We start from the raw sequence: 57548 nt of genomic DNA on the forward strand, positions 1-57548 counted from the left end.
GAAGCTGGCGTGTCTACCAATTTCACCATCTGGGCATCATCGTCAACGTCTCCGTCGTCGATGGCGCGCACTATACGGAGACGCCTTTTAACTGTAAACCCCTGTCATGAAAAAAACCAAAAAAAACGCTTCAATGTGCATCGTCCGGCATTTTTCGCGCCGACAAATGGGTTTTAAGCCGGCCTGTGTGCCTGAAATTTCCCGTTTCAATACGCGTATGCCAAACTAACCCGCATATAGACAAGGTGAAATTTATCTAATGGCCGATTGGCAGTCCCTCGATCCCGAGGCCGCTCGTGAAGCGGAAAAATACGAAAACCCCATTCCTAGCCGCGAGCTTATCCTGGCGCACCTGTCCGAGCGTGGATCGCCGGCCAGTCGCGAGGAGCTGGTGGATGAGTTCGGTCTGACCACTGAAGATCAGATCGAGGCTCTGCGCCGCCGCCTTCGTGCCATGGAGCGCGATGCGCAACTGATTTACACCCGCCGTGGCACCTACGCGCCGGTGGACAAGCTCGACCTGATCCTCGGCCGCATCGCCGGTCACCGCGACGGCTTCGGCTTCCTGATCCCGGATGACGGCAGCGACGACCTGTTCATGAGCCCGGCGCAAATGCGCCTGGTGTTCGATGGCGACCGCGCCCTGGCGCGGGTTTCCGGCCTGGATCGGCGCGGACGCCGTGAAGGCGTGATCGTCGAAGTGGTGTCCCGTGCTCACGAGAGCATCGTCGGGCGTTACTTCGAGGAGGGCGGCATCGGCTTCGTGGTCGCGGATAACCCGAAGATCCAGCAGGAAGTGCTGGTGACCCCGGGCCGCAACGCCGACGCCCGGGTCGGGCAGTTCGTCGAGGTGAAAATCACCCACTGGCCGACGCCGCGCTTCCAGCCCCAGGGCGATGTGATCGAAGTGGTGGGCAACTACATGGCGCCCGGCATGGAGATCGATGTCGCGCTGCGCACCTACGACATTCCCCACGTCTGGCCCGAGGCCGTGCTCAAGGAGGCGGCCAAGCTCAAGCCGGAAGTCGAGGAGAAGGACAAGGAGAAGCGCATTGACCTGCGCCATCTGCCGTTCGTCACCATCGACGGCGAAGACGCCCGCGACTTCGACGATGCGGTCTATTGCGAAGCCACGCCAGGCAAACTGCGGCTGTTCTCCGGCGGCTGGAAGTTGTACGTGGCGATTGCCGACGTTTCCAGCTATGTGAAGATCGGTTCGGCGCTGGACGCCGAATCCCAGGTGCGCGGCAACTCGGTGTACTTCCCCGAGCGTGTCGTACCGATGCTGCCTGAGCAATTGTCCAACGGCCTGTGCTCGTTGAACCCGCATGTCGACCGCTTGGCGATGGTCTGTGAAATGACCATCAACAAAAGCGGGCAGATGACCGACTACGTGTTCTACGAAGCGGTGATCCACTCCCATGCGCGCCTGACCTACAACAAGGTCAGCGCGATCCTGGAGCAGCCGAAGACCACCGAGGCGAAGAAACTGCGTGGCGAGTATTCGGAAGTGGTTCCGGACCTCAAGCAGCTCTACGCCCTGTACAAGGTGTTGCTGGCGGCGCGGCATACCCGTGGCGCCATCGACTTCGAAACCCAGGAAACGCGGATCATCTTCGGTTCCGAGCGCAAGATCGCGGAAATCCGTCCGACCACCCGCAACGACGCGCACAAGCTGATCGAAGAATGCATGCTGGCGGCCAACGTGGCCACCGCCGAGTTCCTCAAGAAGCACGAGATTCCGGCGTTGTACCGGGTGCACGACGGTCCGCCGCCGGAGCGCCTGGAAAAACTCCGCGCCTTCCTCGGTGAGCTGGGCCTGTCCCTGCACAAGGGCAAGGACGGTCCGTCGCCGAAGGATTACCAGGCGTTGCTGGCCAGTATCCAGAGCCGCCCGGATTTCCACCTGATCCAGACCGTGATGCTGCGCTCCCTGAGCCAGGCGGTGTACAGCGCCGACAACCAGGGCCACTTCGGCCTGAATTACGAGGCCTACACCCACTTCACCTCGCCGATCCGCCGTTACCCGGACCTGCTGACGCATCGTGCGATCCGCAGCGTCATCCACTCCAAGCAGGATACGCCGCACGTGCGGCGTGCCGGCGCGATGACCATTCCGAAGGCGCGGATCTATCCGTACGACGAAGCGGCGCTGGAGCAGTTGGGCGAACAGTGCTCGATGAGCGAGCGGCGTGCCGACGAAGCCACCCGTGACGTGGTGAACTGGCTCAAGTGCGAGTTCATGAAGGATCGCGTGGGCGAGTCGTTCCCGGGCGTGGTCACCGCGGTGACCGGTTTCGGCCTGTTCGTCGAGCTGACCGATATCTACGTCGAAGGCCTGGTGCATGTCACCGCCTTGCCGGGTGATTACTACCATTTCGATCCGGTTCATCACCGTCTGGCGGGCGAGCGCACCGGTCGCAGCTTCCGTCTTGGCGACACGGTGGAAGTGAAGGTCATGCGCGTCGACCTCGACGAGCGCAAGATCGACTTCGAAATGGCTGAGAAAACCCTCAGCGCGCCGATCGGTCGCAAGAAGCGTGGGACTGAAACCAGCGCTCCCGCTCCTGCCGCTGTCGAAAAAGCCCCGGAGCCGGCCAAGGCCGGGCGTCGTGGCGCAACCGCGAAGAAATCGGACGAGGCTTATCGGCCCAGCGATGCGGCGGCGAAAAACGCCGAAGTGCGCAGGAGTCGTGAACTGAAGCAGGCGTTGTTGGCCGAAGCCAAGAACGGCGGTAAAGGCAAGACCGAGGGAAAGCCCGCGCACGGGGCTCCGTCGGAGAAGCCGAGCAAGCATCGTAAAGGTCCGCCAAAGGCGGGCGCTGGTCCCGCGAAAAGCGGCGGGGCGCGTAAACCCAAGGGCAAGTCATGAGTCAGTTGGAAAAAATCTACGGCGTGCATGCCGTAGAGGCGTTGTTGCGTCATCACCCGAAGCGCGTCAAGCAGATCTGGCTGGCCGAAGGCCGCAGTGATCCGCGGGTCCAGGTGTTGCTGGGGCTGGCCGCGGAAAACCGGGTGTCGGTCGGTCAGGCCGAGCGCCGCGAGATGGATGCCTGGGTCGAAGGCGTGCACCAGGGCGTGGTAGCGGACGTCAGTCCGAGCCAGGTCTGGGGTGAGGCGATGCTCGACGAGTTGCTCGATCGCACCGAAGGCGCGCCGTTGATTCTGGTGCTCGACGGCGTGACCGACCCGCACAACCTTGGCGCTTGCCTGCGCACCGCCGATGCGGCCGGGGCGTTGGCGGTGGTGGTACCCAAGGACAAGTCGGCGACGTTGACGCCGGCGGTGCGCAAGGTGGCCTGCGGCGCGGCGGAAGTGATTCCGCTGGTGGCGGTGACCAACCTGGCGCGGACCCTGGAAAAACTCCAGCAGCGCGGCCTGTGGGTCGTCGGTACGGCGGGAGAGGCGGAGCAGGAGTTGTACCAGCAGGACCTGACCGGCCCGACCATCCTGATCATGGGGGCCGAAGGCAAGGGCATGCGGCGCCTGACCCGCGAGCATTGCGACTATCTGGTGCGCCTGCCGATGGCCGGTAGCGTCAGCAGTCTCAACGTCTCGGTGGCCACCGGTGTGTGCTTGTTCGAAGCGCTGCGCCAGCGCAGCGTCAAGGCTGCCACCAAAAAGGCCTGATTACCGCAAAACCTTTGTGGGAGCTGGCTTGCCAGCGATGACGGCCGAACGGTCACCGCAGGACTTGCCGGCCTCATCGCCGGCAAGCCGGCTCCCACATGGGATGTGTGTCATACGCAAACCCTGTGTCCGACGCCGTCCCCTGTAGGAGCCTGGCTTGCCAGCGATGAGGCCCTTGAGTCTTGCGCTGTCCATCGCTGCCATCGCCGGCAAGTCGGCTCCCACAGGGTTCGCGACTTGCGCTGGGTGATCTGTTCAAATAATCACCAATTGTCTTGCACCCCTCTCGCCCCTTCTCTACAATTGCGCCCCTTGCCGTGATGGCTGGCGCATCTGTGCCTACTCCAGGCAAGACACACAAGTGTCATTCACTCCTTGTCTGACCGTTTTTGAGCGGCAGGCTACAACCCGTAAGGAGCATTCATGCGTCATTACGAAATCATCTTTTTGGTCCACCCGGATCAAAGCGAACAAGTCGGCGGCATGGTAGAGCGTTACACCAAGCTGATCGAAGAAGACGGCGGCAAAATCCACCGTCTGGAAGACTGGGGCCGTCGTCAACTGGCCTATGCAATCAACAATGTTCACAAGGCTCACTACGTGATGCTGAACGTTGAATGCACTGGCAAGGCCCTGGCCGAGCTGGAAGACAACTTCCGCTACAACGATGCTGTGATCCGTAACCTGGTCATCCGTCGCGACGAAGCCGTTACTGGCCAGTCCGAGATGCTCAAGGCTGAAGAAAACCGCAGTGAGCGCCGTGAGCGTCGCGACCGTCCTGAGCACTCCGACGCCGATGGCGTTGAGGGTGATGACAGCGACGCCAGCGATAACGCTGACGAGTAATCCACGGACCTTTTGAGGAGCCAATTACATGGCACGTTTCTTCCGTCGTCGTAAATTCTGCCGCTTCACCGCTGAAGACGTGAAAGAGATCGATTACAAAGATCTCAACACCCTGAAAGCCTACGTATCCGAAACCGGCAAAATCGTTCCAAGCCGTATCACCGGTACCAAAGCTCGTTATCAGCGTCAGCTGGCCACCGCTATCAAGCGCGCCCGCTTCCTGGCCCTGCTGGCCTACACCGACAGCCACGGCCGCTGAGACCGGGCAGTCGACACGCAGTAAAGGATTGAATGCATGCGCGCCTTAGCTGGATTCATCATGCGCGGACGTATGCAGGCCATGCTCGTCGTGGCCGGATCTGCGGCATTGCCGCTGTTGTTCTGGTTGAGTGCCGCCGCCGGGTGCCTTGTGCTCCTGCGGCGCGGTTCGGACGCCCTTGGCGTCATTGGTCTGGGTGTGTTGTCGGTGCTGCTGTTCTGGCACTTCAATATCCAGAAAGACCCCACGGCCCTTTTGGTGCTGCTCGGGTCTTGCAGCCTGGCGTTGGTTTTACGCGCTGGCTACTCCTGGAACCGCGTGCTGCTGGTCAGCATGGCTGTAGGGTTGGCATGTGCGGTGAGTCTGGGGACGATTTTCAGTCCCTTCATCGAAGGGTTGGCGCAGACGTTTGAACAAGTCGTGCCGCTGGCTCTCGGTGAGGTCTACCACAAGTTGTCGGTAGATCAGCGAGCGTTCCTCGCGTCACTGGCCGTGCCCCTGTTGATCACCTCAACGGCGATCTCGCTGCAGGTCTTTAGTGTGATGTGCCTGATTCTTGGGCGCTATTGGCAAGCGTTGTTGTACAACCCCGGTGGTTTCGGACGCGAGTTTCGCGCGATCCGGATCCCCAAGAAGGTGGCCCTGTCGCTGCTGGCCGTCATGTTTGTCGCGCCGTTTATCGGCCTGCATGCATTGATTTTGTTGCCGCTGTGCGGTGTTCCACTGGTCTTCGCCGGCCTGGCCCTGATTCACGGGCTGGTGGCGCAGAAGAAGCTGGCCAGTTTCTGGTTGGTGGGGATGTACGTCACGCTCGTGCCATTCATGCACTTGCTCGGTCCGTTGCTCATGGTATTGGCCATTGTCGACAGCCTGATTGATTTTCGCGGACGCCTGGCGTCGAAAGACGCCGATAACGGTTCCGCGAACGGTGAAGGTTAAAAGTTAAGAGGATTTCCACATGCAACTGATCCTTCTGGAAAAAATCGCCAACCTGGGCAACCTGGGCGATAAGGTAAACGTTAAGGCCGGTTACGGTCGTAACTACCTGCTGCCATTCGGCAAAGCCACCGCTGCGACCGCTGCCAACCTGGCTGCGTTCGAAGAGCGTCGCGCTGAGCTGGAAAAAGCCGCAGCAGACAAGAAAGCTTCGGCTGAATCGCGTGCCGCCCAACTGGCTGAGCTGGAAGTGACCATCACTGCCACCGCCGGTGACGAAGGCAAGCTGTTCGGTTCGATCGGCACCCACGACATCGCTGATGCCCTGACCGCCTCCGGCGTTGAAGTGGCAAAAAGCGAAGTGCGTCTGCCGAACGGCACCATCCGTAACGTGGGTGAATTCGACGTGGCCGTGCATCTGCACGCCGAAGTCGAAGCAACCGTACGCGTTGTCGTGGTGGCTGCTTAAGCAGTACCCAATCGTCTGGCGACTTGTGCGCCAGACGGTTAACATCGGGCACGACTCTGTTCATTCAGGTCGTGCCCTTTGTTTTTTTGGCAACGTCCTTTTGCAAACCCCCTAATTCCAAGTGGCCATGAACGATATCTCCGCTCCCGAGCAATACGATCTGCAAACCGCCGCGCTGAAAGTGCCGCCGCATTCCATCGAGGCCGAACAGGCCGTGCTCGGTGGTCTGATGCTGGACAACAACGCCTGGGAGCGCGTGCTCGATCAAGTCTCGGACGGCGACTTCTATCGACATGACCACCGCCTGATCTTCCGCGCCATTGCCAAGCTGGCCGATCAGAACATGCCGATCGACGTGGTGACCTTGGCCGAGCAGTTGGACAAGGAAGGGCAGACCTCCCAGGTCGGCGGCCTGGGCTATCTGACGGAGCTGGCGAAGAACATTCCGTCGGTGGCCAACATCAAGGCCTACGCGGCGATCGTTCGCGAGCGAGCGACCCTGCGCCAGTTGATCGGCATCAGCACTGAAATCGCCGACACCGCGTTCAACCCGCAAGGGCGTACCGCTTCCGAGATTCTCGACGAAGCCGAGCGGCAGATTTTTCAGATCGCCGAAGCGCGGCCCAAGACCGGCGGTCCGGTCAGCGTCAACGACCTGCTGACCAAGGCCATCGACCGGATCGATACGCTGTTCAACACCGACAACGCCATCACCGGTCTGTCCACCGGCTACACCGACCTCGACGAGAAGACCAGTGGCCTGCAACCGTCCGACCTGATCATCGTCGCCGGCCGTCCGTCCATGGGTAAGACCACCTTCGCCATGAACCTGGTGGAGAACGCGGTGCTGCGCAGCGACAAGGTGGTGCTGGTGTACTCCCTGGAGATGCCAGGCGAATCGCTGATCATGCGTATGCTGTCTTCCCTCGGGCGGATCGACCAGACCAAGGTCCGCGCCGGTCGTCTGGAAGACGACGACTGGCCGCGGCTGACCTCGGCGGTCAACCTGCTCAACGACCGCAAGCTGTTTATCGACGATACGGCCGGTATCAGCCCGTCGGAAATGCGTGCGCGGACCCGCCGCCTGGTGCGTGAGCACGGCGAGATCGGCCTGATCATGATCGACTACCTGCAGTTGATGCAGATCCCCGGTTCCAGCGGTGACAACCGGACCAACGAGATTTCCGAGATTTCCCGCTCCCTCAAGGCCCTGGCCAAGGAATTCAACTGCCCGGTGGTGGCCCTGTCCCAGCTCAACCGCTCCCTCGAGCAACGGCCGAACAAGCGTCCGGTGAACTCCGACTTGCGCGAATCCGGAGCGATCGAGCAGGACGCCGACGTCATCATGTTCGTCTACCGGGACGAGGTCTATCACCCGGAAACCGAACACAAGGGCATCGCCGAAATCATCATCGGCAAACAGCGTAACGGCCCGATCGGTTTTATTCGCCTGGCTTTTATCGGCAAGTACACGCGCTTCGAGAACCTCGCGCCGGGCAGCTACAACTTCGATGATGACGAGTAAGTCGAACATTTCGTCAGCCGGCTTGCAGATTCACGGACTTGCTTCGGGCGGCGCGAATACAGTGCGCACCCCCGCTTCGCTGTAGCCGTAATTCCAGCGCAGTTCTTCATCGGCGGGAATAGCCCGGGTGGTAAAGAAAGCGCTCAGGTGGAACGACTCAAGGCGACCTTCGCCCATATCGACATCGACGGGAAACGACGCGCCTTCGACGTTGTAGCCGGCGACGGCTTGCCGGACCGGGACGTTTTCCTCGTATTCGAAAATGGAATTGATGCGCGAAATGATGTTGTCTCCCGACAGCATCAGTCGATCCCATTTCGGTCGGCTGGGCCGGGGCGCCGGCAAAATGTCGATCACGAACGGATCCCGACGGGCATTGCTGACGTGAAACGGGATGAAACTACCGCCATACACCCCAATGGCTTCCCCGGCTTTCAACGGTTTTCTGGCAACGACCATGGCCTGGCCGATCAGGCTTTGCTCCTGGGGAACCTTGGCATCCTGTTCGGTGAACTCCCGCAATAGCAGCTTCTCCTCGTACAGTTTGGCGGTCTCTTCATGGGTCGCCCATTTCAAATACGGCAGGATGTCCTTGGCCGGGTAGCGTATTCCCGAGTTGCTGATGTTACTCATATGCTGGATTTTTTTGATGCGCAGAGGATTGCCTGACAGGTCTCTTATGGGATAACGGCCATTGTTCACGCGGTCATAGTCACCTATTTTGTTGGGTGAGCGCTGATAGGATTTGATGACTTTCATCCGCCGCAGGTCTTCGGCGGTGAAGGGCTCGGGCTTGATGTACTCAAGCGCCGAGACCATTTCAGAGTCACTGTCCACAAGCTCTATCTTGCTTTGTCCCGGGCCCGGCGCTCCGCCTTTCAAGCCGATGGCGGTATTGATTTCCCAATGACCGGCCTTTCGTCGTAGCACCGGGCGATACCAGCGAAAAGGGTTGCGGGCGTCGATCAGTTTCCAGCCAAGGTCTGAAGATTCGACCTGGTAGTAGTGCCCCGCCTCCTGGATGTAGTGCCGGGAAAAGGTGTCCTGATACAGACCATCGTCCACGAGGTGGAGGTCGCCCGGTGGTGTTTTCAGCGCGAAGTAAGTATCCGGCGCAATGCCGGGATGCGAAGACGCAAGGGGCTCGGGAGAAGACCGGAGCTGGCGCACGGCCGCTGGCGAAGAGCTCAATTGCCGGATCTTGTGGAGCAGTGATTGCTTGAGGGTGATGTCTTGATTCGGGCCCGTAACGCCCAGGTTGTCGAGCTCGGTTTTGGGCAGGGCTTGCCGGATCGCCGTATAGAGCTCGCTCGGCGCCAGGATTTGTCGATCGTCGGTGTCGTAGACCCGATAGCGCGAGTCTTCACGGAGCAGGCGCCTGACGGTCGTTGCCCGGTCATTGCCGACACTGGCCAGCGGGGGCTCGGCCAGCGAGTCCGAATACAGTTCCAGGCGAACCTTGCCCGACCAACCGGGGAGCGCTTCAAGGGTGTGGAACACCAGTTGGTCTGAAGCCGGATTGGCTGTCGTGGGCAGATAAAGACCTTCATAAAGTCGAGCGGTATCCACCCCCTGCATCGAGAGCTCGGTTTCTTCTTTCAGGTAGGGCAGCAAGCTTTTCTGCTTCAGGATCTGCTCGGCTTCGGCGGGATTGATGGATCTGGCCAAGGCCTGCACATAGCTCTTGGGCAGGTTTGGAAAGTCCTGTCGAATCTGTTCGAGCAGCGGGCCTTCGACGTGTTCGCTGTTTCGATAAAGGGCCTCGAACTGTTGCGCCGGGTTCTGCTCGGCGATCCCGGAAGGGCTGCTGCTGGCCTTGCCCGAGGGGCTTTCCGGCAGGCGCCGATGTTGGGTTTGCCTGGCGAGCCGGAAGCGTTTCAAGGTGTCGGTCAATTGCGCCGGCGGTGACTGGTTAGCGAGATGAAGTTGAAGCAACGATTGCGAATCGGTTGCGCTGGCGTGCAGGATCGGCGCCAGGTCCTCATGCTGGATGGCCGCTGCAAGCGGTCCCAAGCGCTTGAGTCGTTTCAGGTCATCCCAGTCTTGTGGTTTTTCATACCGGGTGCGCCAGGCCCCGGCCCCGTTTTGCAGCAAGGGCGGTGAATACGCCCAGGGGTCGTGGGGATGTCGAATGGACCACTCGGGTGGATCGCCAGCACTGCCCACCTCATAGAGTTGCTCGTCCAGCGCCAGGTAGTGCTTGTCCTGGTAGTCGTAGAGACCCTGTTCATCGGGGAGCAGCGCTTCAGGCAGTTCAAGGGGTTGCCGATAGGGCGTCAAGTCCGGCTTCCATAAGCAGGACGTGCCGGGTGAGGGTTCGACGCGAATCAGCGACTTGACGAACCGACCGGCCTTGATGGCGCCCGCGCTTGCCCCCATGAGTGCGACCTGCTCGGCGATGTCCATCAGGTAGTTGAGGGCTTCAACCTGCTCATGACGTCTCCAGGCATTGAATCCTTGATACACCTCATGGATCAGTTGGGCTCCGGTGAAGATCAGCAGAATATCGCCTACCAGCGGTATGAACGACACGGCTAGCCCCAATGCGCTCAGACCGGCCTTTTCGTAAGTTTGTAACAGGCGTTGATGAGCTTGGCTGTCGAGATCCGCTGTAGGGGGGACGACTTCCCGTCCATGGCGTTCGATCTGCCGTATGCGCTGGGCGCGCAGGCTTTGGAATACGTTGCCTTCCACTGGGTGTCGCGTCAGCAACAATGAATCAGCTGCCGGAATCTGCGTGTTTGGTTTCCATTTTTGCCACATGGCGCGTTTGATCATCTGGCTGAGCAGCTCTCCTTGATCGCTGGTTGGGAGGAATCGTGAAAAGAACCGTGTGTAGCTGTGTGACAGCAGCCTGTGGCTTAGCTCGTCTTCGAAATCCCTGAGGGAGTCGTAGCGCGCCAAGGAGCTGATCGGATCCTGCGGTATGTAGACGATGCAGGGGTGGCTACCATCCTCGGCGTCCAGTCCGATGACCAGCACCTCGCTGAGGTCCATACCAAGGAATTTGAGCCGAGAGCAGGGCTGGGTGCCATACCTGACGACATAGCGGTTGTTCAGCACGTCGAGCAATGCGTGGTAGTCGGCTATCGAGATCTCTTTTTTGATTCTGGCCAGATGTATCGTTACGGCAAAGGCGTCGGTATAGCTCTTGAGCAGAGCATCCTGGGTGCGGCTGGCGTCATCGCCATCGGCTTGGGCAGGAGGCTTGAGAGCTGAGCGCAGGTGAGCCTGGTAAAGGCTGCCGAAGTCGAGGCTGCGGCAGACCAGGGCGAACGCCTCGGGTTTGATCCGGGTTTTGCCGCCTTGGACTCTGGGCGCCGAGTAAATCCCCGAGCCCGCGCCGAAGGTCTCGGCGCTGGTGAGCGATTCGTCGAAGTTGCGCAGGGCGGCGGATAAGAGGCTTTGTTCGCTGGTCTCGCCCTGGAGCGAAATCAATCCGAAGAAATAGTTGTTTTTGCGCACGTGTACGAAGGTCGCCCGTTCGACATCCAGGTGGAGTTGGAAGTTGAAGGCGATGGCCCGTTCCAGCAGCGGCTTGATGAATTGCGCGGGCGATTGCAGTTTTGCCAGCAGCTGCTGGACGTCATGCCGGGAATGGCAACTGGCGATCAGGCTCTGGCGCAAGGCCTTGCGTTGATCCTGGGGCGTATCGAGCAGCCAGGCTGGCAAATGATCTTTAATGATATCGAAATGCATTGGGTCGTTCGGGGCGGGGGGAGATGCGCTCGTCATGGCGGTCGCCTTGCTGGTTTTTTGAAGGACCAGCTAACGACAAGGCGGTTGTACGGCTGCACTAGATAGTTGTCGGCCAGCGTTCGGGAGATGGGCGTGGGTAAAACCAACTGTTATCGTCGGACTTGATCAAAATTTGTGCTATATTCCGCGCCCGCGAATTTTCATCTCGACACCGGTCATCGCCATGCAAGCAGCCAAGCCGTTATTTGACTATCCCAAGTACTGGGCCGAATGTTTCGGGCCAGCGCCCTTCCTGCCCATGAGCCGGGAAGAGATGGATCAGCTTGGCTGGGATTCCTGCGACATCATCATCGTCACCGGTGATGCCTACGTTGACCATCCGTCCTTCGGCATGGCGATTATCGGCCGGCTGCTGGAGTCCCAGGGCTTCCGCGTCGGGATCATTGCCCAGCCGAACTGGCAGTCCAAGGACGACTTCATGAAGCTTGGCGAGCCGAACCTGTTCTTCGGGGTCGCGGCCGGCAACATGGACTCTATGATCAACCGTTACACCGCCGACAAGAAAATCCGCTCCGATGATGCCTACACGCCCGGCGGCCTGGCCGGCAAGCGTCCGGATCGCGCCAGCCTGGTCTACAGCCAGCGCTGCAAGGAGGCCTACAAGCATGTGCCGATCGTCCTCGGCGGCATCGAGGCCTCGCTGCGCCGGATCGCCCACTACGACTACTGGCAGGACCGCGTGCGCAACTCGATCCTGATCGACGCCAGCGCCGATATCCTGCTCTACGGCAACGCCGAGCGGGCGATTGTCGAAGTCGCTCAGCGCCTGTCCTACGGCCACAAGATCGAAGACATCACCGATGTACGCGGCACCGCGTTCATTCGCCGCGACACGCCGGCAGGTTGGTACGAAGTCGACTCCACGCGCATCGACCGGCCGGGCAAGGTCGACAAGATCATCAACCCCTATGTGAACACCCAGGACACCCAGGCCTGCGCCATCGAGCAGGAAAAGGGGCCAGTGGAAGATCCGCAGGAAGCCAAGGTCGTGCAGATCCTGGCCAGCCCACGGATGACCCGCGACAAGACTGTGATCCGCCTGCCGTCGGTGGAAAAGGTCCGTGGCGACGCGGTGCTTTATGCCCACGCCAACCGTGTGTTGCACCTGGAAACCAACCCGGGCAACGCCCGTGCGCTGGTACAGAAGCATGGCGATGTGGACGTCTGGTTCAATCCGCCGCCCATTCCGATGACTACTGAGGAAATGGACTACGTGTTCGGCATGCCTTATCAGCGCGTCCCGCACCCGGCGTATGGCAAGGAGAAGATCCCGGCCTACGACATGATCCGTTTCTCGGTGAACATCATGCGTGGCTGCTTCGGCGGCTGTACGTTCTGCTCCATTACCGAGCACGAAGGGCGGATCATCCAGAACCGTTCCGAAGAGTCGATCATTCGCGAGATCGAAGAGATCCGCGACAAGGTGCCGGGCTTTACCGGGGTGATTTCCGATCTCGGCGGCCCGACCGCGAACATGTATCGCATTGCCTGCAAGAGCCCGGAAATCGAATCCGCGTGCCGCAAGCCGTCGTGCGTGTTCCCCGGCATCTGCCCGAACCTGAACACCGATCATTCGTCGTTGATCCAGCTCTATCGCAGCGCCCGTGCCTTGCCGGGTGTAAAGAAGATCCTGATCGCCTCCGGCCTGCGCTACGACCTCGCGGTCGAGTCGCCGGAGTACGTGAAAGAACTGGTGACCCATCACGTCGGCGGCTATCTGAAGATCGCCCCGGAGCATACCGAGGAAGGTCCGCTCAACCAGATGATGAAGCCGGGCATCGGCAGCTATGACAAGTTCAAGCGCATGTTCGAGAAGTACTCCAAGGAAGCCGGGAAAGAGCAGTACCTGATTCCGTACTTCATTGCCGCGCACCCGGGCACCACCGACGAAGATATGATGAACCTGGCGCTGTGGCTCAAGGGCAACGGCTTCCGGGCCGACCAGGTGCAGGCGTTCTACCCGTCGCCGATGGCCACCGCCACGGCCATGTACCACTCGGGCAAGAACCCATTGCGCAAGGTCACCTACAAGAGCGACGCGGTGACCATCGTCAAGAGCGAGGAGCAGCGCCGGTTGCACAAGGCGTTCCTGCGCTACCACGATCCGAAGGGCTGGCCGATGCTGCGCGAGGCCTTGCAACGGATGGGCCGTGGCGACCTGATCGGGCCGGGCAAGGACCAGTTGATCCCGCTGCACCAGCCGGCGACCGACAGCTACCAGAGCGCGCGCCGGAAGAACTCGACACCGGCCGGCAGCCACAAGGTGGCGAAGGACACGACCACCAAGATCCTGACTCAGCACACCGGCCTGCCGCCCCGTGGCAGCGATGGTGGCAATGCCTGGGACAAACGCGAACAGGCCAAGGCCGCGGCGTTTGCCCGTAACAAGCAGGCCGCCAAGGAGCGTACCGACGCGGCCAAGGGCAAAGGCAAGAAGCCGACCCGCAAGCCGGTGGTGCCGCGCTGATTGCAGGTTGAGTGATGGCGTTTTGCGTTCTAGTGGCCGCGAGAGTCGTTTGTTAAGGTGACGTGATTCCCACGTCACCCGACGACAAGCCTTCTCTTCAAGGATGAACACTTGTGAGCAACCCGCTCCCTGGCATCGGCATGGATTCCAGCCCTTCGCAATTCCTCGCTCGCCAACGTATCGAAAGCCAGATCAACCTGCCGAAGCTCTTTGCGGCGATTGATGCCGACCCTGGCATCGTCGGGGCCGGCGTGGTCTATATCGGCGTCGACTTCAGCGTCGTCACCCTGCGCGAGTTCCAGCCGATCTGCAGCATCAAGCCCAAGCGCATCATCTTGCGCGAGGCGCAGAAGTACATTGCGCCGGTGCAGTTCGCCCAGCAGGTGCAGGACAATCCCCGTGAGTCACGGTTGGTTGGAGAAGCGATCAATACCACCTTGTCCTGCGCGGGGGCGGTGATCGGCTGGGTGGTGGTGTTGAGTGGCTCGGTGGCGGTTCCCTTCTCGGCCGGGGCCAGTTCGGTGGTGGTTGCCATTGGCTACACCGCAGCCGTCGCCAGTACCGCGCAATGCGCCATCGGGGGATACCGAACGGTCAACGAAGCGGTCAATCCTGCGCGCAATGACGATCTGGATAGCGAGGCCTGGTATCAGTACGCCTCGATAGCCCTGGATGCTGCTTCGTTGATGGGGGTTGGGGCATCATCCCTGACGACCCTCAAGCTGGTGCGCATGACCAAGGCCACCACCGGCAAGACCGTTCGTGAGGTGCTGCGCGGGCTTAGCCGTCAGGAGCGTTCGAAGTTGACCAAGGAACTGTTGAGCATCAACGATCCCAGGCTGACCCCGAAAATGCTCAAGTTGAAACAGCTGGCCGGCGAGTTGCCCAAGCGTTTCACGCCCACCGAGATCAAACATGCCACAGTGACCCAGATCAAGGACTCCCTGGGGGCCGCCATTGGACTGACTGGCAGCGCCTTGTCCGGCAACGTGAAAACCATCGCCGTCGGGCTTTACGAGGAGATTGAGGAATAATGGAAGACCTGAGCCTGCCGCGTTTCCTGGCGCACTACTTCCCCACCTTCATCGGCGGGATTTTTGCGGCGTTGATCTCCGTCTCCTGTGGCGTGCCGCTGGTGGGTGACCACTTTTTCCCTGACGCCTCGTTAGGCGAGCAGGCGACCGGCATGTTTATCGCGGTCGTGGCACTGGCATTGGTGGTGGTTCACTGCAATTTCATGATTGTGCGCGGTCGTCCTCAATGGGTTCGGGGACTGGTTCTGCTATTCGCGCTTTGTTTTTTGAGTGTGTTGCCGACCATCGAGTCTCACCCTCATCGAGTCATTTACGGATTGGCTGTCTTTGCACCGCTTATTGGCCTGCTGCTGCTCAACAGCAAACGCCACCGCGAAATGCGCAGCAAGCTCGTCGACATCCGCCACCAGCGCGAAGCCCTGAAAAATGCCCTGAAGACCCGGCGAAAAACGCGCGGATAACGGCGTTCGACCATTCGCCCCGTTTCTGTGCGACTCTCTGCACTACGCCCGCAAGCTGGCGCCATTCTGGTGCTGTGCTTAGCTGAGCGAGCACGACTCACGCCGAAAGCGCGGGGCTTGGCCAAGTGGCATAAGTCTTGCGCGCACAGGTATAAGCCCAGGCTCGCAGGAGGCACGCCGTGTCGATCCATGTCGCATTGCACCATGTCACGCATTACCGCTATGAACGCGCCATCGAGCTCGGTCCGCAGATCGTTCGCCTGCGTCCGGCCGCCCACAGTCGCACGCGGATTTTGTCCTATGCGCTGAAGGTCCAGCCCGAGCAGCATTTCATCAACTGGCAACAGGATCCCCAGGGCAACTACCTGGCGCGCCTGGTGTTCCCGGAAAAAACCGCGGAGCTGCGCATCGAGGTCGACCTGGTCGCCGAGATGGCGGTGTTCAATCCGTTCGACTTTTTCCTCGAACCCTACGCCGAGAAAATCCCGTTTACCTACGCCGCCGATGAAAAGCACGAGCTGTCGCCGTACCTGGAAAAGCTGCCGCTGACGCCGAAGTTCCAGGCCTACCTGGATGGCATCGACCGCACGCCGCTGCCCAGCGTGGATTTCCTGGTGGCTCTCAACCAGCGCCTGAGCGAAGACATCGGTTACCTGATCCGCATGGAGCCCGGCGTGCAGACGCCCGAGCAGACCCTCGTCAACGCCTCCGGCTCCTGCCGCGACTCGGCCTGGTTGCTGGTGCAGCTGCTGCGTCACCTGGGGCTGGCGGCGCGTTTTGTTTCCGGCTACCTGATCCAGCTCACCGCCGACGTGAAGGCCCTCGACGGCCCGTCCGGCACCGAGGTCGATTTCACCGACCTGCACGCCTGGTGCGAAGTCTATCTGCCGGGTGCCGGCTGGATCGGCCTGGACGCCACTTCCGGGCTGTTCGCCGGCGAAGGGCATATTCCGTTGGCCTGCAGCCCCGATCCCTCGTCAGCGGCGCCGATCAGCGGCCTGGTGGAACCCTGCGAGTGCGAGTTCAGCCACGAAATGTCGGTGGAGCGGATCTGGGAGGCGCCGCGCGTCACCAAGCCCTACACCGAGGAGCAATGGCTGGCGATCCAGGCCTTGGGCCGGCAGATCGACGCCGACCTGCTTGAAGGCGATGTGCGCCTGACCATGGGCGGCGAGCCGACCTTTGTCTCCATCGATGACCCGGACGGCGCCGAGTGGAACACTGCGGCCCTGGGCCCGGACAAACGCCGGCTGTCCGCCGAACTGTTCCAGCGCATGCGCAAGCGTTATGCCCCGCAAGGCCTGGTGCATTTCGGCCAGGGCAAGTGGTACCCCGGCGAGCAATTGCCGCGCTGGTCGCTCAATAGCTACTGGCGCCGCGACGGCGTGCCAATCTGGCACAACAGCGCGCTGATTGCCGACGAGCAGGAAGACTATGGCGCCGACGGCGCAATGGCCGGGCGTTTCCTGGCGAGTGTCGCCGAACGTCTGAAACTGCCGACCCGCTTTGTTTTTCCAGCCTACGAGGACAATTTCTACTACCTGTGGCGCGAGGGGCAATTGCCGATCAACGTCACGGCCACAGACCCACGACTGGATGACGAACTGGAGCGCGCGCGGCTGCGCAAGGTGTTCTCCCAGGGTCTGGACAAGGTGATTGGCCAGGTCCTGCCGCTGGCCCGTACCGCGGCCAATGACCGTTGGCAGAGCGGACGCTGGTACCTGCGGGATAGTCATTGCCGGCTGGTGCCGGGGGACTCACCGCTGGGTTACCGTCTGCCATTGGCTTCGCAACCTTGGGTGACGGCAGCGGAGTATCCGTTCGTGCACCCGACCGATCCGAACCAGGATTTGCCCGAGCTGCCGGACACCGAAGCCCTCAAGCTCCACGGCGAGCCGGTGGTGAGCGAAGAGCGAGTGCCGAAGATCGACGAGTCCGCCGCCTGGCTGACCCGCACCGCCTTGTGCGCCGAAGCCCGGGGCGGACGCTTGTATCTGTTCATGCCGCCACTGGAGCGGGTCGAAGACTATCTGGAACTGGTCAGCGCCATTGAAGCCACTGCCGAGGAGCTGCATTGCCCGGTGTTGCTGGAAGGCTACGAGCCACCCCACGATGCGCGCCTGGCGAATTTCAGGATCACCCCGGACCCGGGCGTGATCGAGGTCAATGTGCAGCCGTCCGCTACTTGGGACGAGTTGGTCGAACGCACTGAATTCCTCTACGAAGAGGCGCGCCAGACCCGCCTGACCACCGAGAAATTCATGATCGACGGGCGCCATACCGGCACCGGCGGCGGCAACCATTTTGTCCTCGGCGGCGCAACGCCGGCGGACTCGCCGTTCCTCCGGCGACCGGACCTGCTGCGCAGCCTGATCAGCTATTGGCACAACCACCCGTCGCTGTCCTACCTGTTCTCCGGGTTGTTTATCGGCCCGACCTCCCAGGCGCCGCGGGTGGACGAAGCGCGCAATGACTCGCTGTATGAGCTGGAAATCGCTTTCGCGCAGATACCGCCAGCGGGCGAAGAATGTCCGCCCTGGCTGGTGGACCGCTTGCTGCGTAACTTGCTGATCGACGTGACCGGCAATACCCACCGCGCCGAGTTCTGCATCGACAAGCTCTACTCGCCGGATGGCGCCACGGGGCGCCTCGGCCTGCTGGAGCTGCGCGCCTTTGAAATGCCGCCCCACGCGCGCATGAGCCTGACCCAGCAACTGCTGCTGCGGGCGCTGGTGGCGCGCTTCTGGCGCGAGCCCTATGCGCCGCCCAAGCTGGCGCGCTGGGGCACCGAACTGCACGACCGCTTCCTGTTGCCACATTTTATCGAGCAGGATTTCGCCGATGTCATCGTCGACCTCAACGCCGCCGGCTATCCCCTGCGCGCCGAATGGTTCGCCGCGCACTTGGAGTTCCGCTTCCCGAAAGTCGGCGACTACGCGGTCAACGGCATCGAGCTCGAAGTGCGCCAGGCCCTCGAACCCTGGCATGTGCTGGGCGAGGAGGGCGCGGTCGGCGGCACGGTGCGCTACGTGGACTCGTCGCTGGAGCGCTTGCAGGTCAAGCTGAGTGGCCTGGCGCCGCAACGCTATCTGCTGACCTGCAACGGCGTGGCGGTGCCGCTGCAACCTACCGGGCGGGTCGGCGAATTTGTCGCCGGCGTGCGCTATCGCGCCTGGCAACCGGCCAACTGCCTGCAGCCGACCATCCCGGTGCATGCGCCGCTGGTGTTCGACCTGCTCGACACCTGGATGCATCGTTCCCTCGGTGGTTGCCAGTACCATGTCGCCCATCCGGGTGGGCGCAACTACGAGACCTTGCCGGTCAACGCCAACGAAGCGGAAAGCCGGCGCATGGCGCGCTTCTTCCGCCTTGGCCACAGTCCCGGCACGCTGCCGATTCCGCCGTTGAAGATCAACGACGAACTGCCGATGACATTGGACTTGCGACACACATAAAGCTGACAGGGCGCACGGAGTTTTCGCGTATCCGTGCGTCATCTGTCTGCGTTAACCTGATTGCCCTTGCCGTCTGCCGAGCTTTCCATGCCCGACCTGCTTGACCGCTACCCGCTGACACCGGGGACCTATCACGAACTGCTGGACGACGGCGGCGCCGTGCGTGCGCATTGGCGGCCGCTGATCGACCAGTTGCAACGCAGCACGCCCGCGCAACTGGCTCAGCGCCAGGCCTTGCTGGCCCGGCAGATCCAGGAAAACGGCGTGACTTACAACGTCTACGCCGACCCCAAGGGCGCCGACCGGCCCTGGGAGCTCGACCTGTTGCCGCATATCATCCCAGCCGACGAATGGCAGCGGGTGGCCGCGGGCATTGCTCAGCGGGCACGACTGTTGAATGCGGTGCTGGCCGATCTCTATGGCCCGCAGACCCTGATTCGCGACGGCCTGCTGCCCGCCGAACTGGTCTTTGGCCACAACAACTTCCTCTGGCCCTGCCAGGGCATCCAGCCGCCGGCCGGGACCTTCCTGCACCTGTTCGCCGTCGACCTGGCGCGCACACCGGACGGTCGCTGGTGGGTCACGGCGGATCGGACCCAGGCGCCGTCCGGGGCCGGTTATGCCCTGGAAAACCGCACCATTGTGTCGCGGGCCTTTCCCGACCTGTACCGCGACCTGCGGGTGCATCACCTGGCCGGGTTCTTCCGCACCCTGCAGGAAACCCTGGTACGCCAGGCACCGAGCGATGCCGAAGCACCGCTGGTGGTGCTGCTGACCCCGGGCCGTTTCAACGAAAGCTATTTCGAACACCTCTACCTGGCGCGCCAGTTGGGTTATCCGCTGGTGGAGGGTGGCGACCTGACGGTGCGCGACGCCACGGTCTACCTCAAGACCCTGAGCGGCTTGCAGCGGGTCCACGCGATCATGCGCCGGCTCGACGACGACTTCTGCGATCCGCTGGAACTGCGCACCGACTCGGCCCTGGGCGTGCCCGGTTTGCTGGAGGCGGTGCGTCAGGGCCGGGTGCTGGTGGCCAATGCCCTGGGCAGTGGCGTGCTGGAGTCGCCCGGCCTGTTGGGCTTCCTGCCGAAGATCAACCAGCACCTGTTTGGCGAGGAGTTGCTCCTGCCGTCCATCGCCACCTGGTGGTGTGGCGAGCCGCCGGTGCTGGCCCAAGCTCTGGAAAAACTGCCTGAACTGCTGATCAAACCGGCGTTTCCGTCGCAGAGTTTTGTCCCGGTGTTCGGCCGCGACCTCGATGACGCACAACGCCAGGCCCTGGCCGAGCGCATGCGCGCCCGGCCTTACGCCTATGTTGCCCAGGAGCTGGCGCAATTGTCCCAGGCGCCGATCTGGCAAGCCGAGGAGGGCACCCTGCAACCGCGGGCCATCGGTATGCGCGTATATGCCGTTGCCAGCGCCGAGGGTTATCGGGTACTGCCCGGCGGCCTGACACGGGTGGCGGCGGATGCCGACGCCGAGGTGGTGTCGATGCAGCGCGGCGGTGCGAGCAAGGACACCTGGGTGCTCAGCGAACGCATGCCCAGCGGTGAACATTGGCGTACGCCGCGCTCCCTCGGGGTCCGCGATCTGGTGCGACGCGATCCCTACCTGCCGTCGCGGGTGGTGGAAAACCTGTTCTGGTTTGGTCGCTACTGCGAGCGTTGCGACGACAGCGCGCGCTTGTTGCGGATCATGCTGGCGCGCTATGTCGACGGCGATGATCCCCAGGCCTTGCAGGCGGCGGTGGAACTCGGCGAAAGCCTGATGCTGCTGCCGGAAGAAGGCGAGTTGCCCGAACGCCTGCTGGCGGCCCTGCTCGGCGACGACTGGCCGTTCAGCCTGCGCTCCAATTTGCAGCGCTTGCAGTGGGCGGCGTCCCAGGTGCGCGGCAAGCTGTCGCGAGAAAACTGGCAGGCGCTGGTGGAGCTGCAACGCGAAGCGATGAGTCTGGAAAGCGAAGACCCGAACTTTGGCGAACTGCTGGATTTCCTCAACCGTCTGGTGATGTCCCTGGCGGCGTTATCCGGTTTCGCCCTGGACGATATGACCCGCGACGAGGGTTGGCGCTTTCTGATGATCGGTCGGCGCATCGAGCGCCTGCAGTTTCTCAGCAGCAGCCTGGCGGCCTTCCTGCGCGGCATTGCGGTGTTTGATCAGGCCGGGTTGGCGTGGCTGCTGGAGCTGGGCAACAGCAGCATCACCTACCGTTCGCGCTACCTGGCGGTGCCGCAACTGATCCCGGTGCTCGACCTGTTGCTGCTGGATGAGCAGAACCCCCATGCCGTGCTGTTCCAACTGAAACTGGTGAGTCGCACCTTGCGCCGTTTGAACGATGACTTCGCTGTTCCGCGCGAGTTGGGCCTGAACCAACTGGTCGAGCGCCTGGGACGTTTCGATCTGGGCAATCTGGAAAGCGCCTTGTTCGGCGATACCGGCGTGCGCGAAGTGCTCGATGGCCTGGCCGAGCTGTTGCAGGAAATCGCCGATGCCAGTGGTCAGGTCTCCGATCGCCTGGCCTTGCGGCATTTTGCCCATGTCGACGATATCAGCCAGCAGACGGTGTCCGTGTGATGAGTGCCCTCTACCAGATTTTCCACGATACCCACTATCACTACGACAGCCCGGTGTCGCTGGCCCAGCAGCTTGCCCACTTGTGGCCACGAGCCTGTGACTGGCAGGTGTGCAGCGAGCAGATGTTGAAGATCAGCCCCGAGCCGACCAGCCGTCGCGATGAGCGCGATGTGTTTGGTAATCCGTTGACCCGTCTGGCGTTCGAGCGACCCCACGACGAGCTGCTGGTCAATGCCTGGCTGAATGTCGAGGTGTTGGCGCGGCCGGCGGTGGATTTCAATCTGTCCACCGCCTGGGATGCCACCCGCGGCGCCCTGACCTACAGCGGCCAGGTGTTGAATCCGGAGATCCTTGAGGCGTGCCGTTATCGTTTCGAGTCGCCGTATGTGCATCTGAAGAAAAGCTTCGTCGAGTTTTCCGAGAGCTGCTTCCCGCTCGGGCGCCCGTTGCTGGTGGGCGTCCAGGCGTTGATGGAGAAGATTTTCAGCGAGTTCACCTTCGATGCCGAAGCGACCCAGGTTGCCACGCCGCTGGTGGAGGTGCTGGAGCGCCGGCGCGGGGTCTGCCAGGACTTCGCCCACCTGATGCTCGCCTGCCTGCGCTCGCGGGGCCTGGCAGCGCGTTATGTCAGCGGTTATCTGCTGACCCAGCCACCGCCCGGTCAGCCACGCCTGATCGGCGCCGATGCCTCGCATGCCTGGGTGTCGGTGTTCTGTCCGGTGTCGGGTTGGGTGGATTTCGATCCGACCAACAATGTGCAGCCGGCCCTGGAGCACATCACCCTGGCCTGGGGCCGGGATTTTTCCGATGTGTCGCCGTTGCGTGGGGTGATCCTGGGGGGCGGCAGCCATGACCCGGAAGTGCGGGTGACGGTCATGCCGATGGGGGATGTGGGGCGGCCAGCCAGCTAAGCCGAACACAAGCCTGCCAGGGTCCTGAACCGGCCACTCCGGTCAACGCAACCCTGTAGGAGCCGGCTTGCTGGTGATGAGGCCGGTACATCCGCCGTCTTGTCTGCGTGGCAAACATCGCCATCGCCAGCAAGCCGGCTCCTACAGGTTTCTGTGCAATCAGGCGTTCGGGGTCGGATCCTGCGCCTCGGTTTCTTCGCCTTCCGCTTCCGGGTTCAACAAGGCCGCGGCCTCTTCTTCAGCGGTGGTCTTCTTGCGTTGCAGCTTTTCCTCTTTCTTCTGCTCTTTGGCCAGGTCGCGCTGACGTTTGGCGAAGGAGTAATTGGGTTTGGCCATGGGCGATCCTCTGGGGTCGAAGGTGAGGTTGAGCGGCGCGTATTCTGCCTGTGTTCGTGGCGCAGCACACGAAACAATGGTTTTTCGCGACAGGCTTACCCCCAGAATAAAGGCTGGCCGGCGACTCTCCAAGGATTAAACCTCGCGCGAAGGCCTTTCAAAGGTACCACTGGCACCACAGGCGTAGGCGGCGAGCAAGTTTTGCAGCAGGCTGTTGATAGACATTTTAGACGCTCCGTTGAGTGAGAACGTCCTAATGTTAGAGGGCGCCAGTTCGTCTGGCTGGTTGATTGTATCCATCGAAGCGATAGCTTAGGATTGTATACAATTTCTTGATTCAGATCAGGGGGACTGATCTTGATTTCGGGCAGTCTTCCCATTTGATTCGCTGATTTTCATACCCTGCCTTGGAGATTCACCATGTTCGCCAAAGTTGTTGCGGTATCCCTGCTGGCCCTCGCCAGTGGCCAATTGCTTGCCGCCGAATGCAAGGTCGATGTCGACTCCACCGATCAGATGTCCTACACCGTCAAGGAAATCAGCATCGACAAGAGCTGCAAGACCTTTACCGTGAACCTGACTCATGCCGGCAGCCTGCCGAAGAATGTCATGGGCCATAACTGGGTGTTGAGCAAGACCGCCGATATGCCCGGGATTGCAACTGACGGCATGGCCGCCGGGATCGACAAGAACTACCTGAAGGATGGCGACACCCGGGTCATCGCCCATACCAAGATCATCGGTGCCGGCGAAAAGGATTCGGTCACCTTCGACGTGTCGAAACTGACAGCCGGTGAGAGCTATGAGTTTTTCTGCACGTTCCCGGGCCACAACTCGCTGATGAAGGGTTCGGTCGTACTCAAGTAACCCGCGTTGCCACCCTGGCTCCAGCGGTCAGGGTTGCTCCTTCATCTTCAGATTCAGGCGAATACGTTTACCTTGCAGGTCCTCCAGGCTCAGGGTTCCACCGAGTTTGGAGGGTTTGCGATTGCCGCCGATCAGCCGTCCCTGATCGTCCAGCGCGTGGCAAGTGAGTACCTGACCCGGTCCGGAGAGAGCATTGGGGTCGCTGCTCTCCCAGTCGCACAAGCCTTCATAGTGTTTTTCCCCCGAACTCGGAAAGCCCGACACGCCCGGTCGCAGGTTGTCGCGCACGGCGATCGAGCCGCTATGGGTGATGCTGCGATTCAGGGTGTCAGGTCCGTACAGCGCCTCGGTCTCGAAGCTCACTTCACTCAGATACAGTTTGCAGTCAGGCAATTCGTAGCCCAGGGGCACCTTGAAGTCCGTGCTGTGGGGCGTTTGCGCGAGCGCGGTATTGAAGTGCAGCACCGTGGGCTGATAGGGACAGCCGGTCTGGCTGGCTTTCGGGATGTAGTGGGCGTTGGCCTGCAAGGCGGTTCGCGCCGGCATCTGGGTGATCAACGAAAAGTGCGCGGCGCTGGGTTGGCCGGCGACAGGCTTGTCGGGGGGGCTGGCGGCGGTGGCGACCCAACAGATGACCCCGAAGGCTCCGAGCAACGGAAAGGACCAGGGGGATCGGAGCACGGGTTGCGCTTGCAACTTCGGGTATTTGCGATTGAGCAACATCGGGTGGGGTCCCTGCCAACAACAAGATGCGGCGAAGACTGCCCAGTGACCGATGCTGCCTCAAGCGTTACGCGGAAAAATAGACGCTTCCTACGACATTTCAGCCGAATAAATCACGGCGCAAATGGCATCTCACGCTTGTGATGAGTTTTTTCGTACGTCCGGCAGATGATGTCGAAGGCTTCCTGGCGTATCGGCTCGCCGTGCAGGAAGGCGTCGATCTCGGTATAGGTGACACCGTGGGAAGCTTCATCGGGCTTGCCCGGTGCCAGGTCTTCCAGGTCGGCGGTGGGGATCTTTTCCACCAGGAACTCTGGCGCGCCGAAGTGCCGGGCAATGGCCCGGACCTGGTTTTTCACCAAGCCGCTCAAGGGCGCGAGGTCGCAGGCGCCGTCACCGAACTTGGTGAAGAAACCCATCACCGCTTCCGCCGCGTGGTCGGTGCCGATCACCAGGCCATGGGCGGCGCCGGCGATGGTGTATTGCGCGACCATGCGCATGCGCGCCTTGGTATTGCCGAGGACGAAGTCCCGCGACACCGCGGCCTTGCCTTCGAAGGCCGCGACTTCGCCGGCCAGCGACTTGACGGCCGGGCCGATGTTCACCGTGTGGCGCTCGTCGGGGGCGATAAAGTCCACCGAGGCCTGGGCTTCGTGTTCGTCGAACTGGGTTTCGTACGGCAGGCGCACCGCAATGAAGCGGTAATCCAGGTTGCCGCTGCGCTCGCGCAGCTCACGCATGGCGCGCTGGGCCAGCAGGCCGGCGGTCAGCGAGTCGACGCCGCCGCTGATGCCCAGCACCAGCGTCTTGAGCCCTGAGTTCAGCAGGCAATCCTGGATAAAGGCGATCCGCCGCGCCACTTCGGCTTCGAGGGCGGCCTGGTTGGCGAACGGTGGCTGGACCTTGAGCTGTTCAGCAATCTGGCGCTGTACGGCTTGCATGATTCACTCCTTGCGGGATGGGGTCTGGAACGGGTTGATCGGTACGGCTTGGCGAGTCTCTAGCTGCTGACCTGGAACACATGGCGCAGGTAGGCGACGAAGTTCGGGTCCTTGCACTGGGCCTTGCCCGGCTCGTCGGAGATCTTCGCCACGGGCTGGCCGTTGCAGGCGGTCATTTTAAGCACGATGCTCATCGGTTCCACCCCCTCGATGTCGCAGGTGAGGTTGGTGCCGATGCCGAAGCTGACATTGATCCGACCGCGCAGCGCGCGGAATATCCCCAGGGCCTTGGGCAAACTGAGGCTGTCGGAAAACACCAGGGTCTTGCTCATCGGATCGATGCCCAACTGGTGATAACGATTGATGCATTTTTCGGCCCAGGTCACCGGGTCGCCGGAGTCGTGGCGCAAACCGTCGAAGAGCTTGGCGAAGTACAGATCGAAATCCTTGAGGAACGCATCGGTGGTGATGCAGTCGGTCAAGGCGATGCCGAGCAGGCCACGGTATTCGCGAACCCAGCAGTCGAGCGCGGCGATCTGGCTGTCGATCAGGCGCGGGCCGAGTTGCTGGTGGGCCATGATCCACTCGTGGGCCATGGTGCCCAGCGGCTTCATGTCGAACTCGCGCGCCAGGTGCACGTTGCTGGTGCCGACGAAGCGTCCGGGGAAGTCGTGCTTGAGCACGCCGACCACTTCTTCCTGAACCCGGTAGGAGAAACGTCGGCGGGTGCCGAAGTCGGCGACCTGCAGCTCGGCCAGTTCCTCGACGGAAGCGTTGGCGCTGAGCCAGTCGAACTTGCGATAGAGCTGTTCGCGGGCCTGGCTCAGCAGGGTTTCCTGATAGCGATAGCGGTTGCGCACTTCGCTGACGATGGCCAGCAGCGGCACTTCGAACAGAATCACATGTAGCCATGGGCCGCGCAGGCGGATAAACAACTCGCCGTTCTCGATCCCGGTGTGGATGTAGCGCAGGTTGAAGCGGAACAGGCCGAGGAAGCGCAGGAAGTCCGGCTTGAGGAAACTGATGCGTTCGAGGAAACCCAGCTGGTCGGCGCTCAGGCTCAGTTCCGCCAGACGTTCGATCTGGTAGCGGATTTCCGCCAGGTACGGACGCAGGTCTTCGCTGTTGCGGCAGCGGAAATCCCATTCGACTTCGACGTTGGGGTAGTTGTGCAGCACTGCCTGCATCATGGTCAGTTTGTAGAAGTCGGTGTCCAGCAGGTTCTGCACAATGCGATCGCCAAAGGCCTTATCGCTCATAACGGGTATCTCCATGCCGGTCGCGCGTTGCCGCCGTGTCCTGGCAGTTCTTGAATGAAGACCGCTAGTGGCGCATATCCGCTGGCGGTTTTACCAGCAATTTTTGTTGCTTGTGCCGGCCTCTTCGCGGGCAAGCACCGCTCCCACAGGTTCTCGGTCGTACATAGAACTCAGGTACGGCTCAAGACTGTGGGAGCGGAGCTTGCCCGCGAAGAGGCCCGAGAGAGCACAGGAAACCTCGCGGACGGCTCTCAAAGCTACACAGGGCTGTCGAGCTGCTCCAGCATCCAGGAGACGAAATCCCGCACCTTCGGTACCTCCGCCGAATGCTCCGGGTACGCCAGGTAATAGGCGTCGTGGTTGGGCATCGCATGGGGCCAGGCGAGCACCAGCTTGCCCTCGATCAGTTCCTCTTCGACCAGGAACCTGGGCAGCAAGGCCACGCCGCAGCCGACCTGGGCGGCGCGGATGCACATATAGAAGGTCTCGAAACGCGGCCCGTGGTAACTGTGCTCGGTGTGATAGCCCTGGCTGTCGAACCAGTCGTGCCAGGCCTGGGGGCGCGAGGCGTTCTGCAGCAGGACCAGTTCGCTCAACTGCGTCGGATCGCTGAAGGGTTGCGCCGGCAGGCAGGCCGGCGCGCACACTGCCACCAGCTCTTCGCCGAACAGCTTCACGCATTCGGTGCCCGGGCGCGAACCCTGGCCGAAATAGAACGCCAGGTCGCTACGGCCCTGCAGCAGGTCATCGGCTTCCTGTTCGTTGCACAGGTCCAGGTGGATATGCGGATGACGCAGGCGCCAGCCCTTGAGTCGTGGTACCAGCCAGCGGGCGCCGAAGGTCGAGGGCGTGGACACCCGCAGGACTTCGGTTTCACCACCGTAGGAACGCAGATAGTGGGTCGACATCTCCACCTGGGTCAGGATTTTTCGGACTTCCACCAGGTACAGATCCCCGGCGGGTGTCAGTTGCAAGCGTCGCCGTACCCGGCGAAACAGCAAGTGCTGCAACAGCTCTTCCAGCTGCGCCACCTGTTTGCTCACGGCGCTCTGGGTCAGGTTCAGCTCTTCTGCCGCGCGGGTGAAGCTCAGATGCCGGGTGACGGCCTCGAAGCATTGCAGGGCCGTGATCGAAGGCAGGTATCTTTTATTCAGCATGGACGGGCCTTTTTCTTCTGTCTTGCGCTGCATGAATAAATGGAATGATATCTCGCCTAATCGTCGTTTGTTGGCAAAGCTGAAGGCCGCTACAACTGAAGGTCTGAATCGTCGTGTTGTTTTCGACGCAAGCTTTCCGTTTTTTGCCTACAGGAGTGACCCCCATGGTTGCCGCATTGCTTGATCGTCTTGGTGTGAACCCGGCGCTGTATCAACAGGGCAAACAGCCCGTGCATTCGCCGATCGACGGTAGCCGCATCGCCGGCGTGAACTGGGAAGGCCCGGCCGAGGTCGAGCAGCAGGTCAGCCGTGCCGAGCACGCCTTTGATGCCTGGCGCAAGGTGCCGGCCCCGCGCCGTGGCGAACTGGTGCGCCAGCTCGGTGAAGTGCTGCGTGAATACAAGGCCGACCTCGGTGAGTTGGTCTCCTGGGAAGCCGGCAAGATCACCCAGGAAGGTCTGGGTGAAGTGCAGGAAATGATCGATATCTGCGACTTCGCCGTGGGCCTGTCGCGCCAGTTGTACGGTTTGACCATCGCTTCCGAGCGTCCGGGCCACCATATGCGTGAGTCCTGGCATCCTCTGGGTGTGGTCGGCGTCATCAGCGCCTTCAACTTCCCGGTTGCGGTCTGGGCCTGGAACACCACCCTGGCGTTGGTCTGCGGCAACGCGGTGATCTGGAAGCCGTCGGAGAAGACCCCGCTGACCGCGCTGGCCTGCCAGGCTCTGTTCGAGCGCGTGCTGAAAAACTTCAGCGATGCCCCCGAGTACCTGAGCCAGGTGATCATTGGTGGGCGTGACGCCGGTGCCGCCCTGGTCGATGACCCGCGCGTGGCGCTGATCAGCGCCACCGGCAGCACCCGGATGGGCCGCGAAGTGGCGCCGAAAGTCGCCGCGCGCTTTGCCCGCAGCATTCTTGAGCTGGGCGGTAACAACGCGATGATCCTCGGCCCGAGTGCCGACCTGGACATGGCGGTACGGGCGATTCTGTTCAGCGCCGTCGGGACCGCCGGCCAGCGCTGCACCAGCTTGCGGCGTCTGATTGCCCATGAATCGGTCAAGGCGGAGATTGTTACCCGTCTGAAAGCGGCTTATTCCAAGGTGCGTATCGGCCATCCGCTGGAAGGCAACCTGGTCGGTCCGCTGATCGACAAGCAGAGCTTCGAGAACATGCAGGACGCCCTGGAGCAGGCCCTGAGCGAGGGTGGTCGGGTGTTCGGTGGCGAACGTCAGTTGCAGGACAAATTCCCGAATGCCTATTACGTGTCGCCGGCCATCGTCGAGATGCCGGAGCAGAGCGAAGTGGTCTGCCACGAAACCTTTGCGCCAATCCTCTACGTGATCGGTTACAGCGAATTCGCCGAAGCCCTGCGTTTGAACAACGCGGTGCCGCAAGGCCTGTCGTCGTGCATCTTCACTACCGATGTGCGTGAGGCTGAACAGTTCATGTCGGCGGTGGGCAGCGACTGTGGCATTGCCAACGTCAACATCGGCCCGAGCGGTGCGGAGATCGGCGGCGCCTTCGGCGGCGAGAAGGAAACCGGTGGCGGTCGCGAATCGGGTTCGGACGCCTGGCGCGGCTACATGCGCCGCCAGACCAATACCGTGAACTACTCGCTGGAATTGCCGCTGGCCCAGGGCATCACCTTCGACTGAGGCTCTGCGCTCGGCCGCAATGTCCGGATGGGCGCGGATTCTGTAGGAGCCGGCTTGCTGGCGATGGCGTCCGTATGGACACCGCAAGGCTCAATGGCCTCATCGCTGGCAAGCCAGCTCCTACAGGGGCCGTGTTCGCCTTGACTGAGCGGTAGGAGGGCAATCTCCCTCGGCACAGTAGATCCTCTGCCACAAGGTCAGTCTGGAGTGTGTTTGTTGGGTTTCATTTTCGGAGTCTGGCAATGCCGTTACGCGAAGAATGTCTATGGGAAACACTGACGCCGCAGCGGCCTGAGGCGCCGTCCTTCAAGGGCGAGCTGAAGGTCGATGTCTGCGTCATCGGCGCCGGTATCACCGGGCTCTCGGCTGCGATTCACCTGCGTGAACAAGGCAAGAGTGTCTGTGTACTGGAAGCCCATCGCACCGGCCACGGCGGTTCCGGGCGTAATGTGGGGCTGGTCAATGCCGGGATGTGGATTCCCCCGGACGAGATCGAAGCCGGTTTCGGCGAAGCGGTGGGCGGCCAGCTCAACCGTATGTTGGGGGCGGCGCCGGCCCTGGTATTCAGCCTGGTGGACAAGCATGGCATCGATTGCCAGCTACGCCGCGAAGGTACCTTGCATATGGCCCACAACGCCAAGGGCGAGGCCGATCTGCGCAGCCGCGAAGCGCAGTGGAAACGGCGCGGTGCACCGGTGCAACTGCTGACTGGCAAGGACTGCGAAACCGCCACTGGCACGAAAAAAATCGGCGCCGCCTTGCTCGACCGACGTGCCGGCACCCTCAACCCCATGGCTTACACCTCGGGTCTGGCCAAGGCCGCGTCGCGGCTGGGGGCGCAGTTGTTCGATCATTCCCCGGTCACCCGCCTGGAACGCCAGGGCCAGCGCTGGTCGGTGCAGACCGCCGAGGGCGCGGTCAGCGCCGAACAGGTGGTGATGGCGTCCAATGCCTACACCGAAGGCGACTGGACCGAGCTGCGGCGCAACTTCTTTCCAGGCTACTACTACCAGGTTGCGTCCAGTCCGCTGACCGAAGAGGCCGCGCGGCAGATCCTGCCGGGCGGGCAGGGCTCCTGGGATACCCGTCAGGTGCTCAGCAGCATTCGTCGCGATGCCGACGGTCGCCTGTTACTGGGCAGCCTGGGCAATGGCAACCAGAAACCGACGTGGTTCCTGCGGGCCTGGGCCGACCGGGTGCAGCAGCACTATTTCCCCTACCTGAAGAAGGTCGACTGGGAGTGCACCTGGACCGGTTGTATCGCCTTTACCCCCGACCATCTGATGCGCCTGTTCGAACCGGCGCCCGGTTTAGTGGCAGTCACCGGTTATAACGGACGTGGGGTGACCACGGGTACGGTGGTCGGCAAGGCGTTCGCCGATTACCTGTGTAACGGAAATCCTCAGGCCCTGCCGATTCCCTTCGCACCCATGCGTCCGATCCCGGCGGTGGGCCTGCGCAGTGGTCTCTACGAGGCCGGTTTTTCGCTGTATCACGCGGGCCAGTGCCTGCGGATTGTCATTTGATACAACAAAAAAAGCTGATTCGGACGGTGCTTTTGTTCGAGACAGCTAGCCTGTAATGGTGCGCGATGTAGCAGTCGCGCACCGCGAGTGTGCACTTCGGTGACGCACGTTGTTACAGGGCGGTTGCACACCCTTTGGCGCCACGGTTGCAATAGTGGCACCGATTGGTTGCACCTTTTTTATGGAAAGGTTCCACCTCCCGCGGTTTAGACGGTTGCACGCCCAGTTAAAAAGGGCCCGAAACAGTCCATAAAACAATAAGACAGCGACTTTTTGCAGAACAAAAAACCTATGGCACGCCCCTTGCTCTGAGCATTCATTGAAGTCGCAGTGCCAACTAAAAAAACCTTGGAGCACCACCTCATGTCCCAGACGTTTTACAAGAAAGGCTTTGTAGCCCTCGCAGTGGCTGCTGCATTGGGTGTTTCTGCGTTTGCTCAGGCTGACGTCAAGATCGGCGTAGCGGGTCCGATGACCGGCGCCAACGCTTCTTTCGGCGAGCAGTACATGAAAGGTGCACAAGCGGCGGCGGATGCTATCAACGCGGCCGGTGGCGTCAACGGCGAAAAAATCGTCCTGGTCAAGGGCGATGATGCCTGTGAGCCAAAACAGGCGGTAACGGTCGCCAAGGACCTGAGCAACCAGAAAGTCGCCGGCGTCGTCGGGCACTTCTGTTCCTCTTCCACCATCCCGGCTTCGGAGATCTACGACGAAGCGGGCATCATCGCGATCACCCCGGGCTCTACCAACCCTCAGGTGACCGAGCGCGGTCTGGGTGCGATGTTCCGTATGTGTGGTCGTGACGACCAGCAGGGCATCGTGGCCGGCAACTACATCGTCGATGTGCTCAAGGGCAAGAAAGTCGCGGTCATCCACGACAAGGACACCTATGGCCAAGGCCTGGCGGATGCCACCAAGGCCCAGTTGATCAAGCGCGGTGTGACCCCGGTGATCTACGAAGGCCTGACCCGTGGCGAGAAGGATTTCAGCGCCCTGGTGACCAAGATCCGTGCCGCCGGTGCCGATGTGGTTTACTTCGGCGGTCTGCACCCGGAAGCCGGTCCACTGGTCAAGCAACTGCGCACTGAAGGCTTGAAGGACGTCAAGTTCATGTCCGATGACGGCATCGTCACCGACGAACTGGTGACCACTGCCGGTGGTCCGCAATACGTCGACGGCGTACTCATGACCTTCGGCGCCGACCCACGTCTGCTGCCGGACAGCAAGGCGGTCGTTGACCAGTTCCGCAAGTCGGGCTACGAGCCGGAAGGTTACACCCTCTATGCCTACGCCTCGGTACAGACCCTGGCGGCGGCTTTCAATGGTGCCAAGTCGAACAAGGGCGAAGAGGCGGCCAAGTGGCTGAAAGCGCACCCGGTCAAAACCGTGATGGGCGAGAAGACCTGGGACGCCAAGGGCGACCTGAAGATCTCCGACTACGTGGTTTACCAGTGGGACGCGAGCGGCAAATACCACCAGCTGGAAAAACAGAAGTGACATGACGGCCTGACTCGGCTGGCGCCCCGTGCGCCGGCCTGTCGCCACGCGTGTCGTGCAGTACCTGTCTTTTCTCGTAGAACTGCACATGGCTGTGCTGCGACGGCGGTTGAACCCCGGTCCGTCGCGGTGCGCTTCTGTGCAGTCTCTCAAATGCGTGAGATTGCGTTATGGATGGTATTTTCCTGCAGCAACTGGTCAACGGCCTGACCCTCGGGTCGGTCTATGGCCTGATCGCCATCGGCTACACAATGGTCTATGGCATCATCGGCATGATCAACTTCGCCCACGGCGAGGTTTACATGATTTCCGCTTACCTCGCGGCAATCAGTCTGGCTCTGCTGGCTTACTTCGGTATTGAATCCTTCCCGCTCCTGATGCTCGGCACGTTGGTCTTCACCATCATCGTCACTGGGGTGTATGGCTGGGTCATCGAGCGCATCGCCTACAAACCCCTGCGCAACTCCACCCGTCTGGCACCGCTGATCAGTGCCATCGGTATTTCGCTGATCCTGCAGAACTACGCGCAGATCGCCCAGGGCGCCAAGCAGCAGGGCGTACCGACGCTGCTCACCGGCGCCTGGCGCGTCGATGTCGGTACCGGCTTTGTCCAGCTCACCTACACCAAGGTCTTTATCCTGGTGGCCGCGTTCCTCGGCATGGGCCTGCTGACCTATGTCATCAAGTACACCAAGTTGGGCCGCATGTGTCGCGCGACCCAGCAAGACCGCAAGATGGCTTCGATCCTCGGGATCAACACCGATCGGGTGATTTCCTATGTGTTCATCATCGGTGCGGCCATGGCGGCCCTGGCCGGTGTGTTGATCACCATGAACTACGGCACTTTCGACTTCTACGCCGGCTTCGTCATCGGCATCAAGGCGTTTACCGCCGCGGTGCTCGGCGGTATCGGCTCGCTGCCGGGCGCCATGCTGGGCGGGATCATCCTCGGCATCTCCGAATCGCTGTTCTCCGGCCTGGTCAACTCGGATTACAAGGACGTGTTCAGCTTCTCGCTGCTGGTCCTGGTACTGGTCTTTCGGCCGCAAGGCCTGTTGGGCCGTCCTCTTGTGTCGAAGGTGTAAGCAATGTCCTCAACCACTCAAAAATCGCTCGATATCAAAAAAAGCCTGGTTGACGCCATTCTCGCCGGCCTGGTCGCACTGATTGTCTTCGGCCCCATCGTCGGGGTTGTCCTGGAGGGCTACAGCTTCAACCTGCAACCCACCCGCGTCGCCTGGCTGGTGGCGATTGTGATGCTCGGTCGTTTTGCCCTCAGCCTGTTCCTGCAAACGCCCAAGGGCTTGCGGATTCTCGACGGTTTCGAGAGCACCGGCTCCGGCGTGCATGTGCTGGCGCCGGACTACAAGTCGCGCCTGCGCTGGATCATCCCGATCATGATCGCGATCGCGGTGATCTTTCCGGTGTTCGCCAACTCCTACCTGTTGGGCGTGGTGATCCTCGGCCTGATCTACGTCTTGCTCGGTCTTGGCCTGAACATCGTGGTGGGCCTCGCCGGTCTGCTCGACCTGGGCTACGTGGCGTTCTACGCCATCGGTGCCTATGGCCTGGCGCTGGGTTACCAGTATCTGGGGCTGGGCTTCTGGACCGTCCTGCCGCTGGCCGCCATCACTGCCGCGCTGGCGGGTTGCATCCTCGGCTTCCCGGTCCTGCGCCTGCACGGTGACTACCTGGCCATCGTGACCCTGGGGTTCGGCGAGATCATCCGTTTGATCCTCAACAACTGGCTGTCGCTGACCGGCGGCCCGAACGGCATGCCGGCACCGCTGCCGACCTTCTTCGGCCTGGAGTTCGGCAAGCGCGCGAAGGAGGGCGGGATTCCCTTCCATGAGTTCTTCGGTATCGCCTACAACCCGGATGTGAAGTTCTATTTCATCTACACCGTGCTGTTCCTCGTGGTTCTGGCCGTGCTCTACATCAAGCATCGCCTGACCCGCATGCCGGTGGGCCGCGCCTGGGAAGCCTTGCGTGAAGACGAGATCGCCTGCCGCGCCATGGGCTTGAACCACGTGCTGGTGAAACTCTCGGCATTCACCCTGGGCGCGTCCACCGCCGGTCTGGCCGGGGTGTTCTTCGCCACCTACCAGGGCTTCGTCAACCCGACCTCCTTCACCTTCTTCGAGTCCGCGCTGATCCTCGCCATCGTCGTGCTGGGCGGCATGGGCTCGACCATCGGTGTGGTGATCGCGGCCTTTGTCCTGACCGTGGCGCCGGAGCTGCTGCGCAGCTTCGCCGAGTACCGCGTGTTGCTGTTCGGCGTATTGATGGTGTTGATGATGATCTGGCGGCCACGTGGCCTGATCCGCATCAGCCGCACCGGGGTGACCCCACGCAAGGGCGTCCTGGTGGGAGGGACTGGCCAATGAGTAATGACATCGTTCTGAAAGTCGACAAGCTGATGATGCACTTCGGGGGGATCAAGGCCCTCAGCGACGTCAGCCTGCAAGTCAAACGCAACTCGATCTTCGCCCTGATCGGCCCCAACGGCGCGGGCAAGACCACGGTGTTCAACTGCCTGACCGGCTTCTACAAGGCCACCGGCGGCAAGATCGAACTGAATGTACGCGACAAGCGCACCAACGTGATCCAGCTGCTGGGTGAATCCTTTCGCCTGGGGGATTTCGCTTCGCCGAAAACCTTCTTCAGCCGGCTTTACTACAAGATGTTCGGCGGCACCCACCTGGTGAACCGTGCGGGCCTGGCCCGGACCTTCCAGAACATTCGCCTGTTCAAGGAAATGTCGGTGCTGGAGAACCTGCTGGTGGCCCAGCACATGTGGGTCAACCGCAACATGCTCTCCGGCATCCTCAATACCAAGGGCTACCGCAAGGCTGAAAGCGATGCCCTGGACACCGCGTTCTACTGGCTGGAAGTGGTCGACCTGGTGGACTGCGCCAACCGCCTGGCCGGTGAGTTGTCCTACGGCCAGCAACGCCGCCTGGAAATTGCCCGAGCCATGTGCACGCGGCCGCAGATCATCTGTCTCGACGAACCGGCGGCGGGCCTCAACCCCCAGGAAACCGAAGCGCTGAGCGCGATGATCCGGCTGCTGCGCGACGAGCACGACCTGACCGTGGTGCTGATCGAACACGACATGGGCATGGTCATGAGCATTTCCGACCACATCGTGGTACTGGACCACGGCAATGTGATTGCCGAGGGTGGTCCGCAAGACATCCGTAACGACCCGAAAGTGATTGCCGCCTACCTGGGCGCCGATGAAGAGGAGCTGGTATGAGTCAACCTATCCTCGAACTGAAGAACCTGGAAGTGTTCTACGGACCGATCCAGGCCCTGAAAAAAGTCTCACTGCACATCAACGAAGGCGAAACCGTCAGCCTGATCGGTTCCAACGGCGCGGGCAAGTCGACGCTGCTGATGTCGATCTTCGGCCAGCCGCGGGCCGCCGCCGGGGAGATTATCTACCGGGGGGTCGACATCACCCACAAGTCGTCCCACTACATCGCCTCCAACGGCATTGCCCAGTCGCCGGAAGGTCGCCGGGTGTTCCCGGACATGACCGTGGAAGAGAACCTGCAGATGGGCACTATCCCCATTGGCGACCGGTTCGTCGACGAGGACATGCAGCGCATGTTCGAGTTGTTTCCACGGCTCAAGGAGCGGCGCAACCAGCGGGCCATGACCATGTCCGGCGGCGAGCAGCAGATGCTGGCGATCGCCCGGGCGCTGATGAGCCGGCCCAAGCTGCTGTTGCTGGACGAACCGAGCCTGGGGCTGGCGCCGATCGTGGTGAAGCAGATCTTCGCCACCCTGCGCGAGCTGGCGGCCTCGGGCATGACCATCTTCCTGGTGGAGCAAAACGCCAACCACGCGCTGCGCTTGTCGGACCGGGCCTATGTGATGGTCAACGGCGAGATTCGCCTGAGCGGTACCGGCAAGGAGCTGCTGGTCAACGAGGAGGTGCGTAACGCCTACCTGGGCGGGCATTGAGCCCTCGCAACAGCGGTTGACAAGGTCACTGTAGGAGCCGGCTTGCCGGCGATGACGCCCTGAAGTCTTGCGTCGCGTTGACGAACGCCATCGCCGGCAAGCCGGCTCCTACAGGTTATGCGCCACCCTGAAACGCCCCGTGATCTTCGGATCCGGGGCGTTTTTTTTTCCTGTCCACAGCCTGGATCGGAAATTGTGGAAAACAATCTGCGCAACCTGCCAAAGTGCGACATGAAACCGCTGCAAATGATTGTTTTGTCATCAATTTGACTTGTCCCCGTTTGCTGTGGAGGTGGCTGTGGGTAACGTGGGAGTAGCTGGCTGAGAGCCTTTGAAACCGTGGCTCGCAGCGCGTTGGTTGTTTTTTGATCGGCTCTGTTTTGCAGAGCGCAAGGTGATTTTGTCAACAGGTTTATTGTCACACCTTGCGCCTGGAAAACACCCGGCACAGCCTGTGGATAACTCTGTGGGCAAACTCTGGAAACATGTCCCCGGACGGCGTAGTTACTGGCCTGGAGCCACTGGGGTGAAATCGTCCACCGGGGCTTTTTCCGCGATGGCTGCACAACGGGTGTTACGGGGTCAAGGGAAAAACTTTGGAAAAAGCGCTGGAGGCCTTGTGTACAGTGCGGTGGAGGGTTTTCGAGTTGCCCCCGGATACTGTGGACGGGGCTGTGGATAAGGTGCGTACAGCAGGCTCCAGGCCACGGCTTGTCTGGCTTTGCTGCGATTGATCGTTTTTTGTACAGAGTTGTGCCGTGCAAGATTCCATTTCTTCACTGGCCGGCGTTGAGGCATGCTGCGCAACGACCGTATTCATATCTGGCGGCCCACGGGCCGAGCAAGGAGAACTCCATGACATCCACGTTGTTTATCACGGGCGCGACTTCCGGTTTTGGCGAGGCTTGTGCCCGTCGTTTTGCCGAGGCCGGCTGGAAGCTGGTGCTTACCGGCCGTCGCGAAGAGCGCCTGAATGCCCTGTGTGCGGAGCTGTCGCAGCAGACCGAAGTGCATGGCCTGGTGCTGGATGTGCGCGACCGCAAGGCCATGGAAGATGCCATTGCCAACCTGCCGCCGAGCTTCGCCAAGCTGCGTGGGCTGATCAACAACGCGGGCCTGGCTCTGGGGGTCGACCCGGCGCCCAAATGCGACCTGGACGATTGGGACACCATGGTCGACACCAACATCAAGGGCCTGATGTACAGCACCCGTCTTCTGCTGCCACGGTTGATTGCCCATGGGCGTGGGGCGGGGATCATCAACCTGGGTTCGATTGCCGGCAACTACCCGTACCCGGGCAGCCATGTCTATGGGGCGAGCAAGGCGTTCGTCAAACAGTTCTCCCTGAACCTGCGCTGCGACTTGCAGGGCACGGGCGTGCGGGTGACGAATATCGAGCCGGGGCTGTGTGAAAGCGAGTTCTCGCTGGTGCGGTTTGCCGGTGACCAGGCGCGTTACGACGCGACCTATGCCGGCGCCGAGCCGATCCAGCCGCAGGACATCGCCGATACGATTTTCTGGGTGCTCAACACCCCGGCCCACATCAATATCAACAGCCTTGAGCTGATGCCGGTGAGCCAGACCTGGAGCGGGTTTGCCATTGAGCGGAACAAGGGCTGATAGGCGTTTGTGAAACCTGTAGGAGCCGGCTTGCCGGCGATGGCGGCCGAAAGATCGATGCAGGGCTCAAGGGCCTCATCGCCGGCAAGCCGGCGCCTACAGGGATCAAGGCTCAGCCGAAATACTCGGCCAGGCCGCTCAGGCAGGTCGCCAGGTGATAAGGCGTGGTCGACGGCATATCGCGCCGGCTGACCTTGCCCTTGGCGTCCAGGCATTCGTGCCAGCCAGCCGGGTGCAGGAAGTGCTGCTGCAAGGCGGCCAACTGACGCTGCAAGCGCGCCGAGTTATCCACACGCAAGGTTAGCGCTCGCAGGTATTCGGCCTGGGCCCAGATGCGTTGGGTGCCGTCGCGCAGGTTGCCGTTGGTGTCGAGCATACTGTTGACCGCGCCGCTGTGCGGATCAACCCCTGACTGCTCGGCAAACGCGAACGCGCGATCCAGTGAGCCATGCAGCGCCGTGCCACGCAGCAAGGGCGATGATTCCAGCAGGAACAGCCATTCGAACTGATGGCCCGGTTCGAACCAGTTATCCACAGCTCCCAGCGGTTTCTCCAGCATCACGCCGTGATGACGGTCGATAAAGCGTTGCTGCATGGCGGCGACCAGAGCCAGCAATGCCTCCTGCGTGGCGGCATCTTCGCGTACCGACAAGGTGGCCAGAAAGGCTTCGGCCAGGTGCATCAACGGGTTCTGCAGCGGCCCGCTGCCCAGCGGCGACCAGTCGCGCTCCAGGCTCGCCTCATACAGGCCGTCGCCATTGGCGAAGCGCACGGCGATCACTTCCAGGGCGGCGTTGAGCACAGACTCGACCAATGGCTCGCGGACCTTGGCCCAGTAGTGGGCACAGGCGAAGAGAATGAAGGCGTGGGTGTAGAGATCCTTGCGGGTGTCCAGCGGCTTGCCTTGCGGGTCGATGCTGTAGAACCAGCCGCCGTACTCGGCATCGTGGAAATGCCGTTGCAATGAGCGGAACAGCGCGCTGGCGCGCTCACCGGCGGCCGGGAAGGCGGCATCGCCGATCAGGCTGGAAAACAGATACAGTTGCCGGGCGCAGGCCATGGCGCGATAGCGTTGCGCGGGCAACGGCCGATGGTCGGCGTCCAGTGCCTCGTAGGGCAGCGCCATATCGGCATTCCAGCCGGGGCCTTGCCACAGCGGCACGATGACCTGGCGGAAATGGTCTTGCACGGTGTTGAACAGTGCGCTCAATTCAGGCGTGGAGGCGGAGCTGGAAACATCGGGCATTGGCTGGCGTCGTCAGGGCAAGGGCAGTTGCGCGACATGTTAACAGGCGGCCGCTGGCGATGCTGTTCCTTGTGGTGAGCGAGTTTGCTCCAATCAATGCCATTCACTTAAGGCCGAACACGGTTCCTGTGGGAGCAGAGCTTGCTCGCGAAGAGGCCAGTGAGAACGCTAAAGGCTTCGCGGGCAAGCTCCGCTCCCACAGAGATAGGGCGTTTTCAGCAGCGCTATTCCTTTACTGAGCGGCATCGCGGCGAGCCCGCGCGCCACAAAATCTGGCTGTCACGGGGGGGGGGGCGCTGTCTAGCCCGCCAGCAACCACACACCGGTCGCCGCCGAAGCGACACCGGCTACCCGCACCAGCGGTGCCGCAGCCTGCGGTAATACCCGCACCACGGCATAGCCCAGCGCATGCAAAGTCGCGGTCACGACCACAAAACCGGCCGCATAGGTCCACGGGCTCGACATCTCCGGCAGCTCCAGACCATGAGCGACACCGTGGAACAAGGCAAACAGCGCCGTCGCCGCCATCGCCAGGCGCAAGGGTGGCCGTACCGCCAGCGCCACGGCCAGACCCAGGGCCAATACCGAGGCGGCAATCCCGCTTTCCAGTGCCGGTAACGCCAGCCCTTCGAAACCCAGTAGCCCGCCGATCAGCAGGGTGCCGACAAAGGTGCAGGGCAACGCCCAGCGCGCGGCGCCTTGTTGCTGCGCCGCCCACAAACCGACCGCGACCATCGCCAGCAAATGATCGATGCCGCCGAGCGGATGGCTGACACCGGCCATCCAGCCGCTGTCGCCATGACCGGGATGGGCAAAGGCGGCGGCTGGCGTCAGCAACAGGGCGAGGGTGCCGAGGATTTTATTCCATGTCATGAGCAAGGCTCCTGGTTTGTTGAGGGGGGCCAGCATCAGGCCGCGGTCAGCAGGCCCTGGCGTTCGATAAAGGCGACGATGGCTTCCAGGCCATATCCGGTTTTCTGGTTGCTGAAGACAAACGGCTTGTCGCCGCGCATGCGGCGGGTGTCGCTGTCCATCATCTCCAGGGACGCGCCCACCAGCGGTGCCAGGTCGATCTTGTTGATCACCAGCAGGTCGGACTTGCAGATCCCCGGCCCGCCCTTGCGCGGCAGCTTGTCACCGGCCGAAACGTCTATCACATAGATCGTCAGGTCGGAGAGTTCCGGGCTGAAGGTCGCCGAGAGGTTGTCGCCACCGGACTCCACCAGGATCAGGTCGAGTCCCGGGAAGCGACGGTTCAATTGGTCGACGGCTTCAAGGTTGATCGAGGCGTCTTCACGAATCGCGGTGTGCGGGCAGCCACCGGTTTCCACGCCGATGATTCGCTCTGGGGCCAGGGCCTCGTTGCGCACCAGGAAGTCGGCGTCTTCACGGGTGTAGATATCGTTGGTGACCACCGCCAGGTTGTAGCGGTCGCGCAGGGCCAGGCACAGGGCCAGGGTCAGGGCGGTCTTGCCGGAGCCCACCGGGCCACCGATACCGACGCGCAGAGGTTGTGTGTTCATCATGTTCTCCTAGGAACGAAACAGGCGGCTGTACTGGCGTTCATGGGCCATGCACGCCAGGGACAGGCCGAAGGCGGCGCTGCCGATGGATTGACGGTCCTGGGCCGTGGCGGCTTGCTGGGCCTGTTGCAGCAGGGGCAGCAATTCGCTGGTCAGGCGTTGGGCGGCTTGCTGGCCCAGCGGCAGGGTTTTCATCAGCACCGCCAGTTGGTTTTCCAGCCAGCTCCAGAGCCAGGCGGCCAGGGCGTCCTGGGGGCTGATATACCAGGCGCGAGCGGCCAGGGCCCAGCCGAGGGCCAGATGCGGTTCGCCTTGCTGTGCGAGGAAGGTGCGGGCGGCGTCATCCAGTTCCGGCAGACCACTGAGCAACTGCTGCAGGGAATATCCCATCTGCCGGCTTTCCTGATACAGCTCGCGGGTTTCACGGCTGGCGCGGTGTTCTTCGCCGAGCTGTTTCAGCTCGGCCCAGTTGTCGTCCGCCGCGGCGTGACAGTGGGCGAGCAGCAGCGGCGCTTCAAAGCGGGCCAGGTTGAGCAGCAATTGATCGGCGATCCAGCGCCGGGCGCCGTCCGCGTCCTTGACCCGGGCTTGCTCCACGGCCATTTCCAGACCCTGGGAATAGCTGTAGCCGCCGATCGGCAGTTGCGGGCTGGCCAGGCGCAGCAGCGCCCAGGCCGGATTCATGGGCGCACACCGAACTGGTGCAGGCGCGGCGGGTAGTTGAAGTCTTCGTCGCCGTGGCGGGAATGGTGATGGCCGCCGCCGTAGGCCCCGTGTTCCGGCTGGAACGCTGCTTCGAGGGTTTCGGTATGGGCGCCGAGCTGTTCGAGCATGGCCTTGAGCACGTAGTCGTCGAGCAGCCTGAGCCAGCCGTCGCCGATTTGCAGGGCGACATGGCGGTTACCCAGGTGATAGGCGGCGCGGGTCAGTTCGAAGGCATTGCGGCAGGTGACGTGCAGCAGCTGTTCGGGGCGGGCGCAGACGCGCACGATACGGCCATCCTCAGCTTGCAGGTATTCGCCGTCGTACAGCGGTGGCTGGCCACGTTCGAGGAACAGTCCTACGTCTTCACCCTCGGCACTGAAACAGCGCAGGCGACTTTTGCTGCGGGCTTCGAAGTTCAGGTGCAGCTCGGCGGCCCAGGTCGATTGCGCTTCGATTCTGCGATGAATCACCAACATCAAGAGGCTTCCGGCAATGAGCGATGCTTGAGCTAGAGCAAGGGGCTTGCCAATCGCTCGCCACGTAGGAAAACCCTGTCAGAAAGCGTTGGATGCCTGAAAAGGGAGCGTAGTCATGTTTCAGAATGTTTCAATGTGGTGCGCAGGCGGTATTGGCGCGCTTTTGTGGTGCCTTTCTGGCCTCATCGCCGGCAAGCCAGCTCCAGGTCGGTGTTCCACCACTAAGATAGCGTCGTGCTCCTGGGTGGCGGCCGGGATACATTGAATCCTGATGCGGTATGAAACCTGTAGGAGCCAGCTTGCTGGCGATCCGGGTGCAGGCACCCGCTCCGGTTACTCGGTACTCCCGAGTCCTTGCCAATGCTTCAAGCCGATAAAGATGAAGCGCAACTGCTGGGTAATCTTGGCCTGGGGTGTCAGGTGCTCCGGCAGGGGTTCGGAGGGTGGGTCGATGATGTCCGGCAAGGTGGCGAACACGCTCTTGACGATCAGATCGGCCATGACTGCCAATCCGGCCGGGCCCAGATGGTCGAGCTTGGGCATCAGTCCCAGGTCGGTGGCCAGGTCCGTGCTGATATTTTCCCGCAACGCACCGATGGCCTGGCGCACCGGTAGCGAGCCGCCGTATTGCTCACGGGCGAGAAACAGGAACTGCGAACGATTGGCCGCCACTACATCGAGAAAGATCCGTACCGACGCATCGATGATGCCGCCCATGACGAACTCGTTGTGGCGCACCAGCCGAATGGTTTCGCGGAAGGTCTGGCCGACTTCGCGCACCAGGGCCAGGCCGAGCTGGTCCATGTCGTCGAAATGCCGGTAGAAGCCGGTGGGCACGATCCCGGCGGTCTTTGCCACTTCCCGCAGGCTCAGGCTGCCGAAGCCACGGCCGGATTCCATCAGGTGCCGGGCAGCGTCCATGAGCGCATGTCGAGTCTGTTGTTTCTGTTCGGCGCGGGGCAGCATCGCAAAGGTATTTTCTGGATGAAGAGAGCGGCGCACTCTAGCAAATCAGCTTTGTCGGCGTCGAACCAAGAGAGAGGGGAGCGAATGTTCAGAACCCTGAAATGTCAAAGCCCGATCCAAGGGACCGGGCTTTTTTCCAGGCCAGCAAGGCCTTAACTCAGGCTGCTGTTGCGTTCGATCACGCGGTCACCGCCGCCTTCGGCCAGGCCTTTCTCTTCCAAGCGAGCACGACCGCCTTCGGCAACTTCGCCATTCTTGCCGGTGAAGGTGTGGTCGGAGCCATCGGCAGCCAGGGTTTGACCTAGAGGTGTACGGTCAGAACCGTTCTCGCTGACGGTTTCGCCGTGCTTGCCGACGTAGGTGTGGTCGGAGCCATCGGCAGCCAGGGTTTGACCCAGAGGTGTGCGGTCAGAACCGTTCTCGCTGACGGTTTCGCCTTGCTTGCCGACGTAGGTGTGGTCGGAGCCATCGGCAGCCAGGGTTTGACCCTGAGGTGTGCGGTCAGAACCGTCGGAAGCCAAGGTTTGACCCTGAGGGGTACGGTCAGAACCATCGGAAGCCAATGTGTTCAGCACTTGGCTAACGGTTGCATGGCTGGCTTGAGCTTGTGGTGCGGCCTGTTCACGGGCTGGCAACGCGTAGGCATTGGCAGCCAGGACGGCAAGGGTGAGGCTAAGCAGCAATTGGCGTTTCATGATCGGGTGCTCCGTAGGAGGGCGATAAAGTGGGTACGAAGCTAATGCTACTCTTGCAAAGTCGATATAAAAGTTCATAAGCGCAATGGTAATAATCAACGGAATTGATTGTTCTACCCAAACCCCTCTAGACCGGGGCTTACAGGCTGTTACCTATGCCCTGTGATGGGTATTTTCGACCCACTGCTGCGCCACACAGGTGCGTGCATGGAACGAAAAACTGGCGGATCGGTCAGGACCGTTCGTTGCCGGCCGTTGTCGATTAATGGCTTTTGGGGTTAAACCTTGTCGGGTATTTGCCGGTCGTAAAGGCATAATGCGTCGATTTTTGGACGCTCAGTCGTTCTAGGAGCCCTGTGCAATGACGCGCACTCGAAAGATTCTTGCCGGGACCGGTGCCAGCCTCGTCCTCCTCTTGGCCGTACTGGTTGCCGTCATCGCCCTGTTCGATTGGAACCGGGTCAAGCCGCCGATCAATGCCAAGGTCTCGGCCGTCCTGCATCGCCCCTTCGCCATCAATGGCGACTTGTCTCTGCACTGGCAGCGGGAAGCGGACGAGGGCGGCTGGCGGGCCTGGGTGCCGTGGCCGCATCTGATCGCCGAGGACCTGACCCTGGGCAATCCTGACGGGTCGAAGAACCCGCAGATGGTCACGCTCAAGCGGGTCGAGTTGCGTCTTTCGCCGTTGCCGCTGCTGGCGCGGCAGGTGGTTATTCCGCGTATCGATCTGACCGAGCCGAATGCCAACCTCGAACGGCTGGCTGATGGCCGTGCCAGCTGGACCTTCCAGTTCGATCCCAGGGACCCGAATGCCGAACCGTCCAGCTGGGTGGTGGATATCGGTGCCATCGGCTTCGACAAGGGTCATGTCACCCTCGACAACCAGAACCTGAACGCGCACCTGGACCTGGTGATCGATCCGTTGGGCAAGTCGATTCCGTTCGGCGATATCGTCGGTGACAAGGCGGCGAAAAAAGCCCTGGAAAAGGGCTCGGCGCCCCAGGACTATGCCTTTGCGCTGAAGGTCAAAGGTCAGTACCACGGCCAGAACCTCGCCGGCAGCGGCAAGATCGGCGGCTTGCTGGCCTTGCAGGACGCCGCCAAGCCTTTCCCGGTCCAGGCCGACGTGAAGATCGCCGACACCCGGATCGCCATCGCCGGGACCCTGACCGACCCGCGCAACCTCGGCGCCCTGGATCTGCGTCTGACGTTGTCCGGCTCCAGCCTGGGCAACCTCTATCCGCTGACCGGCGTCACCCTGCCGGATTCGCCAGCGTATGAGACCGACGGCCATCTGATCGCCAAGCTGCGCGATCCTGCGGGTGCGGCGTTCACCTACGAGCGCTTCAACGGCAAGATCGGCACCAGTGATATTCACGGTGACCTCACTTATCTGGCGAGCCAGCCACGGCCCAAACTCAGCGGCACCCTGGTCTCCAATCAACTGCTGATGACCGACCTGGCGCCGCTGATCGGTGCCGACTCCAACGCCAAGCAGAAGGCCCGTGGCGGTGAAAGCCAACAGCCGGCGGACAAGGTGCTGCCGGTGGAAGAGTTCCGTACCGAGCGCTGGCGCGATATGGACGCCGATGTGGAGTTCACCGGCAAGCGCATCGTCCACAGCAGCGAGTTGCCGTTCACCGACCTGTATACCCACCTGGTGCTCACCGACGGCGAACTCAGCCTGGAGCCCCTGCGTTTCGGTGTGGCGGGAGGCAATCTCGATGCGCAGATCGGTCTCAATGGCCGTACCACGCCGATGCAGGGCCGGGCCAAGCTGACGGCGCGCAACTTCAAGCTCAAGCAACTGTTCCCGACTTTCGAACCGATGCAGACCAGCTTCGGTGAACTCAATGGCGATGCGGACATCGCCGGCACCGGCAACTCGGTGGCGAAATTGCTCGGCAGCGCCAATGGCGACCTGAAGATGCTGGTCAACGATGGCGCCATCAGTCGCGGGTTGATGGAGATCGCCGGACTTAACGTGGGCAACTACGTGGTCGGGAAAATCTTTGGCGACAAGGAAGTGAAGATCAACTGCGCGGCGGCGGACCTGGGGATCAAGAGCGGCCTGGCGACCACCCGGCTGTTTGTCTTCGATACCGAGAACGCGATCATCTACATCGACGGCACGGCCAACTTTACCAACGAGCAGTTGGACCTGAAGGTCACGCCGGAGTCCAAGGGTTTGCGCCTGTTGTCCTTGCGCTCGCCCTTGTATGTGCGGGGCAAGTTCATCAAGCCCGATGCGGGTGTGCAGGCGGTGCCTTTGATGTTGCGCGGTGCGGGTATGGTGGCCCTGGGCGTGATTGCCGGGCCGGCGGCGGGGCTGCTGGCGCTGGTAGCACCCAGTGGTGATGTGCCGAACCAGTGCGCGCCATTGCTGGAGCAGATGAAAGCGGGCAAGGCGCCGAAGACGGTGAAGGGCTGAAAGAGCGACCTGGTACCGTCGGGTCTGCTCGCCACAATGCATTTGTCATCTTCAATGCCGATGCTTTGCTCTTCGCAATGCAGCCAGGCGTTGGCTTTTGACCTTCAGGGACACTCACGGGATGCCGCAAGAACTTGCCACACGTTATCCGCTGGTGCTGGTACCGGGCATGCTCGGCTTTGTTCGCCTGGTATTTTTCCCCTACTGGTACGGGATTGTTCCGGCGTTGCGTCGTGGTGGCGCGCAGGTGTTTCCGGTGGCGGTCTCGCCGCTGCATTCCAGTGAGGTGCGCGGTGAGCAGTTGCTGGCGCGGATCGAGCAGATCCGCCGTGATACCGGGGTCGACAAGGTCAACCTGATCGGCCATAGCCAGGGCGCGCTGACTGCCCGTTATGCGGCGGCGAAGCGGCCGGAGTGGGTGGCCTCGGTGACCTCGGTGGCCGGCCCCAATCATGGCTCGGAACTGGCGGATTATTTTGACCAGCACTATCCCCGTGAGGGGCTGCCGGCTCGTCTGCTCAGCCTGGCGCTTTGTATGGTGGCGCGGGTGATGGGGTGGCTGGACACGGGCCATTACGGGCTGAGGCTGCCGATGGACCTGCCGGCGTCACACCAGTCGCTGACCAGCGAAGGGGTTGCACTGTTCAATCAGCAATATCCCCAAGGGTTGCCGCAGAGCTGGGGCGGGCAGGGCGATGAGTGGGTGAATGGGGTGCGTTACTACTCCTGGTCCGGGATCTTGCAGCCGGGGATCACGGATCGTGGGCGCAATCTGTTCGATGGCACCAACCGTAGTTGCCGGCTGTTCGCCAAAACCTTTGTGCGTGAGGCCGGGCATTGCGATGGTATGGTCGGCCGCAACAGCTCGCACTTGGGGACGGTGATCGGTGATGACTATCCGCTGGATCACTTCGATATCGTCAACCAGTCGTTCGGGTTGGTGGGCAAAGGCGCGGAGCCGATCCGGTTGTTTGTCGAGCATGCTCGGCGGTTGAAGCAGGCGGGTGTCTGAAGCGAGGTGTTTAAAGCTGATTGCCCTGCCGCAGAGAGTGAAAATGCCATCGCTGGCAGCGGTACTGGCACGTATTTCAGGGTGTAAAAGCGGCAGCTATTCGGCGGGGCGCTGGACTATAGTTCGGTGGTCATCGACGAATCGGTGACCGGTCTTAGCCGATCGAAACTGTTACGAAACGCAGAAGCGCCCTATGATGTCGGCGCTTTTTGCTGCCTGGTTTTTTGCTATGGCGGCTGTACGTGGGACACCTGCGGGTGTGCCGGGTTTCGTAATAGTCCCCGGTCGGCTAACCCGCGTACAGCTGCCACCCTCGTTTGTTTAGCCGCAGATGTTGGTGACTCTATGACTATTACGGAGTGACACCATGACCAATTTCCGCCCGCTACAAAGCAACCTCACTGACTCCCCGGTGCTCTACCTCAAGCTCGATGTCCCGGTGCGCAATCTCTACGAATTTGCCATACAGCGCCTGAAGGCTGCTCGCGACCTGAGCCACAGCCTGACCTGCATGAGCATCGGCAATACCTGCGACCGCGATCTCCAACACTTCGCCTCAGCGGCCTATCTGCTGTTGCAGGATGGCTGCGATGCGTTGGATGCAATGCAGGGGCGATTCACGGATCGTCAGCCAAGTGCCTGGCAGGCCTGATCGGAAAAAACGCGGATCTGAAAACACCACACAACCTTGTAGAAGCGTGGCTTGCCCGCGAAGCTTTTAGCGATCTTGAGGGCCCCTTCGCCGGCAAGCCAGCTCCCACAAGGGATCGCACCCGGTCTCAATCGTGGAAAACCATGCTCCGCGTTTCCCCCATCAACAGCGCCTGATTGCGCTCCGTCACGTCCCGAATGTAATCCCACAACAAGGTAATGCGCTTCAGCTTGCGCAAATCCTCCCGGCAGTACATCCAGAACTGCCGGGTGATATTCACCTCATCCGTCAGCACCGGCAGCAACCTCGGGTCCTCGGCCGCGAGGAAGCATGGCAGGATCGCCAGCGCCCGGCCTTGCTGCGCCGCTACGAACTGGGCGATCACGCTGGTGCTGCGCAAATTGGCCGTGGCATTCGGCAGGGCATTGGCCAGGTACAGCAGCTCATTGCTGAACGCCAGATCATCGACATAGCTGACAAACCGATGCCGCCCCAGATCACTGGCACGACGGATCGGCGGATGCTGGTCCAGGTACTCCTGGGTCGCATACAGCTGTAGCCGGTAGTCACACAGCTTGCAGCACACATACGGCCCATGCTCCGGGCGCTCCAGCGCAATGACGATATCCGCCTCGCGCTTGGACAGGCTGATGAAGTGCGGCAACGGCAGGATATCGACGGAAATCGCCGGATACGTATCGACGAAATGGCTCAGCTGCGGCGTGATGAAAAAGCTGCCGAAGCCTTCCGTGCAGCCCATCCGCACATGCCCCGACAACGCCACCCCAGACCCAGACACCTGCTCGCAAGCCATATGCAAGGTGCTTTCGATGGACTCCGCATACCCCAACAAACGCTGGCCTTCGGCGGTCAGCACAAAACCATTGGTCCGGGATTTTTCAAAGAGCAAGGTGCCTAGCGCACCCTCCAACGAGCTGATACGGCGCGACACCGTGGTGTAGTCCACCGCCAGACGCTTGGCCGCGCTGCTAGCCTTGCGGGTACGGGCGACCTCGAGGAAAAACTTCAGGTCGTCCCAGTTCAATGAGCCCAAAGACGTGATGTTTTTTTGCATGTTGGTCCGGTTTTTATGTGCATTCTTATTAGAAGAACGCACATCTATACTCCAAAAACAGTCCAGTCACCATGCTCGGGCGCTGCCTCGCCCGCTACGGATTCGGCCCCACAATAATTCAGGAGACTTCCATGAACGTTTCTCTCAAGCCCGACACCACCCTCAAGACCGCCAAGCTGCTGATCAATGGCGAGTGGGTCGAATCCCAGACCAGTGAATGGCACGACATCGTCAACCCGGCCACCCAGGAAGTCCTGGCCAAAGTCCCGTTCGCCACCGCCGCTGAAGTCAACGCCGCCATCGACGCCGCGCACCGTGCCTTCCAGACCTGGAAGCTGACCCCGATCGGCGCGCGCATGCGCATCATGCTCAAGCTGCAAGCGCTGATCCGCGAACACTCCAAACGCATCGCCGTGGTCCTCAGCGCCGAGCAGGGCAAGACCATTGCCGACGCCGAAGGCGATATCTTCCGCGGCCTGGAAGTGGTGGAGCACGCCTGCTCCATCGGCTCCCTGCAAATGGGCGAGTTCGCCGAGAATGTCGCCGGCGGTGTCGACACCTATACCCTGCGCCAGCCCATCGGTGTCTGCGCCGGGATCACTCCGTTCAACTTCCCGGCAATGATTCCGCTGTGGATGTTTCCGATGGCGATTGCCTGTGGCAACACCTTCGTCCTCAAACCGTCCGAGCAGGATCCGCTGTCGACCTTGCTGCTGGTGGAACTGGCACTGGAAGCCGGTGTACCGCCAGGCGTGCTGAACGTGGTGCACGGCGGCAAGGAGGTGGTGGATGCGCTGTGCACCCACAAGGACATCAAGGCCGTTTCCTTCGTCGGTTCGACCGCGGTCGGCACCCATGTCTACGACCTCGCCGGCCGTCACGGCAAGCGCGTGCAGTCGATGATGGGCGCGAAGAACCACGCGGTGGTGCTGCCCGATGCCAACCGTGAACAGACCCTCAACGCGTTGGTTGGCGCCGGTTTCGGTGCGGCCGGCCAACGCTGCATGGCCACCTCGGCGGTGGTGCTGGTGGGTGCGGCGAAACAATGGCTGCCGGACCTCAAGGCCCTGGCGCTGAAGCTCAAGGTCAATGCCGGCAGCGAAGCGGGCACCGATGTCGGCCCGCTGATTTCCAAACGGGCGAAAGCGCGCGTACTGGGCCTGATCGAAAGCGGTATCAAGGAAGGCGCCAAGCTCGAGCTGGACGGTCGCGATATCCAGGTGCCGGGCTTCGAACACGGTAACTTCGTCGGCCCGACCCTGTTCTCCGGGGTGACCACCGACATGCAGATCTACACCCAGGAAATTTTCGGCCCGGTGCTGGTGGTGCTGGAAGTCGACACACTCGACGAGGCGATTGCCCTGGTCAACGCCAACCCATTTGGCAATGGCACCGGCCTGTTCACCCAGAGCGGCGCCTCGGCGCGCAAATTCCAGAGCGAAATCGATGTCGGCCAGGTCGGCATCAATATCCCGATTCCGGTGCCGGTGCCGTTCTTCAGCTTCACCGGTTCGCGCGGTTCCAAGCTCGGCGACCTCGGTCCGTACGGCAAGCAGGTGGTGCAGTTCTACACTCAGACCAAGACTGTCACCAGTCGCTGGTTCGACGATGACAGTGTCAACCATGGTGTGAACACCACCATCAATCTGCGCTGAGCGAGGAATCTGCCATGAAGATTGCATTTATCGGCTTGGGCAACATGGGCGCGCCGATGGCGCGCAACCTGATCAAGGCCGGGCACAGCCTGAACCTGTTCGACCTGAACAAGACCGTGCTGGAGGAGCTGGCCGCCCTCGGCGGGACCATCAGCGCATCGCCGAAAGCCGCCGCCCAGGGCAGCGAGCTGGTGATTACCATGTTGCCGGCCGCGGCCCATGTGCGCAGCGTCTGGCTGGGCGAGGACGGTGTGCTGGCCGGTATCGGTCGCGGCGTTCCGGCGGTGGATTGCAGTACCATCGATCCACAGACCGCCAAGGATGTCGCGGCGGCGGCGGCCAAGCAGGGCGTGGCGATGGGCGATGCGCCGGTGTCTGGTGGGACTGGCGGTGCGGCGGCCGGGACTCTGACCTTTATGGTCGGCGCTTCGGCGGAGCTGTTCGCCACCCTGCAACCGGTGCTGGCGCAGATGGGTCGCAATATCGTCCATTGCGGCGAAGTGGGCACCGGGCAGATTGCCAAGATCTGCAACAACCTGCTGCTGGGCATTTCCATGGTCGGGGTCAGCGAAGCCATGGCCCTTGGCGCTGCACTGGGGATCGACACCCAGGTACTGGCCGGAGTGATCAACAGTTCCACTGGGCGTTGCTGGAGTTCGGAAACCTATAACCCCTGGCCGGGGATCGTCGATACGGCGCCGGCCTCGCGTGGTTATACCGGTGGTTTTGGGGCCGAGTTGATGTTGAAGGATCTGGGGTTGGCTACGGAAGCGGCGCGTCAGGCGCATCAGCCGGTGGTGCTGGGCGCGGTGGCGCAGCAGCTTTATCAGGCGATGAGTTTGCGCGGGGACGGTGGCCTGGATTTTTCGGCGATCATCAATGCCTATCGCAAGCCGTAGGTCTGTGGGGGCGGGGATTGGGGGATTGACGGATCGTTGCAGCGCCGCGAAGGGAGCACCGCGGTGTGCCTGCAAGACCGCGGTGCTCCCTTCGCGGGCAAGCTCCGCTCCCACAGGGTTTTTCGTATGACGGTATTGTTGTGTTGGAACACCGCTTTGAATGTGGGAGCGGAGCTTGCCCGCGAAGAACGATAATGCGGTGTATCTGTAAGACCGCAGCCTTCTCTTCGCGGCGCAGCGGCGATGCGACAAGCTCCGCTCCCACACACCTGGCCGCCCAGGACGCGTAGAATCATCCCCCTGAAAATGCTTTCGAGGTGCGGGTGGTGGATCTACAGCAGGGTTTTGTCCTGACCCGGCATTGGCGCGACACCCCCGCGGGCACGCAGGTCGAGTTCTGGCTGGCCACCGACAACGGTCCCCGGCATGTCCGGCTACCGCCGCAACCCTCCGTCGCCTTCATTCCCGTCGCCCATCGTCAACGTGCCGAAGCCTTGTTGCGCGGTGAGCGCGGAGTCGAACTGCGCCCGCTGGAACTGCTGGACTTTCACCACCGTCCGGTTCTCGGCCTGTATTGCCAGCAACACCGGCAGCTGATGAATATCGAAAAGTTGCTGCGCAAGGGCGGCGTCGATGTCTATGAAGCCGATATACGCCCGCCCGAGCGCTTCCTGATGGAGCGCTTTATCACCGCGCCGGTTCAGTTCGACGGCACCGCCAGCGCGGACGGCCCGCTGCTCGATACCCAGATGAAACCGGCGCCGGACTATCGTCCGCGCTTGAAGCTGGTGTCGCTGGATATCGAGACCACCATGCAGGGCGAGCTGTATTCCATCGCCCTGGAAGGCTGCGGCGAGCGCCAGGTGTACATGTTGGGCCCGGCCAACGGCGATGCCACGCAGGTCGATTTCAAGTTCGACTACCGCGACACTCGCGCTGGGTTGCTCGAAGCCCTGAACGACTGGCTGGCCCTGCACGACCCCGACGCGATCATCGGCTGGAACCTGGTGCAGTTCGACCTGCGTGTACTGCATGAGCACGCCGAACGCCTGAAGGTGCCGCTGCGCCTGGGACGTGGCGGCGACGTCATGGGCTGGCGCGACAACGGCGCCCGCAATACCCACTACTTTGCCGCCGCCGCCGGCCGCTTGATCATCGACGGCATCGAGGCCCTGCGTTCGGCCACCTGGAGCTTCCCTTCCTTCAGCCTCGAATACGTGGCGCAACACCTGCTCGGCGAGGGCAAGTCGATCGACAACCCGTACCAGCGCATGGACGAGATCGACCGCATGTTCGCCGAGGACAAGCCCGCCCTGGCGCGCTACAACCTCAAGGACTGCGAGCTGGTGACGCGAATCTTCAACAAGACCCAGTTGCTGACCTTCCTGCTGGAGCGCGCCACGGTCACTGGCTTGCCCACCGACCGCAGCGGCGGTTCGGTGGCGGCTTTCACCCATCTCTATCTGCCGTTGATGCATCGCCAGGGCTTCGTCGCGCCGAACCTGGGCGAGCGAACCCCCGAAGCCAGTCCCGGCGGTTTTGTGATGGACTCGCGGCCCGGCCTGTACGAGTCGGTGCTGGTGCTCGATTACAAAAGCCTCTATCCGTCGATCATCCGCACCTTCCTGATCGACCCGGTGGGGCTGGTGGAAGGTTTGCGCCATCCCGAAGACAGTGACTCGGTGCCCGGCTTTCGTGGCGCACGTTTCTCGCGCACGCGGCATTGCCTGCCGGCCATCGTCGAGAGCGTCTGGCAGGGGCGGGAGACGGCCAAGCGCGAACACAACGCGCCGCTGTCCCAGGCCCTGAAGATCATCATGAACGCCTTCTACGGCGTACTCGGTTCCAGCGGCTGCCGCTTTTTCGATACGCGCCTGGCGTCCTCCATCACCCTGCGCGGTCACGAGATCATGCGCCGGACCCGACAGTTGATCGAAGCCCAGGGTTACGCGGTGATCTATGGCGACACCGACTCCACCTTCGTCTGGCTCAAGCGTGCGCACAGCGATGAAGACGCCGCGCAGATCGGCCGTAGCCTGGTGGCCCAGGTCAACCAATGGTGGCGTGAGCATCTGCAACAGGAACTCGGGCTGAGCAGCGCCCTGGAGCTACAGTTCGAAACCCATTTCAGCCGCTTCCTGATGCCGACCATTCGTGGTGCCGAGGAGGGCAGCAAGAAACGTTATGCCGGCCTGGTGACCCGTGCCGACGGTAGCCAGGAGATGATCTACAAAGGCCTGGAAACCGTGCGCAGCGACTGGTCGCCATTGGCCCAGGACTTCCAGCAGGAATTGTATCGGCGGATCTTCGACCGGGTGCCGTATCAGGACTATGTACGTGACTATGTGCGCCGGACTTTGGCGGGGGCGTTGGACGACCGGCTGGTCTACCGCAAGCGCCTGCGCCGCCAGTTGGGCGACTACCAGCGCAATGTGCCGCCGCATGTGCGGGCGGCACGCCTGGCCGATGAGTACAACGATGCACAGGGCCGGCCTCGGCAGTACCAGAACGGTGGCTGGATCAGCTACGTGATCACCCTGGCCGGGCCCGAGCCGCTGGAGATACGCCGCGCGCCGATTGACTACGACCACTACATCACCCGGCAGCTACAACCGGTGGCGGACGCAATCCTGCCGTTTGTGCAGGATGATTTCGGCACCCTGATCGGCGGGCAGTTGGGGCTGTTCTGAGCTGGGTCCCGGGGGTGAACTTCAGCGATATCTGGCACCAGATTGGCGCAAGGTGTGCACCGCTCTCGCTCCTTGGCGCGGCCAAGCCGCCACCCCCGTATCGCTCGAATGATCTTCAGTACGCCTTTGCAGCACAAAAGCGGCCGCGATGCCCTTGCTCGCAAAATAAGCGTCTACGCTGAACGAGCACTCCAATGAACAATTTTAGCCATTGGATGTATCCATTTTTATGCGTTTAGTCGCGTCAATCGAAAAGTCTCCATGCAGTACAGCCCCTTCAAGATCGGATCTGCGTGTACCCATAAGACGGAGCATGATTTTTCTGGCGCGTATTTTGCTGAAGCGTGTTTATCAGGCTTGCGGTTGTAGCCAATATCGCACGTATATGTATTCAAAAATAACGCCAATCAGAATGCGAAAAATCATGGGAGTTACCCAATGTCTATCGATGCAAATCAGGTCCCGGTGGTCGTCATCACCGGCGCACACGCCCAGCTCTACAACCAGGACCTTGCCCCCACGCCGCCGGAGGGACGCACCTGGGGGACGTTCAGCCTGTTCTCGATGTGGATGTCCGACGTTCACTCGGTAGGCGGTTATACCTTTGCCGCCAGCCTGTTCTTTCTCGGGCTGACGGGTTGGCAGGTGTTGCTCTCGATGATCGTCGGGATCACGATCGTCTACTTCCTGATGAACCTGATCGGCAGGCCGTCGCAAAAGTACGGCATCCCGTTTCCTGTGGTCGCGCGCATGTCTTTCGGTGTCAGGGGCGCCAACCTTGCGGCGGTCGTGCGCGGGGTCGTGGGTATCGTCTGGTACGGCGTGCAGACCTATTTCGCCTCCAAGGCCGTGCAGGTATTGGTGATCGCGGTGCTGCCCTCGGCGGCGGCGTTCACCCACAACAGCCTGCTGGGGCTTTCCACGCTGGGCTGGATCAGTTTCGCCTTCATGTGGTTCTTTCAGTTGGTGATCTTCCTCGCCGGGATGGAGACGATTCGCAAATTTATCGATTTCTGCGGCCCGGTGGTCTATGTGGTCATGTTCGCGCTGGCTGGCTGGATGATCTCGAAGACCGGCCTGGACAGCTTCTCGATGCAGTTCACCGACAAGCACTTCACCGGCCTGGAGTCGATCGGCCTGATGGCAGGCGCGGCGATGCTGATCGTGGCCTACTTCGCCGCGCTGCTGCTGAACTTCGGTGACTTTTCCCGTTTCGCCAAGACTGAGGCGGTGATGAAAAAGGGCAACTTCTGGGGGCTACCGGTGAACTTCATCGTCTTCGCGATCATCACGGTCATCGTCACGGGCGGTTCGATGAAGGTCTTCGGCGAGGCCATCATGGACCCGGTGCTGATTGTCGAAAAAATCAACAACCCACTGGTCTCGATCATCGGCGCGATCACCTTCATCGTCGCCACCATGGGCATCAATATCGTGGCGAACTTCGTCTCGCCCGCCTATGACATCGCCAATCTGGCGCCGCAGAAAATCAACTTCAAGCTGGGTGGTCTGATCACGTCGATCCTGTCGGTGCTGGTCTGCCCATGGCTGTTCGTCTCAAGTCCCCAGGCGATCACGATATTCGTGAGTATCTTCGGCGCTGTGCTGGGGCCGATGTTCGGCATCATGGTCGCCGACTACTATCGGGTGAAGCGCCAGGTCATCAAACTGGAGGATTTGTACAGCCTGTCGCCGAGTGGCTCGCTGTATTTCGAAGGTGGTTGGAACACCAAGGCGTTGTTTGCGCTGATCGTGTCGGGAAGCCTGTCGATCGGCCTGGCGTTGCTGGGTGCCTTTGGCTTGATCGTGAATGTCGGTGACTGGGGATGGCTGATCGGTGCCAGCAGTGGCGCGCTTATCTATGTGGTGGCCAGTCGCGTCGGGACGACGGTTTCAGCGCTCGGCGAAACCGTCTAGTAGAACCGCGGGGGCCGGGTGAAACGACGTGACAGGGTTGTCCGTCGGTTCACCAGCGGTCAGTTCCGGCTGCGCGAAATCAGGCGAAGACGAAGTACTTGCGCACGGTTTCCACCACTTCCCAGGTGCCTTTCATCCCGGGTTCGATCACGAAGATATCGCCGGCACGCAGGTGGATCGGCGCCAGGCCGTCCGGGGTGATGATGCAATAGCCTTCCTGGAAGTGGCAGTACTCCCACTTCAGGTACTCGACCCGCCATTTGCCCGGGGTGCAGATCCAGGTGCCCATGATCTTGCTGCCGTCTTCGCTGGTGTAGGCGTTGAGGTTGACGGTGTGCGGGTCGCCCGCCAGTTTTTCCCATTTGCAGGCATCGAGGACCGGCAACGGGTGGGTGTCGCGCAGAACGGTGATCGGTGGATTGGACATGTTGGGCTCCGGGCGCAGGTTCGTGAGGAAGCCTGCACCCTAGCGGTCGCCGGAGCCGGGCAGTTGTCCAGGTTCGACATCGACCTGCCCATGAGCGCATAAAGCCTCGAGCAAGGCCTGGGCGTAACCCGGCAGGTGTGCGAACGAACGGGCGCACAGCAGCAGCTTGCGCCGGGCCCAGGGCTCTGGCAGTGGACGGCTGGTAAAGGCCGCCGCGCCCGGCCAACGCTCCAGGGTCGCCTGGGGCACAATGCCGGGACCGGCGCCGCGGGCGACCATGCGCAACACGCCGTCAAAGCTGTCGGCTCGCACCCGCAGTTGCAGGCGCGTTCCCAGATGCAAGGCCTGTTCCTCCAGGTACACCGCCAGGGCGCTGCCGGCGGGCAGGCCGACCTGTTCGTGGCGCAGGGTATCGCTGAAGCGCAGATGCGACTGCTGTGCCAGGGGGTGGTCCAGGGGGATCGCCACCACCAATGGATCGTCGCAAAAGGGGCGGGTCTGCAGGTCCAGGGTGTCCACCGCATCGGAGACGATGCCGATTTCCGCCGCGCCCTGGCTGATGGCGTGGACAATGCGCAAGCTGGGCAACTCCTGCAGGTCTAGGTCGATATGCGGGTGGTTGCGCAGGAAGTCGGCGAGCCGTTCTGGCAGGTATTCGCTGATCGCCGCGCTGTTGCCCAGCAGGCGGACCTGGCCTTTCACGCCATGGGCGTACTCGGCCAGGTCCTGGCGCAGGCGTTCGGCCTGTTGCAGCATCAGTCGGGCATGCTGGGCCAGGGCCTTGCCGGCGGGAGTGGGGCTGACGCCACGGCGACCGCGCAGGAAAAACGCTGTGCCGAAGGAGGTTTCCAGGGCCCGTATCCGCGCACTGGCGGCCGGCAGCGACAAATGACTGCGCGCGGCTCCGGCGGTGATATTGCCGGCATCGAGGATATTCAGGTACAGCCGAAGGTCGATCAGGTCAAAGTACATTCATACACTCGATTCGGTACGCCGCTCCCCTAATGTAGGAGCCAGCTTGCTGGCGATGGCGGCCGTCAGGGCAATGCAAGACTCAAGGGTCTCATCGCCGGCAAGCCGGCTCCCACAGGTTGAATCTGCCTCTCATTATCCAAGAGGCTAGCTCAATGCATGACAGATTTTCAAACCCATCGCCCGGGTCCAGTCTGTCGCCATGAATACATTCCTCGAGTTTTACCAAAGCCTGGGCCTGGCCCTTTCCCTGCTGGTGCTGGGCACCTTTCTGCTGGCGGGCATGATCAAGGGCGTAATCGGCCTCGGGCTGCCGACGGTTGCCATG

At 61.7% G+C, this 57548-nt stretch carries 46 protein-coding genes (1 of these 46 running past the window's edge); 30 read left to right on the forward strand and 16 right to left on the reverse strand.

What is annotated here, in order from left to right:
* Positions 1–259 precede the first annotated feature (259 nt).
* The 7 genes from rnr to dnaB all read left to right on the forward strand — a co-directional run bounded on the left by rnr (position 260) and on the right by dnaB (position 7665).
* Positions 260–2872 carry a ribonuclease R gene (rnr, locus tag AC07VG_RS14505; RefSeq protein ID WP_495001300.1) on the forward strand — a complete coding sequence of 871 codons (2613 nt, stop codon included), beginning with the start codon at positions 260–262 and terminating at the stop codon, positions 2870–2872.
* Entirely contained in the window at positions 2869–3630 is a 762-nt protein-coding gene (gene rlmB / locus AC07VG_RS14510; protein ID WP_100939697.1) for a 23S rRNA (guanosine(2251)-2'-O)-methyltransferase RlmB, read from the forward strand. The genes rnr and rlmB overlap by 4 nt, the downstream gene beginning before the upstream one ends.
* A gap of 423 nt (positions 3631–4053) precedes the next feature.
* On the forward strand, positions 4054–4476 hold the full coding sequence (gene rpsF, locus AC07VG_RS14515) for a 30S ribosomal protein S6 (RefSeq protein ID WP_040063859.1): 423 nt from the start codon (positions 4054–4056) through the stop codon (positions 4474–4476).
* Positions 4477–4504: 28 nt separating this feature from the next.
* Positions 4505–4735 carry a 30S ribosomal protein S18 gene (gene rpsR / locus AC07VG_RS14520; protein WP_002551829.1) on the forward strand — a complete coding sequence of 77 codons (231 nt, stop codon included), beginning with the start codon at positions 4505–4507 and terminating at the stop codon, positions 4733–4735.
* A gap of 36 nt (positions 4736–4771) precedes the next feature.
* Positions 4772–5674, forward strand: coding sequence for a hypothetical protein (locus AC07VG_RS14525; RefSeq protein ID WP_495001301.1), 903 nt, complete (start codon positions 4772–4774; stop codon positions 5672–5674).
* A 19-nt stretch (positions 5675–5693) separates the two neighbouring features.
* A complete protein-coding gene (rplI, locus tag AC07VG_RS14530) occupies positions 5694–6140 on the forward strand; it encodes a 50S ribosomal protein L9 (protein WP_017125059.1) in 447 nt (148 codons plus the stop codon).
* 127 nt (positions 6141–6267) lie between these two features.
* The gene (dnaB, locus tag AC07VG_RS14535) at positions 6268–7665 is read left to right on the forward strand and encodes a replicative DNA helicase (protein ID WP_495001302.1); all 1398 of its coding nucleotides are present in this window, start codon (positions 6268–6270) and stop codon (positions 7663–7665) included.
* Positions 7666–7695: 30 nt separating this feature from the next.
* On the opposite strand, the gene AC07VG_RS14540 is transcribed toward dnaB, so the two are convergent.
* Complete coding sequence (locus tag AC07VG_RS14540; RefSeq protein WP_495021396.1) at positions 7696–11292, reverse strand: dermonecrotic toxin domain-containing protein; 3597 nt, start codon at positions 11290–11292, stop codon at positions 7696–7698.
* 295 nt (positions 11293–11587) lie between these two features.
* On the opposite strand from AC07VG_RS14540, the gene AC07VG_RS14545 reads away from it, so the two are divergent.
* The 6 genes from AC07VG_RS14545 to AC07VG_RS14570 all read left to right on the forward strand — a co-directional run bounded on the left by AC07VG_RS14545 (position 11588) and on the right by AC07VG_RS14570 (position 22326).
* Entirely contained in the window at positions 11588–13891 is a 2304-nt protein-coding gene (locus tag AC07VG_RS14545) for a YgiQ family radical SAM protein (RefSeq protein WP_495001303.1), read from the forward strand.
* A 113-nt stretch (positions 13892–14004) separates the two neighbouring features.
* Complete coding sequence (gene ssp4, locus AC07VG_RS14550) at positions 14005–14925, forward strand: Ssp4 family T6SS effector (RefSeq protein WP_495001304.1); 921 nt, start codon at positions 14005–14007, stop codon at positions 14923–14925.
* Positions 14925–15386 (forward strand): hypothetical protein, encoded by a 462-nt coding sequence (locus tag AC07VG_RS14555; RefSeq protein WP_495021397.1) that lies wholly within the window; start codon positions 14925–14927, stop codon positions 15384–15386. Before ssp4 ends, AC07VG_RS14555 begins: the two co-directional genes overlap by 1 nt.
* 179 nt (positions 15387–15565) lie before the next feature.
* Positions 15566–18841 (forward strand): transglutaminase family protein, encoded by a 3276-nt coding sequence (locus AC07VG_RS14560; protein ID WP_495021398.1) that lies wholly within the window; start codon positions 15566–15568, stop codon positions 18839–18841.
* Between the two features lie 87 nt (positions 18842–18928).
* Positions 18929–21415, forward strand: coding sequence for a circularly permuted type 2 ATP-grasp protein (locus tag AC07VG_RS14565; RefSeq protein ID WP_495021399.1), 2487 nt, complete (start codon positions 18929–18931; stop codon positions 21413–21415).
* Positions 21415–22326 carry a transglutaminase family protein gene (locus AC07VG_RS14570; protein WP_495001308.1) on the forward strand — a complete coding sequence of 304 codons (912 nt, stop codon included), beginning with the start codon at positions 21415–21417 and terminating at the stop codon, positions 22324–22326. Before AC07VG_RS14565 ends, AC07VG_RS14570 begins: the two co-directional genes overlap by 1 nt.
* Positions 22327–22485: 159 nt before the next feature.
* On the opposite strand, the gene AC07VG_RS14575 is transcribed toward AC07VG_RS14570, so the two are convergent.
* Entirely contained in the window at positions 22486–22662 is a 177-nt protein-coding gene (locus AC07VG_RS14575; RefSeq protein ID WP_177144542.1) for a hypothetical protein, read from the reverse strand.
* A gap of 420 nt (positions 22663–23082) precedes the next feature.
* Here AC07VG_RS14575 and azu point away from each other — a divergent pair, with 420 nt between their 5' ends.
* On the forward strand, positions 23083–23529 hold the full coding sequence (gene azu / locus AC07VG_RS14580; protein WP_495001309.1) for an azurin: 447 nt from the start codon (positions 23083–23085) through the stop codon (positions 23527–23529).
* A gap of 27 nt (positions 23530–23556) precedes the next feature.
* On the opposite strand, the gene AC07VG_RS14585 is transcribed toward azu, so the two are convergent.
* From AC07VG_RS14585 to AC07VG_RS14600, 4 genes are all read right to left on the reverse strand, one after another.
* A complete protein-coding gene (locus AC07VG_RS14585; protein WP_495021400.1) occupies positions 23557–24252 on the reverse strand; it encodes a hypothetical protein in 696 nt (231 codons plus the stop codon).
* Positions 24253–24365: 113 nt separating this feature from the next.
* Positions 24366–25193, reverse strand: a complete 828-nt coding sequence (nadE, locus tag AC07VG_RS14590; protein ID WP_495001311.1) for an NAD(+) synthase — start codon at positions 25191–25193, stop codon at positions 24366–24368.
* Between the two features lie 59 nt (positions 25194–25252).
* Positions 25253–26452: a nicotinate phosphoribosyltransferase gene (gene pncB, locus AC07VG_RS14595; RefSeq protein WP_495001312.1), complete on the reverse strand. Its 1200-nt coding sequence runs from the start codon at positions 26450–26452 to the stop codon at positions 25253–25255.
* 257 nt (positions 26453–26709) lie between these two features.
* Positions 26710–27609: a LysR family transcriptional regulator gene (locus tag AC07VG_RS14600; RefSeq protein ID WP_495021401.1), complete on the reverse strand. Its 900-nt coding sequence runs from the start codon at positions 27607–27609 to the stop codon at positions 26710–26712.
* A 164-nt stretch (positions 27610–27773) separates the two neighbouring features.
* Here AC07VG_RS14600 and amaB point away from each other — a divergent pair, with 164 nt between their 5' ends.
* The 8 genes from amaB to AC07VG_RS14640 all read left to right on the forward strand — a co-directional run bounded on the left by amaB (position 27774) and on the right by AC07VG_RS14640 (position 37879).
* Positions 27774–29264, forward strand: coding sequence for an L-piperidine-6-carboxylate dehydrogenase (gene amaB, locus AC07VG_RS14605; RefSeq protein ID WP_495001314.1), 1491 nt, complete (start codon positions 27774–27776; stop codon positions 29262–29264).
* 242 nt (positions 29265–29506) lie between these two features.
* Positions 29507–30790, forward strand: coding sequence for an L-pipecolate oxidase (gene amaA / locus AC07VG_RS14610; protein ID WP_495001315.1), 1284 nt, complete (start codon positions 29507–29509; stop codon positions 30788–30790).
* 363 nt (positions 30791–31153) lie between these two features.
* Positions 31154–32287: a branched-chain amino acid ABC transporter substrate-binding protein gene (locus AC07VG_RS14615; protein ID WP_177098582.1), complete on the forward strand. Its 1134-nt coding sequence runs from the start codon at positions 31154–31156 to the stop codon at positions 32285–32287.
* Between the two features lie 170 nt (positions 32288–32457).
* The gene (locus AC07VG_RS14620) at positions 32458–33372 is read left to right on the forward strand and encodes an ABC transporter permease subunit (protein WP_100939679.1); all 915 of its coding nucleotides are present in this window, start codon (positions 32458–32460) and stop codon (positions 33370–33372) included.
* Positions 33373–33375: 3 nt separating this feature from the next.
* Positions 33376–34674: a high-affinity branched-chain amino acid ABC transporter permease LivM gene (gene livM, locus AC07VG_RS14625; RefSeq protein ID WP_495001316.1), complete on the forward strand. Its 1299-nt coding sequence runs from the start codon at positions 33376–33378 to the stop codon at positions 34672–34674.
* Positions 34671–35546, forward strand: a complete 876-nt coding sequence (locus AC07VG_RS14630; RefSeq protein ID WP_495001317.1) for an ABC transporter ATP-binding protein — start codon at positions 34671–34673, stop codon at positions 35544–35546. The genes livM and AC07VG_RS14630 overlap by 4 nt, the downstream gene beginning before the upstream one ends.
* On the forward strand, positions 35543–36259 hold the full coding sequence (locus AC07VG_RS14635; RefSeq protein WP_121136216.1) for an ABC transporter ATP-binding protein: 717 nt from the start codon (positions 35543–35545) through the stop codon (positions 36257–36259). The genes AC07VG_RS14630 and AC07VG_RS14635 overlap by 4 nt, the downstream gene beginning before the upstream one ends.
* A gap of 855 nt (positions 36260–37114) precedes the next feature.
* Positions 37115–37879 carry an SDR family oxidoreductase gene (locus tag AC07VG_RS14640; protein WP_495001318.1) on the forward strand — a complete coding sequence of 255 codons (765 nt, stop codon included), beginning with the start codon at positions 37115–37117 and terminating at the stop codon, positions 37877–37879.
* Between the two features lie 112 nt (positions 37880–37991).
* On the opposite strand, the gene AC07VG_RS14645 is transcribed toward AC07VG_RS14640, so the two are convergent.
* The 7 genes from AC07VG_RS14645 to AC07VG_RS14675 form a co-directional block, all read right to left on the reverse strand.
* On the reverse strand, positions 37992–39125 hold the full coding sequence (locus AC07VG_RS14645; RefSeq protein WP_495001319.1) for an AGE family epimerase/isomerase: 1134 nt from the start codon (positions 39123–39125) through the stop codon (positions 37992–37994).
* 300 nt (positions 39126–39425) lie between these two features.
* Complete coding sequence (locus tag AC07VG_RS14650; RefSeq protein WP_495001320.1) at positions 39426–39998, reverse strand: HupE/UreJ family protein; 573 nt, start codon at positions 39996–39998, stop codon at positions 39426–39428.
* Between the two features lie 35 nt (positions 39999–40033).
* Positions 40034–40648 (reverse strand): urease accessory protein UreG, encoded by a 615-nt coding sequence (gene ureG / locus AC07VG_RS14655; RefSeq protein WP_495001321.1) that lies wholly within the window; start codon positions 40646–40648, stop codon positions 40034–40036.
* 9 nt (positions 40649–40657) lie between these two features.
* The gene (locus AC07VG_RS14660; protein ID WP_495021402.1) at positions 40658–41332 is read right to left on the reverse strand and encodes an urease accessory protein UreF; all 675 of its coding nucleotides are present in this window, start codon (positions 41330–41332) and stop codon (positions 40658–40660) included.
* Positions 41329–41829 (reverse strand): urease accessory protein UreE, encoded by a 501-nt coding sequence (gene ureE, locus AC07VG_RS14665; RefSeq protein WP_495001323.1) that lies wholly within the window; start codon positions 41827–41829, stop codon positions 41329–41331. The genes AC07VG_RS14660 and ureE overlap by 4 nt, the downstream gene beginning before the upstream one ends.
* 333 nt (positions 41830–42162) lie before the next feature.
* Positions 42163–42795 (reverse strand): TetR family transcriptional regulator, encoded by a 633-nt coding sequence (locus AC07VG_RS14670; protein ID WP_495001324.1) that lies wholly within the window; start codon positions 42793–42795, stop codon positions 42163–42165.
* 152 nt (positions 42796–42947) lie between these two features.
* Complete coding sequence (locus AC07VG_RS14675) at positions 42948–43490, reverse strand: hypothetical protein (RefSeq protein WP_495021403.1); 543 nt, start codon at positions 43488–43490, stop codon at positions 42948–42950.
* A 361-nt stretch (positions 43491–43851) separates the two neighbouring features.
* Between AC07VG_RS14675 and AC07VG_RS14680 the strand changes: the two genes are divergently transcribed.
* The 3 genes from AC07VG_RS14680 to AC07VG_RS14690 all read left to right on the forward strand — a co-directional run bounded on the left by AC07VG_RS14680 (position 43852) and on the right by AC07VG_RS14690 (position 47585).
* A complete protein-coding gene (locus AC07VG_RS14680) occupies positions 43852–45921 on the forward strand; it encodes an AsmA family protein (protein ID WP_495021404.1) in 2070 nt (689 codons plus the stop codon).
* 121 nt (positions 45922–46042) lie between these two features.
* The gene (locus tag AC07VG_RS14685; protein ID WP_495021405.1) at positions 46043–46933 is read left to right on the forward strand and encodes an esterase/lipase family protein; all 891 of its coding nucleotides are present in this window, start codon (positions 46043–46045) and stop codon (positions 46931–46933) included.
* Positions 46934–47300: 367 nt separating this feature from the next.
* Positions 47301–47585, forward strand: a complete 285-nt coding sequence (locus AC07VG_RS14690) for a hypothetical protein (RefSeq protein ID WP_495021406.1) — start codon at positions 47301–47303, stop codon at positions 47583–47585.
* A 127-nt stretch (positions 47586–47712) separates the two neighbouring features.
* Here the strand turns inward: AC07VG_RS14690 and AC07VG_RS14695 are convergent, their stop codons facing one another.
* Positions 47713–48660 carry a LysR family transcriptional regulator gene (locus tag AC07VG_RS14695; RefSeq protein ID WP_495001329.1) on the reverse strand — a complete coding sequence of 316 codons (948 nt, stop codon included), beginning with the start codon at positions 48658–48660 and terminating at the stop codon, positions 47713–47715.
* A gap of 131 nt (positions 48661–48791) precedes the next feature.
* Between AC07VG_RS14695 and AC07VG_RS14700 the strand changes: the two genes are divergently transcribed.
* The 4 genes from AC07VG_RS14700 to AC07VG_RS14715 all read left to right on the forward strand — a co-directional run bounded on the left by AC07VG_RS14700 (position 48792) and on the right by AC07VG_RS14715 (position 55821).
* The gene (locus tag AC07VG_RS14700) at positions 48792–50315 is read left to right on the forward strand and encodes a CoA-acylating methylmalonate-semialdehyde dehydrogenase (RefSeq protein ID WP_495001330.1); all 1524 of its coding nucleotides are present in this window, start codon (positions 48792–48794) and stop codon (positions 50313–50315) included.
* 14 nt (positions 50316–50329) lie between these two features.
* On the forward strand, positions 50330–51214 hold the full coding sequence (mmsB, locus tag AC07VG_RS14705) for a 3-hydroxyisobutyrate dehydrogenase (RefSeq protein WP_495001331.1): 885 nt from the start codon (positions 50330–50332) through the stop codon (positions 51212–51214).
* A 326-nt stretch (positions 51215–51540) separates the two neighbouring features.
* Positions 51541–53904 carry a DNA polymerase II gene (locus AC07VG_RS14710; protein WP_495021407.1) on the forward strand — a complete coding sequence of 788 codons (2364 nt, stop codon included), beginning with the start codon at positions 51541–51543 and terminating at the stop codon, positions 53902–53904.
* 438 nt (positions 53905–54342) lie between these two features.
* Positions 54343–55821 carry an NCS1 family nucleobase:cation symporter-1 gene (locus AC07VG_RS14715; protein WP_495001333.1) on the forward strand — a complete coding sequence of 493 codons (1479 nt, stop codon included), beginning with the start codon at positions 54343–54345 and terminating at the stop codon, positions 55819–55821.
* A 79-nt stretch (positions 55822–55900) separates the two neighbouring features.
* On the opposite strand, the gene AC07VG_RS14720 is transcribed toward AC07VG_RS14715, so the two are convergent.
* Together AC07VG_RS14720 and AC07VG_RS14725 are read right to left on the reverse strand one after the other, a co-directional pair.
* Complete coding sequence (locus AC07VG_RS14720) at positions 55901–56248, reverse strand: cupin domain-containing protein (protein WP_103496138.1); 348 nt, start codon at positions 56246–56248, stop codon at positions 55901–55903.
* A gap of 39 nt (positions 56249–56287) precedes the next feature.
* Positions 56288–57220, reverse strand: coding sequence for a LysR substrate-binding domain-containing protein (locus tag AC07VG_RS14725; protein WP_495021408.1), 933 nt, complete (start codon positions 57218–57220; stop codon positions 56288–56290).
* Between the two features lie 202 nt (positions 57221–57422).
* Between AC07VG_RS14725 and AC07VG_RS14730 the strand changes: the two genes are divergently transcribed.
* Positions 57423–57548 carry the beginning of a sulfite exporter TauE/SafE family protein gene (locus AC07VG_RS14730; RefSeq protein WP_495001335.1) on the forward strand. The gene runs 642 nt beyond the window's last position, so 126 of the gene's 768 nt are visible here — the first part of the coding sequence; the start codon lies at positions 57423–57425; the stop codon falls past the right edge of the window.

The sequence above is a fragment of the Pseudomonas sp. GW821-FHT03C07 genome (genome assembly GCF_059420925.1).

What these genes read in the sequence shown, in the direction of transcription:
- rnr (WP_495001300.1), top strand. Translation starts at nt 260, where the DNA reads ATGGCCGATTGGCAGTCCCTCGATCCCGAGGCCGCTCGTGAAGCGGAA.
- rlmB (WP_100939697.1), top strand. Translation starts at nt 2,869, where the DNA reads ATGAGTCAGTTGGAAAAAATCTACGGCGTGCATGCCGTAGAGGCGTTG.
- rpsF (WP_040063859.1), top strand. Translation starts at nt 4,054, where the DNA reads ATGCGTCATTACGAAATCATCTTTTTGGTCCACCCGGATCAAAGCGAA.
- rpsR (WP_002551829.1), top strand. Translation starts at nt 4,505, where the DNA reads ATGGCACGTTTCTTCCGTCGTCGTAAATTCTGCCGCTTCACCGCTGAA.
- AC07VG_RS14525 (WP_495001301.1), top strand. Translation starts at nt 4,772, where the DNA reads ATGCGCGCCTTAGCTGGATTCATCATGCGCGGACGTATGCAGGCCATG.
- rplI (WP_017125059.1), top strand. Translation starts at nt 5,694, where the DNA reads ATGCAACTGATCCTTCTGGAAAAAATCGCCAACCTGGGCAACCTGGGC.
- dnaB (WP_495001302.1), top strand. Translation starts at nt 6,268, where the DNA reads ATGAACGATATCTCCGCTCCCGAGCAATACGATCTGCAAACCGCCGCG.
- AC07VG_RS14545 (WP_495001303.1), top strand. Translation starts at nt 11,588, where the DNA reads ATGCAAGCAGCCAAGCCGTTATTTGACTATCCCAAGTACTGGGCCGAA.
- AC07VG_RS14555 (WP_495021397.1), top strand. Translation starts at nt 14,925, where the DNA reads ATGGAAGACCTGAGCCTGCCGCGTTTCCTGGCGCACTACTTCCCCACC.
- AC07VG_RS14565 (WP_495021399.1), top strand. Translation starts at nt 18,929, where the DNA reads ATGCCCGACCTGCTTGACCGCTACCCGCTGACACCGGGGACCTATCAC.
- AC07VG_RS14570 (WP_495001308.1), top strand. Translation starts at nt 21,415, where the DNA reads ATGAGTGCCCTCTACCAGATTTTCCACGATACCCACTATCACTACGAC.
- AC07VG_RS14575 (WP_177144542.1), bottom strand. Translation starts at nt 22,662, where the DNA reads ATGGCCAAACCCAATTACTCCTTCGCCAAACGTCAGCGCGACCTGGCC.
- azu (WP_495001309.1), top strand. Translation starts at nt 23,083, where the DNA reads ATGTTCGCCAAAGTTGTTGCGGTATCCCTGCTGGCCCTCGCCAGTGGC.
- AC07VG_RS14585 (WP_495021400.1), bottom strand. Translation starts at nt 24,252, where the DNA reads ATGTTGCTCAATCGCAAATACCCGAAGTTGCAAGCGCAACCCGTGCTC.
- nadE (WP_495001311.1), bottom strand. Translation starts at nt 25,193, where the DNA reads ATGCAAGCCGTACAGCGCCAGATTGCTGAACAGCTCAAGGTCCAGCCA.
- pncB (WP_495001312.1), bottom strand. Translation starts at nt 26,452, where the DNA reads ATGAGCGATAAGGCCTTTGGCGATCGCATTGTGCAGAACCTGCTGGAC.
- AC07VG_RS14600 (WP_495021401.1), bottom strand. Translation starts at nt 27,609, where the DNA reads ATGCTGAATAAAAGATACCTGCCTTCGATCACGGCCCTGCAATGCTTC.
- amaB (WP_495001314.1), top strand. Translation starts at nt 27,774, where the DNA reads ATGGTTGCCGCATTGCTTGATCGTCTTGGTGTGAACCCGGCGCTGTAT.
- amaA (WP_495001315.1), top strand. Translation starts at nt 29,507, where the DNA reads ATGCCGTTACGCGAAGAATGTCTATGGGAAACACTGACGCCGCAGCGG.
- AC07VG_RS14615 (WP_177098582.1), top strand. Translation starts at nt 31,154, where the DNA reads ATGTCCCAGACGTTTTACAAGAAAGGCTTTGTAGCCCTCGCAGTGGCT.
- AC07VG_RS14620 (WP_100939679.1), top strand. Translation starts at nt 32,458, where the DNA reads ATGGATGGTATTTTCCTGCAGCAACTGGTCAACGGCCTGACCCTCGGG.
- livM (WP_495001316.1), top strand. Translation starts at nt 33,376, where the DNA reads ATGTCCTCAACCACTCAAAAATCGCTCGATATCAAAAAAAGCCTGGTT.
- AC07VG_RS14630 (WP_495001317.1), top strand. Translation starts at nt 34,671, where the DNA reads ATGAGTAATGACATCGTTCTGAAAGTCGACAAGCTGATGATGCACTTC.
- AC07VG_RS14635 (WP_121136216.1), top strand. Translation starts at nt 35,543, where the DNA reads ATGAGTCAACCTATCCTCGAACTGAAGAACCTGGAAGTGTTCTACGGA.
- AC07VG_RS14640 (WP_495001318.1), top strand. Translation starts at nt 37,115, where the DNA reads ATGACATCCACGTTGTTTATCACGGGCGCGACTTCCGGTTTTGGCGAG.
- AC07VG_RS14645 (WP_495001319.1), bottom strand. Translation starts at nt 39,125, where the DNA reads ATGCCCGATGTTTCCAGCTCCGCCTCCACGCCTGAATTGAGCGCACTG.
- AC07VG_RS14650 (WP_495001320.1), bottom strand. Translation starts at nt 39,998, where the DNA reads ATGACATGGAATAAAATCCTCGGCACCCTCGCCCTGTTGCTGACGCCA.
- ureG (WP_495001321.1), bottom strand. Translation starts at nt 40,648, where the DNA reads ATGAACACACAACCTCTGCGCGTCGGTATCGGTGGCCCGGTGGGCTCC.
- AC07VG_RS14660 (WP_495021402.1), bottom strand. Translation starts at nt 41,332, where the DNA reads ATGAATCCGGCCTGGGCGCTGCTGCGCCTGGCCAGCCCGCAACTGCCG.
- ureE (WP_495001323.1), bottom strand. Translation starts at nt 41,829, where the DNA reads ATGTTGGTGATTCATCGCAGAATCGAAGCGCAATCGACCTGGGCCGCC.
- AC07VG_RS14670 (WP_495001324.1), bottom strand. Translation starts at nt 42,795, where the DNA reads ATGCTGCCCCGCGCCGAACAGAAACAACAGACTCGACATGCGCTCATG.
- AC07VG_RS14675 (WP_495021403.1), bottom strand. Translation starts at nt 43,490, where the DNA reads ATGAAACGCCAATTGCTGCTTAGCCTCACCCTTGCCGTCCTGGCTGCC.
- AC07VG_RS14680 (WP_495021404.1), top strand. Translation starts at nt 43,852, where the DNA reads ATGACGCGCACTCGAAAGATTCTTGCCGGGACCGGTGCCAGCCTCGTC.
- AC07VG_RS14685 (WP_495021405.1), top strand. Translation starts at nt 46,043, where the DNA reads ATGCCGCAAGAACTTGCCACACGTTATCCGCTGGTGCTGGTACCGGGC.
- AC07VG_RS14690 (WP_495021406.1), top strand. Translation starts at nt 47,301, where the DNA reads ATGACCAATTTCCGCCCGCTACAAAGCAACCTCACTGACTCCCCGGTG.
- AC07VG_RS14695 (WP_495001329.1), bottom strand. Translation starts at nt 48,660, where the DNA reads ATGCAAAAAAACATCACGTCTTTGGGCTCATTGAACTGGGACGACCTG.
- AC07VG_RS14700 (WP_495001330.1), top strand. Translation starts at nt 48,792, where the DNA reads ATGAACGTTTCTCTCAAGCCCGACACCACCCTCAAGACCGCCAAGCTG.
- mmsB (WP_495001331.1), top strand. Translation starts at nt 50,330, where the DNA reads ATGAAGATTGCATTTATCGGCTTGGGCAACATGGGCGCGCCGATGGCG.
- AC07VG_RS14715 (WP_495001333.1), top strand. Translation starts at nt 54,343, where the DNA reads ATGTCTATCGATGCAAATCAGGTCCCGGTGGTCGTCATCACCGGCGCA.
- AC07VG_RS14720 (WP_103496138.1), bottom strand. Translation starts at nt 56,248, where the DNA reads ATGTCCAATCCACCGATCACCGTTCTGCGCGACACCCACCCGTTGCCG.
- AC07VG_RS14725 (WP_495021408.1), bottom strand. Translation starts at nt 57,220, where the DNA reads ATGTACTTTGACCTGATCGACCTTCGGCTGTACCTGAATATCCTCGAT.